Origin of the sequence: Bacillus sp. JKS001846, assembly GCF_900176455.1 — a bacterium.
GTDB classification, from domain to species: domain Bacteria; phylum Bacillota; class Bacilli; order Bacillales; family Bacillaceae_G; genus Bacillus_A; species Bacillus_A cereus.
Genome location: NZ_FWYG01000001.1, coordinates 1,981,770 through 2,039,440 on the forward strand (window position 1 = coordinate 1,981,770; position 57,671 = coordinate 2,039,440).

A 57,671-nucleotide genomic window follows, 5' to 3' on the forward strand; every position below is an offset into this window, starting at 1 on the left:
AGTTTCACCAAAAGATACATTGATTACATCCCATTTTGGTGAAACGTCTTTTAATTTAATAATGCCAGTACCGTTATCAAAATTATGCCAGTATCCAACGAGTAATTTTGAACCTAAATTGTTTGCTGCTTGTGCTTGGAAAGGGGATAACGGTAGAAGTAAGAACATTACTAAAATACAACAAAAAAATTTGAACTTGTTTAACATATCAACACTCCTATACAAAAAGTTGTCTAGATGTATAATCTTGTTTATTTAATAATATCTGAAAATTCTTTCTTTTGTAAAGGGACTATAATTTTCTCAACAATTGTGTATGGGAAAGTATTAAACCTAATGTAATAATTTTTGAAGGAGGTTGAATTTTAATTGTTGAATTCAGAATATTTTGATATATTTTAAAGTATAGGACAAAATCTTTCGCACAGTACTCTTACATAAATTTCAAAATTTAGTTTGGAAGGGGATGTACAAGATTTGGATAAAAATCTAAAGAAAGACCTCAAAATACGCCACATTACAATGATTTCAATTGGCGGTGTAATAGGGGCTGGTTTGTTTGTTGGAAGTGGTGCAGTTGTACATTCGGCAGGACCAGGTTCTATCGTTTCATATGCATTAGCAGGACTTCTAGTCATTTTCGTCATGAGAATGCTAGGAGAAATGGCAGCTGTTAATCCGACAAGTGGTTCATTTGCAACGTATGCAAGAGAAGCGATTGGTCCTTGGGCGGGTTATACAATAGGCTGGTTATACTGGTTTTTTTGGGTAATTGTTATTGCAATAGAAGCCACAGCAGGTGCTGGTATTATCCAATATTGGATTCCACAAATACCGCTTTGGTTATTAAGTTTAATATTAACAATTTTATTAACGCTGACGAACGTTTTTTCGGTGAAATCATTTGGAGAGTTTGAATATTGGTTTTCTTTTATTAAAGTAATAAGTATTGTTTTGTTCCTTTGTCTAGGTCTTGCTGTTATTTTAGGATTTGTTCCAGGAACAGAAGCACCCGGCACTTCGAATTTAATTGGACAAGGTGGATTTATGCCAAACGGTATAAGTTCGGTACTGCTTGGAATTACTGTCGTTATATTTTCATTTATGGGATCAGAAATTGTAGCGGTAGCCGCAGGTGAATCTGCAGAACCTGTAAAAGCAGTAAAAACAGCAACAAACAGTGTGATTTGGCGTATTCTTGTATTTTTTATTGGGTCTATAGCGGTAGTTGTTACGCTACTGCCATGGAATTCAGCAAACATATTAAAAAGTCCATTTGTAGCTGTATTGGAACATATAGGAATACCAGCTGCGGCACAAATTATGAATTTTATCGTTTTAACAGCTGTACTCTCTTGTTTAAATTCGGGTTTATATACAAACTCAAGAATGCTTTTTTCGATGGCAGAAAGAGGAGATGCTCCAAAGGCGTTTTTGAAATTGAACAGTAGTGGTGTTCCAGTTCGGGCCGTTTTATTTGGAACTTTCTTCGCTTATATTGGCGTTGTGTTTAGTTACATTTCTCCAGATAAAGTCTTTTTGTTTTTAGTGAATGCATCTGGCGGGATTGCGTTACTAGTTTATCTCGTTATTGCAGTTTCGCATTTAAAGATGCGTAAAAAAATGGGGAAAGTGGAACAACAAAATTTGAAAGTGAAAATGTGGCTTTTTCCGTATGTAACGTATGTTACAATTGTTGCTATTATAGCAGTTTTAGTTGCGATGTTCGCAATTGATACTTTACGTTCACAAGCACTTTTAACAATGTTTGTTACTGTTCTTATCATACTTTCTTATTTTATTTTTAATAGAAATAAAAATAGCACAGTTTTGAATCCTAAAAGTAAGAATGAGGAATCTGTTCGATTCTAATTTTCGAAGAGAGTTACACCCAGTCATTGCTATAAAAGAATCATATATAATCATAGAAACAAGTAATTACTATTGTCATAGTGGATATAAACTTTTTTCTTGACTTTTTATACGAAGGCGAGCAAAATGGTAAAAAAGGAAGGGGGGGATGATAATGGAAGAGTACGTATTAGAGCTGTATAACCTGTTATATACGACAGAATGGCAAGATATTGTTTCGTTTCTAGGAATCGTATTTTGCATGAAAATTGTAATTGTATATATGGAAGAGCAAGGTATGTTCTATTCCTTCTCATCCCCGTTCGATATGCAGCGCGAGCCGTTGCTAAACTATGCCAATGTGAATTACGAACAAATTCCTTTTGTTATTTTCTTTATGATTCGATTTATTACAGCAATTGTAAGGAAAAAGGAAAGTGACGATGAAGAGTGCCACTCAACTTGTAATATAGCGAATGTTTTTTAAGCTAAATACAAGGAGGAGATTTATATGTGGTTTCGATTTCTTATGATTGGTTTCTTTTCATTAACAGCAATTTCTTTAATGGGATATCAAGTGTCTGAAATTTTTCAAGCATATAGCGATACATTTTTTAACAAAAACTAATCGCGTTGCTATTTGAATAATAAAGCGATAAAATCCTTCTTAAGAAGTTTTATTAAGAAGGATTTTTTCTTTGTCTTATCTTGCTGTGTCAAACTATTGTCACATTTACACTGTGAATAGTATGTTAAAATAGTGAGGTTACGTATACATATTTGAAGGAAGAGGGAGTGACCATTTTGGTGGATCAATCAACAAATCAGAAAAGCTATGCTCCTATTGTGATAACGCTTTCTGTAATTGTAAATGCGATTATTTTATTTTTGTTCTTTGGACCTGTTGGCTATGAAGGAGAATTACATTTTGATGTAACAATTTTACCAATGTTAAATGCAATTTTTAATAGCTTTACGTTCGTATTCTTATTAGCAGCTCTATACTCTATTATTAAGAAGAATGTGAAAATGCACCGTGGTTTCATCCTGGCAGCATTTACAACGACGTTGCTATTTTGTGTTTCTTATTTATCTTATCATTACTTAGCGCCAGCAACACATTTTGGCGGAGAAGGATTCATTAAATATGTGTATTTCATCATTTTAATTACACATATTATCCTGGCGGCAATTATTGTACCGCTTGCATTGTTTGCACTTGTATTTGGTTTTACAAATCAATTAACACGTCATCGTAAAATTGTACGTTGGACGATGCCGATTTGGTTATATGTAAGTTTATCTGGTGTTATTGTTTACTTAATGATCTCACCTTATTACCAATAAAAAATCTCAGCCTGTAGGCTGGGATTTTTTTATTAAGCAAATATTTTTGTGAAATGAAAAAAATATGGTATACAAAAGTATAGTTGCTTTTCATATAGAAGGGATGGTAAAGGAATATGCAAAATTTTGTATTTCGTAATCCAACGAAACTTATTTTCGGTAAAGGTCAATTAGAGCAGTTAAAAACTGAAATTCCACAGTTCGGTAAAAAAGTTCTTCTCGTATACGGGGGAGGCAGCATTAAAAGAAACGGTATTTATGATAATGTAATTTCTATTTTAAAGGATATAAATGCAGAAGTATTTGAATTGACAGGTGTTGAACCGAATCCACGTGTATCAACTGTAAAGAAAGGGATTCAAATTTGTAAAGAAAATGGTGTTGAATTTATTTTAGCAGTTGGTGGAGGAAGTGTGATCGACTGTACGAAGGCAATTGCAGCTGGTAGTAAGTACGATGGAGATGTATGGGATATTGTAACGAAAAAAACATTTGCTAATGAGGCATTACCATTTGGTACTGTACTTACTCTTGCAGCAACAGGATCTGAAATGAATGCAGGCTCGGTAATTACAAACTGGGAAACGAATGAAAAGTATGGATGGGGTAGCCCGGTTACTTTCCCGCAGTTTTCAATTTTAGATCCAGTTCATACTACTTCTGTACCGAAAGATCAAACAATTTACGGTATGGTAGATATTATGTCGCACGTATTAGAACAATATTTCCATCATGGAACGAATACAGAACTACAAGATCGTTATTGTGAAGCTGTTTTAAAAACAGTAATTGAGACAGCACCTAAGCTTTTAAGTGATTTAGAAAATTATGAGCATAGAGAAACTATTTTATATTGTGGTACTATGGCGTTAAACGGCATTTTAGCGATGGGAGTAAAAGGAGATTGGGCGACTCATAATATTGAGCATGCAGTTTCTGCTGTTCATGATATACCACACGGGGGTGGCCTTGCGATTTTATTCCCGAACTGGATGAAACATGTTGTAGAGGAAAATGTAAGTCGTTTTAAACAGTTCGCTATTCGTGTATTTGATATAGAAACAGATGGCAAAACAGATAAAGAAGTGGCTTTAGAAGGAATTAAGGCGCTGCGTCAATTTTGGACTTCAATTGAAGCGCCAGCAACATTAGCTGATTACGGTATTGGAGAAAATGAAATTGATATAATGGCTAATAAAGCGATGGCGTATGGTGAATTTGGTAACTTTAAAAAATTAAATAAAGATGATGTTTTAAGTATATATAAAGCTTCTTTATAAGTGAATTTAGAAAAGAAACCTATTTGATTGTTTAATCGAATAGGTTTCTTTTTACTGTTTATAAATGTTTATGGGTGTTTTTGATTATTTTTGATTGTTTGTGGTTGATTTTTGTGACCGTTTTCATTATACTGTAATCAAAGAAGAGGTGAATAAAATGTTAACTCCTGAACGTCATCAAATGATATTGCAACTTGTAAAAGAACAGAAAGTTGTAAAATTACAGCAATTAGTTGAAAGAACAGAAAGCTCTGAGTCGACAATTCGCCGTGATTTAGCACAATTGGAAAAGCAAAGGTTATTAAAAAGAGTTCATGGTGGTGCCGCTGTTTTAACAGGAAAAGGGCAAGAACCAACGATGGTTGAAAAATCATCCAAAAACATTCAAATAAAACAACAAATTGCTAATTATGCGGCTAGCGTTATTGAACAAGGTGATTGTATTTATTTAGATGCAGGAAGTACAACATTTGAAATGATTCCATTTTTAATAAATAAAGATGTGACTGTCGTTACGAATGGACTTATGCATATTGAAGCTTTAGTTGAAAATAATATTCGTGCGTATTTACTAGGTGGAATGATGAAGAGTAGGACGAAAGCTTTAATCGGTGCTATGGCACAGGAAAGTATGCAGAAGTATCGTTTTGATAAATGTTTTTTAGGTGCAAATGGTGTACATGAACAGCTTGGCTTTACAACGCCAGATCCAGAAGAAGCGCTCTTAAAACAAATGGCATTAACATTAGCAAACGAAGGATATTTCTTAATTGATGAAAGTAAGTTTTCAGAAGTTGCATTTGCGAAAATTGCAAATGTTGAAGAAGCAAATATTATTACAAACCATTTAGAAATTGATTTAGAAAAATATAAAAGACAAACCAATGTAATTGAGGCTGATAAACAATGATCTATACAGTTACTTTAAACCCATCTATTGATTATGTAGTACAAGTTAATTCCTTTGATTTAGGCGCAGTCAATCGAGCAGAGAAAGATATGAAGTTTCCTGGAGGAAAAGGGATTAATGTTTCTCGCGTTCTCCATCGTTTAGGTGTGGAAAATATAGCACTTGGATTTACTGGTGGATTCACCGGTCAATTTATTAAAGGTGTATTACAGGCGGAAGGCGTAATGACAAACTTCATCCAAGTAGACGGAGATTCCCGAATTAATGTGAAAATAAAAGGACAAGAAGAGACAGAATTAAATGGGCAAGGTCCTAATGTGACAAATGAGCAATTTGAACAATTAATGAAACAAATCGAAAGTATGAAGCAGGGAGATTGCGTTGTGCTAGCTGGAAGTGTACCTGCATCTATCCCAACTACCTTTTATGAATCAATCGCAGCGCTCGGAGCTGAAAAAGGTATTCGAGTAGTAGTCGATGCGAGTGGAAGTGCACTGCAGCATGTAATTAAAAATAAGCCATTTTTAATTAAGCCAAACCATCATGAACTTGGTGAGTTGTTTGGAGTGGAGCTTTCAACAGTAGAGGACGTTTTACCTTATGGAAGAAAATTAATTGAACAAGGTATAAAACACGTTATCGTATCGATGGCTGGAGAGGGAGCTTTATTATTTACGGCAGAAGGTATATATGAAGCGACTGTTCCAAAAGGTGTTGTAATTAATTCAGTTGGGGCCGGAGATTCTCTTGTTGCAGGGTTTGTAGGCAAATATGAACAGACAAAAGATATTGAAAAGGCATTTCAATACGGCGTTGCAACAGGGAGTGCAACAGCATTTTCAGCTGATTTATGTAAGAAGGAAAAAGTAGAAGAATTATTGTCGCAAGTAATTGTAGCTAAGCGATAGGGGGAAGCAACATATGAAAATTACAGAACTATTAAAAAGAGATACAGTCATTATGGATTTGACAGCTTCAAATAAAGAAGCTGTCATAGATGAATTAGTTGAGAAATTAAATGGGGCAAATCGTTTAAATAGTAAAATGGAATTTAAAGAAGCTATTTTAAAGCGGGAGTCCCAAAGTACGACTGGAATAGGGGAAGGTATTGCAATACCTCATGCGAAGACAAAGGCTGTTAAACAACCATCGATTTGTTTTGGTAGAAGTGTAAGCGGTATCAATTATGAGTCGCTTGACGGACAGCCAGCACACTTATTCTTTATGATTGCTGCAAGTGAAGGAGCGAATAATACTCATTTAGAAACGTTGTCTCGTTTATCGACATTATTAATGGATGAAGGGTTTCGCAAGCAACTATTAGAAGCAAAGGATGAAAGTGAGCTTCTTCAACTATTTGATGAAAAAGAGAATGAAAAAGAAGAAGAGATTGAAGTCGCCAAACCAGAAGGAAATGAACCGTACGTATTGGCAGTTACGGCTTGCCCAACTGGAATCGCTCACACGTATATGGCCGCAGATAGCTTGAAAGCAAAAGCAGCAGAGCTAGGAATCGCAATTAAAGTTGAAACGAACGGATCAACAGGTATAAAAAACGGTTTAACAAAAGAAGACATTGAACGAGCAACAGCTATTATTGTTGCGGCGGATAAACAAGTAGAAATGAATCGTTTTGCTGGTAAACATGTCATTCAAGTACCAGTCGCTGATGGGATTAGAAAAACGGAAACACTTCTTAATCGAGCTGTAAAGCAAGATGCACCAATCTTTAAAGGTGTAAAAGAAGATGGAAAGGCAGAAAGTACGGAAAAAGAAAAAGGATTAGGAATTTATAAGCATTTAATGAATGGCGTAAGTAATATGCTTCCGTTCGTTGTTGGCGGCGGGATTTTAATAGCGCTAGCGTTTTCGTTTGGTGGTATAAAGGCGGAAGGTCCTTTAGCTGAATTGTTCATGTCAATTGGTGGAGGAAAAACAGGTGCGTTTTTATTCCTTGTACCAATTTTAGCTGGATTTATTGCAAGTTCTATTGCTGATCGTCCTGGTTTTATGCCTGGTGTTGTAGGTGGATTTTTAGCGGCGAATGCGAATGCTGGCTTTTTAGGTGGATTAATTGCTGGTTTCTTAGCTGGATATGTTGTTTTAGGGTTGAAAAGATTATTTTCAGGACTACCAGTACAATTAGAAGGAATTAAACCTGTTTTGTTATATCCAGTCTTTGGATTATTGATTACAGGAGTTGTAATGCAAAAAGCAGTGATTCCGCCTGTAGTAGCATTAAATGAAATGTTGACAGGGTGGTTAAATGGTTTAAACGGTACGAATGCTATATTACTAGGTCTTATTTTAGGTGGTATGATGGCAATTGATATGGGTGGTCCAATTAATAAAGCGGCGTTTACGTTTGGTATTGCTGCAATAGAAGCACAGAATTTTGGAGTGCACTCAGCAGTTATGGCTGGTGGTATGGTACCGCCACTTGCGATTGCATTTGCAACTACATTCTTTAAATCAAAGTTTACAGAAGCGGAACGTAAATCTGGTTTAACAAATTATATTATGGGAGCATCGTTCATTACAGAAGGTGCGATTCCGTTTGCAGCTGCAGATCCGGTTCGAGTAATCGTAAGTTGTGTTGTTGGTTCAAGTATTGCAGGTGCGTTATCTATGTTATTCCAAATTACATTACCAGCACCGCATGGTGGATTATTTGTAATAGCGTTAGTAAATAAACCGTTACTATATATTTTCTCTATATTAATTGGAACGATTGTCTCGGCTATTATGCTAGGTGTTTGGAAAAAGAAAGTTCAATAACAAATGAAAAGAGAGCAGCTTTTAGTAGCTGCTCTCTTTTTATTACAAAAAAATAGGTTAACAATTAAATATTGATGTTTTTTGGTAAAAGATGTAACGAATTGTGAATTTTTTGTAACAAAAAAGTAACACTGTAATTTTTTCTGGAAAAAAGTTCTTGTGCTCGTATATGAAAAATATATGAAAACCACTGGAGATTGTATGAGAAATACATTTTATTAATATGGAAATTTATGTTACAACTCGTTAATCGTATATTACGAATGCTTTGTAATTGTGTGATTTCTAAAAATTCTAAAAATCTGTTGCTATAATGAAAATACGAAAACAAAGCAAATGGAGGCTATTCATGAAAAAATTATTAGGTATAGCAACAGCAGCAGTTTTTGGTCTTGGGATTTTTGCGGGTTCTGCTAAAGCGGAAACAATTGTAACAACAGACGTATTAAATGTTAGAGAAAACCCAAATGTAGAGTCAAAGCTTGTAGGTAAAGTGTTAAGTGGGAATACACTAGATGTTATAAATACAGAAAATGGATGGACAAAAATTAAGTTGAACGGTAAGGAAGCGTTTGTAAGTGCCGATTTTACAAAGAGCACATATTATGTAACGGCGGGCGTATTAAATGTTCGTGCTGGAGCGAATACTGATTCTGAAATTTTAGGTAAACTTAATAAAAATGATGTGATTGAAACGACGAATCAAGTTCAAAATGAATGGTTACAATTCGACTACAATGGAAAAGTTGGATATGTTCACGTGCCATTTTTAACAGGAACAGCACCTGTAATCGAAAAGAAAGAGGTTGTAGCTCAAGAAGAAGCGCCAGCTAGAACAAATACGCCGGTTAAAAATAATACAGTAGTTAAGAATAAAGAGTCTGTTAAGAGTAACGATTCTATTAAGAATGTAGAATCAAGTAAACCTGTGGTAAAAGAAAAACCGGCTGCAAAACCAGTTGCAAAATCTACTGAAACAAGTGCGCCTACTGGTGGTCGTGAAATTACAGTAGAAGCGACGGCATATACAGCAGATCCGAGTGAGAATGGTTCGTATGGTGGTCGTGTATTAACTGCAATGGGGCATGATTTAACAGCAAATCCAAATATGAAAGTAATTGCTGTTGATCCGAAAGTAATTCCGCTTGGATCAAAAGTATGGGTAGAAGGATATGGAGAAGCGATTGCTGGAGACACTGGTGGTGCGATTAAAGGAAATCGTATTGATGTATTAGTCGGTTCAGATGGTAGTGCTAATAGCTGGGGGCGTAAATCTGTAAAAGTGAAAGTTATACAATAGGTTATCGATATTAATATAAAAAGCGGTTGCTTGAAATTATGTAAGCAGCCGCTTTTTATGGATTATTGAAATGGATAAATAGTTTTACCTGTAATAATTTTATATGCACTGCAAAATTGCGTTTGTATATATTCTGTATTTTTATTTTCTGGATGTAATGTTGTTTCATGGAGGGTAGAATGAAAAGCCCGTAGTAAACAATTTAGGGCGAAGTATAATTCCTCTTGTGAACAATTTTGTTCTTTTATAGAAGTAGCTAAAATGAGGTCTTTTGTCAAAGATGAAAAATTGATGGTGGATTGTTTCATAGTTAACTCATCCTCTCGAAACTATTTTTATCATGTATATGCAGAATTGGACAAACTATGTTCTTTTTTCTGTGTAATTTCATGTACCGAAATGAAAGAACTTGCAATCATGCCGTTAAAATTGGTAAGATTGGGTATAATCAATAGATGGAGTATATTACATAAAGAGAGTTGAATGATATGGGAGAAGTGCAACGTGAAAAAGTTGCTGTCATCATTGGACCAACTGCTGTTGGAAAGACGAAGTTAAGTATCGATCTTGCCAAAGCGTTGAACGGTGAAATTATTAGTGGTGATTCCATGCAGATCTATCGAACGATGGATATTGGAACTGCAAAGGTAACAAAAGCAGAGATGGACGGAATTCCACATTATATGATCGATATAAAAAATCCGGAAGATTCATTTTCTGTCGCGGAATTTCAAGAACGTGTTCGCAAGCATATTCGAGAAATTACAGAACGTGGTAAATTACCAATTATAGTTGGTGGGACCGGTCTTTATATACAATCTGTTTTATTCGATTATCAGTTTACAGATGATGCTGGTGATGTGATATACCGAGAGCAAATGGAAAAGTTAGCTTTAGAACGCGGTGTGGAATATGTACATAAAAAATTGCAAGAAGTAGATCCAGAAAGTGCGGAGCGTATTCACGCAAATAATGTACGACGTGTCATTCGGGCGTTAGAAATTTTCCACACGTCGGGTGAAAAAATGAGTGAACAAATTGAGAAACAAGAAAAAGAGTTACTCTATGATGTTTCATTAATTGGCTTGACAATGGATCGAGAAATGCTATACGATCGCATTAACTTACGAGTGGATTTGATGATGGAACAAGGCCTATTAGAGGAAGTAGAAGGGCTGTATAATAGAGGGATACGAGATTGTCAATCTATTCAAGCGATTGGATATAAAGAAATCTATGATTATTTTGAGAATCGAGTTTCTTTAGAAGATGCGGTATCACAATTAAAGACGAATTCGCGTCGTTATGCAAAGCGTCAATTAACGTGGTTCCGTAATAAAATGGATGTCACGTGGTTTGATGTTACAAACGGTGAAAAAACGTCAGAAATTTTACGATACATAGAAGGAAAGTTACAAGTAAAGTCGAATAATAGTAAGTAGAGAAAAAGAGGAGGATTCGACATGAAGCAATCAATCAATATTCAAGATCAGTTTTTAAATCAACTCCGTAAAGAAAATACGTTTGTTACGCTGTACTTATTAAATGGTTTCCAGCTTCGTGGACTAATTAAAGGATTTGATAATTTTACAGTCCTGCTGGAAACAGAAGGTAAGCAACAGCTTATTTATAAACATGCAATTTCTACATTTGTACCACAAAAAAATGTTTCAATTGAATTAGAATAGTAATGAATTATTGTACATAACAAAAAAGAGCGAGTTTCCTCGCTCTTTTTTTATTTGTCATAAACAATATATAGTGAAATTTAAGCGATTCTAAATACAGTAAGGCGGATGTTAGTATTTCCTGTTGCAGGGATCGTAATCTCATTAAGTGTAGATTGGACAGAGATTCTTGCACCAGCTGCTAATGTTTCTATTGTAGTAAATGAAAGTGAGTCGCCTATTAAATTTGAAGAGAAATTATCAGTTGCGACTGCTCCATTAATTGAAATTCCTACTCCGAGTGGAGCGCATCCTGGCGCAGTTGTAGAAATGGATACGCTAATTACATAAATACCACCGTTAATAACAGTAACTGTATCTGTGCCGTTGAAGATAATATTGTTTACGTTAATTGCAGTACTAAAAATAAAATTATTAAATTGCAGTACTGTTTGCTGAATATTGTTTGTTACAACAATTGTTGCTATAGGGAAGCTAGGTCCAGTAGGCCCAGTAGGTCCGGTAGGTCCACCAGAAGGTCCAGTAGGTCCAGTAACTCCTATGCCAGTAGCGCCGGTAGCACCCGTTGGTCCTTGAATGCCTTGAGGCCCGGTAGCGCCTGTGTTACCTTGAACACCTTGAGGTCCAGTGGCACCAGTAGCGCCAGTAGCACCCGTGTTACCTTGAGCACCTTGAGGTCCAGTAGCACCAGTAGCGCCAGTAGCACCCGTGTTACCTTGAACACCTTGAGGTCCAGTGGCACCAGTAGCGCCGGTAGCGCCTGTGTTACCTTGAACACCTTGAGGTCCAGTGGCACCAGTAGCGCCAGTAGCACCCGTGTTACCTTGAGCACCTTGAGGTCCAGTAGCACCAGTAGCGCCAGTAGCACCCGTGTTACCTTGAACACCTTGAGGTCCAGTGGCACCGGTAGCGCCTGTGTTACCTTGAACACCTTGAGGTCCAGTAGCACCAGTAGCACCCGTGTTACCTTGAACACCTTGAGGTCCAGTAGCACCAGTAGCACCTGTGTTACCTTGAGCGCCTTGAGGTCCAGTAGCGCCAGTAGCACCTGTGTTACCTTGAACACCTTGAGGTCCAGTAGCACCAGTAGCGCCGGTAGCGCCTGTGTTACCTTGAACACCTTGAGGTCCAGTGGCACCAGTAGCGCCGGTAGCGCCTGTGTTACCTTGAACACCTTGAGGTCCAGTGGCACCAGTAGCACCTGTGTTACCTTGAACACCTTGAGGTCCAGTGGCACCAGTAGCACCTGTGTTACCTTGAACACCTTGAGGTCCAGTAGCACCAGTAGCACCTGTGTTACCTTGAGCGCCTTGAGGTCCAGTAGCGCCAGTAGCACCTGTGTTACCTTGAACACCTTGAGGTCCAGTGGCACCGGTAGCGCCTGTGTTACCTTGAACACCTTGAGGTCCAGTAGCACCAGTAGCGCCGGTAGCGCCTGTGTTACCTTGAACACCTTGAGGTCCAGTGGCACCAGTAGCGCCAGTAGCACCCGTGTTACCTTGAGCACCTTGAGGTCCAGTGGCACCAGTAGCACCCGTGTTACCTTGAGCACCTTGAGGTCCAGTGGCACCAGTAGCACCTGTGTTACCTTGAACACCTTGAGGTCCAGTAGCACCAGTAGCGCCGGTAGCGCCTGTGTTACCTTGAACACCTTGAGGTCCAGTGGCACCAGTAGCACCAGTAGCACCTGTGTTACCTTGAGCGCCTTGAGGTCCAGTGGCACCAGTAGCACCTGTGTTACCTTGAACACCTTGAGGTCCAGTAGCACCAGTAGCGCCGGTAGCGCCTGTGTTACCTTGAACACCTTGAGGTCCAGTGGCACCAGTAGCACCTGTGTTACCTTGAGCGCCTTGAGGTCCAGTAGCACCAGTAGCACCTGTGTTACCTTGAGCGCCTTGAGGTCCAGTAGCGCCAGTAGCACCTGTGTTACCTTGAGCGCCTTGAGGTCCAGTAGCGCCCGTGTTACCTCGAGGCCCAGTGGCACCGGTAGCGCCAGTAGCGCCCGTGTTACCTCGAGGCCCAGTGGCACCGGTAGCGCCAGTAGCGCCAGTATTACCTCGAGGCCCAGTAGCGCCAGTAGCGCCTGTGTTACCTTGAGGCCCAGTGGCACCGGTAGCGCCAGTAGCGCCCGTGTTACCTTGAGGTCCAGTGGCACCAGTGGCGCCCGTGTTACCTCGAGGCCCAGTGGCACCGGTAGCGCCAGTAGCGCCCGTGTTACCTTGAGGTCCAGTGGCACCAGTAGCGCCCGTGTTACCTTGAGGTCCAGTAGCGCCAGTAGCGCCCGTGTTACCTCGAGGTCCAGTGGCACCGGTAGCGCCAGTAGCGCCCGTGTTACCTCGAGGCCCAGTAGCGCCGGTAGCGCCCGTGTTACCTCGAGGCCCAGTAGCGCCGGTAGCGCCCGTGTTACCTCGAGGCCCAGTGGCACCAGTAGCGCCTGCTGGTCCAGTAGGTCCGGTAGGTCCTTGAATGAACGAAGCAGAATTAACTAGAGCAGTTTGTAATGCTGCTATTAATTTAAGGAGCTCTTGAAGTGTGCAAGGGTCAATTCGGAATAATTTTGTAATGTATAGTAAATAGTTAATGAGATTTTGAAGCTCAATAAATACAGCGCTTGCTACAAAGGTTGGATTTCTTAATATAGTTATTAAGTTTTTAATAATAGCTAACCCTTGTGCTTTCAGGGAGGAAGTAGCGTCTAGTGAACAAATAAATTTACTCAGTAGGTTCAATGTATCGATTAGGTCTTCAATATTTTGGGGAGATGGATTTGCGAAAAGTTTTGGGATTATTTTTGTTAAATCAATAATAATCGCACGAAATGTTCTAAGTTGAGCTTTAGTAATTGGGATTGATGGAGTATTCGGGATTCGTCCGGCGCTACTTGGAAAGCATGGTTTGGAGAATTTGTTTTGATTGTCGTTATAACGAGACATTAAATCTCTCCTTTCTCACGAAAATGTGAACGAAACTCATCATAGTAGATGCAGAAATTAGTTAAATGGTCATAGTAAAATCGTTTGTTTAAAGAAAAAATAGAAAAAACGCCTTACAATAAGGCGTTTTTTCTATTTTCTGCGTATTGATAATATCGCTTTAAGGAAATTTTTGATTTGAATCCAGCGAGTTTTATAATTTCTGATTCAGGAGTTTCTTTTTTTATTAAGTTTAAAATATAGGTGTTACGAAAATGTTGTCCTGAAATTCCTTTACGTAAATTGGCTCTAGCCACTTCGAGGCGAATCATTTTTTGTATAGCAATTTCCGTTAATGCCTTTGGTGCATCATTTTCATATACCCACCTGTATGTTCCACGGTTAAAATCGAATGCGACAAATAATGGATCATCACTATGGTATTTAGGACGAACTGGTTCTGGGATGCTTTTGTAATAATTATATAGTTGTTTTTTGTCTTCTTTTGCTAATGTAATTGTTCTTTCTACACCTGCGGTTGCTGGGATTGATAATGTATTAGTTTCAAAGTGAACGTGATGCATTGTTAATGCTGTAAGTTCCTGTAAGGATAAACCGTAGTCAATCAATAGATTTAAAATAGCAATATTGCGATCCATTAATAAGGGGCGCACAGGAAGTTGTTTTTCTGAAAGTCCTTCTAATGAAGTGACTATATACTTTAACCTTTTTTCTTCATCAGGTGAAATGAAATCTTCGTTACGAAGTGTACGGTCTGGTTGAATAGATATTTCCATATTCTTCAATGGATTAGGAATGTTTAGAAAATGATGCATTCTATTTAGTACAATAAATACACGATGCATCGTTTTTTCTGAGTAATGTCGATTCGTTTTTAAATCGGAAAAGTAATCTTCGTAGTCTTTTGTACAAAGTGTAGCCCATATATTACTGGAAGGGAGCTTTTTGTTTTTTTCTAACCAATGTCCGAAGTCTTCAATGTCATAAACATAACGTTTAATAGTTGAGGGTTTTCGGCCTTTATTCAATAAAAAAATAGAAAAGGCTTGTATTGTATCATGGAATTCCGTTGTCTCCATAGTCCCACCACCTTAATTATTTCTTATATTATAGCAAACTTTTCTGAAAATAGGCATTTACAAGGGGGACAGGAATAATAATATTTGGTGAGTGGATAAAATGAGGTGATTGTATGGAACAATCGATGCGAAAGAAAAACAACAATCAAATTAATATTGTGTTAAACCATCGAAAGAAAATTTCTTTGCCAGCCGCAGAAAATAAAACGGTAATTTCAAATGAAACTGCAATTAAACATGAAATGCTGCAGAGAATTGAAGAAGAGATGGGGAAGCTTGTTGGGATGGAGGATATAAAAAAGATAATAAAAGAAATATATGCTTGGATTTATGTGAATAAAAAAAGACAAGAAAAGGGATTGAAGTCAGAGAAGCAAGTACTTCATATGCTGTTTAAAGGGAATCCAGGTACAGGGAAGACAACTGTTGCTAGAATGATAGGAAAATTGCTGTTTGAGATGAATATTCTATCGAAAGGCCACTTGGTTGAAGCTGAACGTGCTGATCTTGTAGGAGAGTACATCGGCCATACAGCCCAAAAAACAAGAGATTTAATAAAAAAAGCAATGGGAGGTATTTTGTTTATTGATGAGGCGTATTCTTTAGCTCGAGGAGGAGAGAAGGACTTTGGAAAAGAAGCAATTGATACGCTTGTAAAACATATGGAAGATAAACAACATGGTTTTGTATTGATTTTAGCTGGATATTCAAGAGAGATGAATCACTTTCTTTCATTAAATCCAGGGCTTCAATCTCGTTTTCCATTTATTATTGAGTTTGCGGATTACTCGGTAAATCAGCTATTGGAAATTGGGAAGAGAATGTATGAAGATCGTGAATATCAGTTATCAAAAGAAGCTGAATGGAAATTTAGGGATCATTTACATGCGGTGAAGTATTCGTCGCAAATTACATCGTTTAGTAATGGGCGATATGTACGGAATATTGTTGAAAAATCAATTCGTACACAGGCGATGCGGTTGTTGCAAGAAGATGCGTATGATAAAAATGATTTAATTGGAATATCGAGTATGGATTTGATGCTCGAAGAGGAGACGCACAGTACATAAACTGTGCGTCAATTTTTGTGTATAAGTTCGTTTACTCTTTTTTTGCTTTTTCTTGGTGTGTTTTATGGAAGTGTTCCATTTTAGCGCTCTTTTCGTGTGCTGAATTAGGATCGTGTCCAAATTGATTTACTGAGCTTTTTTGAGCTCCTTTATTAACGTGGTTTGTCATTTGTATTCACCTCACTTTAAAAATTAGTATAAACATTATATAAAGAAAAAATCGTTAGAAAAGAAAAACCTCTTTACGATATGTAAAGAGGTTAGATTGCTATTTATGCATTGAACGTTCTTTCGTTTCGATACGTCTGTGCGGTAAATGCCATTTGTAATGAATAGAAACCATGCGGAAGCAAACAATTAAAATGAATAGAATGTAAAGAGCCCAATCGCTAACAATAATTTGAGCTCCAATTAAGAAACCTGCTAAAATTGTCCAAAAGGCATATACTTCAGCTCGAAGAACGAGAGGTTTTCTGCGGGCTAAAAGATCGCGAATGATACCGCCGCCGATACCAGTTAAAACAGCTGCTACAATTGTGGCGCTAATTGGTAAATTTAATTTTTGGGCATATAATGCTCCTTGTACAGCAAATGCCGATAAGCCGATAGCGTCAGTGATATTTTCCCACTTTTTCCAATGTCTAATTAACTTATTTGGAAAAAGAAAAATAATAGTCATTGATAAAAGTGCGATTTGGAATAACATGTCTTGTTGCCAAAACGCGACAATCGGATAACCGATTAATAAATTACGAAGGGCACCTCCCCCAAATGCGGTTGCCATTCCTAAAATATACACCCCGAAAATATCATAATCCTCTTCCATTGCAACAATGGCTCCGCTTAGTGCGAAAGCGATTGTGCCTATGATGCTAAAAATCTCCCATGCCATGAATTTTCTCCCCCGCTAACTAGATGAAATGTGCTTCCTCTGCTATTATATTAGAAGGTTTAAATTTCGAAAAGGATGAGTGAACATATTTGATGGAAGAAAAAGAAAAAGTCATATTAGTAGGCTGTCAATTGCCACAAGATGATGATGAAAAATTTATGCATTCCATGAAAGAGCTTGCATCACTAGCGAAGACTGCACGAGCAGAATTGTTAGTGTCAACAACGCAAAAACGACCAAAGTTTCATCCGGCAACTTACATAGGTAAAGGGAAATTAGAAGAGCTTACAATGTTAACTGAAGAGTTAGAGCCGGATGTTATTGTATTTAATAATGAATTAACGCCGAGTCAAATTCGGAATTTATCCTCAGTATTAGATGCGAGAGTAATTGATCGAACGCAACTAATACTGGATATTTTTGCGCAACGTGCGAAGTCGAGGGAAGGTAAGCTTCAAGTAGAATTAGCTCAGTTGCAATATACAATGCCGCGTCTTATGGGGCAAGGATTGTCCTTATCGCGTCTTGGTGGTGGTATTGGAACAAGAGGACCGGGTGAGACGAAATTAGAGACGGATCGTCGTCATATTCGATCGCGTATTGATGAAATAAAGAAACAACTTGCAGTTGTTGTGGAACATCGAAAAAGATATCGTGAGAGAAGAAAAGATAATAAAGTATTTCAAGTGTCATTAATAGGGTATACAAATGCAGGGAAATCGACACTGTTTAATAGATTAACGGAAGCTGATACGTTTGAAGAAAACCTTCTGTTTGCAACATTAGACCCAACGACAAGGAAGATGCCGTTACCTTCTGGTTATACAGTATTACTAACTGATACTGTTGGTTTTATACAAGATTTACCTACTTCATTAATCGCTGCTTTTCGTTCAACACTGGAAGAAGCGGGGGAAGCAGATGTCATTTTACATGTAGTTGATTCCGCGGATCCTAACTACATAGGGCATGAAAAAACAGTAAAAAGATTATTATCAGAACTTGAAATTAACCATATTCCTGTTATTACGTTATATAATAAAAAAGATGAATTACATCAAAACTTTATTCCGTTTCCGAAAAGTGATTTCTTAATGACTAGTGCTTTTGAAGAAAGTGATTTATTGCGTATAAAAGAAGCGATAGAAACGAAGATGAAGAAAGAAATGGATCGTTATCGAGTGGAAATCCCTCCGAGTGAAGGTAAGTTGTTAACGCTTTTAAAGACGGAAACTCTATTAGCAAAGATGGAGTTTCTAGAAGATAAATTTGTATATGATTGTGCAGGGTATATTTTTACTCATTCATCGCTTAATGTGCAATTAAAGAGATTTTTAGTGGAAGAAGGAGAAAATAAAAATGTTTGATCGTTTGAAAAATGGAGAAAAAATTGCTCCAATCGTAAAAGAAGTAGAGAGTCAGATTACAGAAGTACATAAACGTGCGGATGAAGTAATTGAAAGCAATCAGTTTCGTGTATTAGAAAGTTTTCGTAAACATAAAATTAGTGACTCGCATTTTATCCCGACAACAGGTTATGGTTATGATGATATTGGCCGTGATACGTTAGAAAAAGTGTATGCTGATGTATTTGGGGCGGAAGCTGGACTTGTTCGTCCGCAAATTATTTCAGGTACTCACGCTATCTCTACAGCGTTATTTGGTATTTTACGCCCGGGAGATGAGTTATTGTATATCACTGGGAAACCGTATGATACGTTAGAGGAAATTGTTGGTGTGCGTGGGAAAGGTGTAGGTTCATTTAAAGAATATAATATCGGTTACAATGCAGTTCCGCTAACTGAAGCTGGGCTTGTTGATTTTGAGGCTGTTGCAGCAGCGATTCATAATAATACGAAAATGATCGGTATTCAGCGCTCGAAAGGTTATGCTACTCGTCCATCGTTTACTATTTCTCAAATTAAAGAGATGATCGCGTTTGTTAAAGAAATTAAACCTGATGTTGTTGTGTTTGTAGATAACTGTTATGGCGAGTTTATTGAAGAGCAAGAGCCATGTCATGTTGGTGCAGATTTAATGGCGGGTTCGCTTATTAAAAACCCGGGCGGCGGAATTGTTAAAACTGGTGGTTATATTGTCGGGAAAGAACAGTATGTTGAAGCGTGTGCATATCGTTTAACATCTCCGGGAATTGGCGCGGAAGCTGGAGCGTCTTTATACAGTCTGCAAGAAATGTATCAAGGGTTCTTCTTAGCGCCACATGTTGCAGGACAAGCGCTGAAAGGTGCAATTTTTACAGCTGCGTTTTTAGAAAAGTTAGGAATGAACACGTCACCAGCGTGGAATGCACCAAGAACAGACTTAATTCAATCTGTTCAATTTGATGATAAAGACCGTATGATTGCCTTCTGCCAAGCGATTCAATATGCATCTCCAATTAATTCGCATTTTACTCCGTATGCAAACTATATGCCAGGCTATGAAGATGATGTAATTATGGCTGCGGGAACATTTATTCAAGGTGCAAGTATTGAATTGTCTGCTGATGGTCCAATTCGTCCGCCTTATGTTGCTTACGTCCAAGGTGGGTTAACTTATTCACATGTGAAGATTGCGATTTGTTCTGCAATTGATGCATTAATTGAAAAAGAATTATTAACAATTTCTTAAGGGGAAGCTGTCGATTTCGGCAGCTTTTTTCGTATAAAAGTAATGATTTATGCGATTAGAAAAAGAATGAAAAAATTCATAAAAAAAATTATAAAAAATCATGTAAGAAAATCTAACATCTATTGACACTAAACATAACATAGTATAAAATGAGAAGCAGTTAAGGCGAAGGAGGAACTGAAAAATGAAAGAAGATAGACGTTCTGCCCCGCTGTTTCCTATTGGTATTGTTATGGATTTAACACAATTGTCTGCACGTCAAATTCGCTACTATGAAGAGCATAATCTTGTTTCTCCAACCCGTACAAAGGGGAATCGTAGATTATTTTCATTTAACGATGTAGATAAGTTGTTAGAAATTAAAGATTTGTTAGATCAAGGCTTGAATATGGCTGGTATTAAACAAGTGTTACTAATGAAAGAAAATCAAACAGAAGCAGTGAAAGTAAAAGAAGAAACGAAAGAAATTTCAAAAACTGAGCTTCGCAAAATACTTCGAGATGAACTACAACATACAGGTAGATTCAATCGAACTTCATTGCGACAAGGTGACATTTCAAGATTTTTTCACTAAAGATAACTGATTCTGAAGGCGATTAGAGGGACTAAGGAGGAATTTATAATGTCTAGATACACAAAAGAAGATATTTTCCGTTTGGCGAAAGAAGAGAATGTAAAGTATATCCGTTTACAATTTACGGACCTTTTAGGGGTAATTAAAAACGTAGAGATTCCAGTGAGACAATTAACGAAAGCTCTTGATAACAAAATGATGTTTGATGGATCTTCGATTGAAGGTTTCGTACGTATTGAAGAATCTGATATGTATTTATATCCTGATTTAGACACTTGGGTAATTTTCCCTTGGACAGCTGAAAAAGGTAAAGTAGCTCGACTAATCTGTGATATTTACAATGCAGATGGCACTCCATTTGATGGAGACCCACGTAACAACTTAAAACGTGTGTTAAAAGAAATGGAAGCTTTAGGATTTTCAGACTTCAATCTTGGACCAGAGCCAGAATTCTTCCTATTTAAGGTTGATGAAAAAGGAAATCCAACATTAGAACTAAACGATAACGGTGGATACTTCGACCTTGCGCCGATGGATCTAGGGGAAAACTGTCGTCGTGATATCGTTCTTGAACTTGAAGAAATGGGATTTGAAATTGAAGCATCTCACCATGAGGTTGCTCCAGGGCAGCACGAAATTGACTTTAAATATGCAAATGCAATTCGCTCATGTGATGACATTCAAACATTCAAACTTGTTGTAAAAACAATTGCTCGTAAACATGGTTTACACGCAACGTTTATGCCAAAACCACTATACGGTGTGAACGGTTCAGGTATGCACTGTAACTTATCATTATTTAAAAATGGTGAGAACGTATTCTTTGATGCAAACGGTGACTTACAATTAAGTGATGATGCTCGTCACTTCATCGCAGGTATTTTAAAACATGCACCAGCATTTACAGCGATAGCAAACCCAACTGTAAACTCATACAAACGTCTAGTGCCTGGATATGAAGCGCCTTGTTACGTAGCATGGTCTGCACAAAACCGTAGTCCGTTAGTACGTATCCCTGCATCTCGTGGTATTAGTACACGCGTAGAAGTACGTAGTGTTGACCCAGCTGCAAACCCATATTTAGTAATGGCTACATTATTAGCTGCAGGTCTTGATGGAATTAAAAACAAATTAACTCCACCAGCAGCAGTAGATCGTAACATCTATGTAATGACAAAAGAAGAGCGCGAAGAAGCGGGTATCGTTGACTTACCAGCAACATTAGCGCAAGCATTAGTTACATTACAATCTAATGAAGTAGTATGCGGTGCACTAGGAGAACACTTACTTGAGCACTTCATCGAAGCGAAAGAGATTGAGTGGGATATATTTAGAACACAAGTTCACCAATGGGAACGCGATCAATATATGTCTCTATACTAAGAGGCTTGAACCCTTGATACAACTCGTATCAAGGGTTTTTTAATTCCCAATTATTACACTTTTATGTGCTTGCAAAATAAAAAAAGCCACATAAAAGCCACGAATTAATAACAAGTAGTGATATCATAGAAAAACATTATCAGATAAACGTAAGTTTTATATAATTTGTGAAATGAAAAAGCCTTGATACTACGGTATCAGGGCTTTTTTTAGCTTTTTTAAGTGAAGTTATTGGATTGTTTTTGATTTCCTTGGATCATTTTACTAAGAAAATTTTTTCGATAGAATCGATCTTCTCTTTTTTTAATTACTTGTGCTATAACTTAATAATTTTTTACTGCCTGTACGACGCGACCAATGATTTTTACGTCCTCATCTGCAAGGTTGTAAGTTTGTGGCTTGTGAATCGAATCATTACTCAATGGTATTAACGTAATGATACTTAGTTATAAAACAGTCTTATTCAGGGATTCGTCAGTTTATTTTCTAAATTTAGGCAATAAATATAGCTTAGTACCTTGCAATAAACAATACCGAGTGGTATATTATGGATAAGATAGGTACTGTGCATTGAACAGTACTAAGATAGGAAAGGAGGATGGCACTTGAACGTTCAGTTTAAAAAAGGTGTGCTTGAACTTTGTGTATTAGCACTTGTAAAACGTAAAGATAGTTACGGTTATGAACTTGTTCAGCAAATTTCTAATAAATTTTTAATATCGGAAGGGTCAGTATACCCTTTATTACGTCGTTTGACGAAAGAAGGGTATTTTCAAACGTATTTAAAGGAATCTACGGAAGGGCCACCTCGTAAATATTATCAATTAACAGAGCAAGGGGAGACGCAATTTCATTTGTTAGTAACAGAATGGTGTGATTTTGCGAAAGGGGTACAAGAAATTATTGAAGGGGTGGAATGGGATGAGTAAAGAAGGGTTTCTTAAAGAATTATCAAGTTATCTTAGAAAGTTACCAGAGGAAGAGAGGCAAGATATTTTATTGGATTATGAAGAGCACTTTCAGTTTGGACTAGAAGAGGGGAAAACTGAATCAGAAATAATACAAGGCCTTGGTTCTCCGAAAGTAATAGCGAAAGAATTACTTGCGATGTATCGCTTCGATGAAATGAAAAAAAATCCATCGACTTCAAATGTGACAAGAGCTGTTATGGCAGCGATTGGACTTAGTTTGTTTAATTTTATTATTGTGTTAGGACCGTTAGTCGCAATTATTGCTTTTATATTTTCTTTTTGGATCGGTGGTATTGCTAGTGTAGTAACACCATTTTTCGTTATTGGAAAAGTATTTATGGGTACTTTTATATGGTTGGATCTTTTCGTTAGTATAACGTTTGTTGGAGTAGGTTTATTGTTATGTATTATCGCTTTTTATAGTACAAAGTGGTTTAAGAGATTGTGTGTACGATATGTAATATGGAACTTCAAAATGATAAAAGGAGAGTAAATGATGAAAAAACTATTTTTAATCGCTATTGCTTGTATCATTATTGGAGTAATAGGAATTTCCCAAACATATGAAAAAGCAGTACAAACTGCTAAAAAAGGCGATAAAGAAAATGTAATTAAAAACGAAACATTAAAAAATATAGAAGTTAAGTTAGATGCCGGGGATATTATTGTCCAAAAATCTCCTGACTCTTCTTTTTATATCAAGCAATCAGGAGATGTACGTAAACAAGAGATTCGTATCGCAGAAGATGGTGACACATTAAAAGTTATTGGGGAAAGAGAAAAAGGTGCTTCATTTGATTTTTCTTTTTACGATTTTAGGTTTCAAACGTCTAAATTGACTCTCCTTGTGCCCGAACGCTCTTACCAAGATGTAAAAGTAAATTCATCTGCTGGACAAATCGAGATGAGTGATGTGAAAAGTGATAGCGTAAGTGTTAGAACACTTGCTGGAGAAGTAGAGTTGAAACAAATAACGGCTAAGAATGTGGAGGGATCGACAAAAGCTGGTGAGGTGAATTTTAAGAAGGTATTAGGGAAAGTGACCGCAAAAACAACAAGTGGGGAAATAAATATTCAAGATCATGATTCTAAGTATAATCTAGAAGCAAGTTCAACTGCGGGAGATATAGATATTACTTTATCGGAAAAACCACAAGATGCGGTAATTACTGGGCAAAGTGCTGCCGGAGATGTAACGATTTTTAATGAAGAAAATAAAAACGTAACAATTGGAAATGGTAGTAAAAAGATTAGTGGTAAAACGGCTGCTGGAGATGTGACGATTAAAACTCGTTAATAAGAAATAGAATGCATGGAAATCTATCAAAATACAAAAAAGAAGATAATTACCGTATATAAATAAGGTAATTATCTTCTTTTTATTATTTTTTAATGTAAATCACGATATACGCCAATTACTTTCCCGATAACTGACACTTGTTTTAAAATGATAGGTTCTAATGAAGAATTTTCTGGTTGTAAACGGAAATGGTCTTTTTCTTTATAGAAACGTTTAACAGTTGCTTCATTATCTTCTGTTAAAGCGACTACAATTTCACCATTATATGCAGACTGTTGTTGGCGAACAACAACTAAATCTCCATCGAAAATACCAGCTTCAATCATACTATCTCCAGAAATACGTAACATGAACACTTGGTCTGCTCCAGCAACAATACTAGCTGGAAGTGGGAAATGTTCCTCTACGCTTTCGACCGCTGTAATTGGTAAACCAGCAGTAACTTTTCCGACAATTGGAACTTGAATAACAGATTGTGTTTCCGTATCCATTCGGTCTTCACCTAAAATTTCAATGGCACGTGGTTTTGTTGGATCGCGTCGAATGTATCCTTTTTCTTCTAATCGTGATAAATGTCCGTGCACTGTAGAACTAGAAGCGAGGCCGACTGCTTGACCAATTTCACGTACGGAAGGTGGATATCCTTTTTCTTGTACTTTTAGCTTAATAAAGTCGAGAATGTCTTGCTGGCGTTTCGTTAACTTTTCCATGTTTTCTAACACCTCGTTTTCTTTCATTTTTCTTATTAATAAGTATAACATGTGAAAAAACATTCTACAAACATAAGTTCGAACAAATGGCGGATTTATGTTACACTATAGGGAAATAATAGGGAGAAAGAGGGGTTCAAAATGAATGCAATTATTTATGCACGTGTGAGTACAACGAAAGAAGCACAAGAAACATCATTATTACGTCAAAAAGATGAATTATTGCATTTAGCTGAGCGCTATCAAATGAATGTTACTAAGGTGATTGAAGAGCAGGCTAGTGGATATACAATTGAACGTGACGGTATATTAGAGGTGTTGGATACAATTCGAGACGAACAAATTGATGTGTTACTTATACAAGATGAAACGCGTCTTGGTAGAGGAAATGCGAAGATCGCGTTAATGCATTGTTTACATAAAGAAGGCATAAAAGTATATACGCATACACATAACGGTGAATTACAATTGTCGGATTCTGATTCGATGGTATTAGATATTATTGGTATTGTTGAAGAATATCAAAGAAAGATTCATAATATGAAAATTAAACGAGGTATGCAACGTGCAGTAGAAAAAGGTTATCGTCCAGAAAAAAATTTAAAAAATCGTCATTTAAGTGTAGGAAGAGAGAAAAAAGAAGTGCCAATTGAGGAAATTGTACGTTTGCGAAAAAGTGAACTCACGTTTGAAGAAATTGCAGCAACATTACGTGGATTTGGTCATAATGTTTCAAAGGCGACTGTACATCGTAGATATGTAGAGTATACGAAGCAATTGCTTGATAAAGAAGAGTAACTATTGTATGATAATAATCAGTTTTGATTAGAAGGGGGATTCGAGATGATTAATCACGAACTCGTTGAACGCATTAACTTCTTAGCGAAAAAAGCAAAAGCTGAAGGTTTAACTGAAGAAGAGCAACGTGAGCGTCAATCGCTACGTGAACAATATTTAAAAGGATTTCGTCAAAATATGTTAAACGAACTTAAAGGTATTAAAGTTGTTAACGAAGAAGGTACAGATGTTACACCGACGAAATTAAAAGCTTTAAAAAAGCAAGATAATGCAAAATTAAATTAAAAGATGGGCGAAGCCCATCTTTTTTATTTGTAAAAATCGTTATTTAATAACTTTCCAGTTGTTATTAACTGTTGCTTCTATCGTTTTATGTTCCAATATATAATTAGCGATAAGTTCAGACATATCTGTGGGTATATCTTTTACTACTGGTTTGTTTTGAAACATAAAGAAATTTCCCCCGCCACTTGCACGATAATTATTCATTACAACGTCATATTCTTCATTCATATTAAGAGGAGCACTGTTATGCTGTAAAGATTCTACTCTTTCACCAATTGGTTTTGAAATGTTTAATACGTATGAAATCCCTTCCCACATATCATAATTATAATGTTGTGGCTTTGGTTCTATGTAGGTAGGACTTATGGTGATTGATCCATCTGTTTTTAATGTGAAATAAGAAGCAGAGAGTTCAAGAGCATTTTTTATATCTGCTCCAGTTATTTTAATTACTTTTAATGTGTTTGGATAAATATAATTAGAAACGATATCACGCATTGTTACATGTTCCGGGAAACCTGGAGATGTATTATGGAACAAACTTGTACAAGAAATTGATACATTAGCTATATTCATCTGTATTTTATTTATGAATTCTATAAAAGGATGATCATGCAAACGAGTTTGCATAGCATCTGAAATTTGCATGTCCCCTTGAATGATTCCAATAGGTTGATCAAGCCACTTTTGTGTTTTCTTTTCGTAATCGGCTACCAATGAAAGTACATCTTGGTCCGCCTCAAATCCTTGTACAGATAATAATTCAGAAGAACTCTCTTTTTTCACCCATTTATGTTTCGTTTTTTCGAATGTTACTTTTACTTTTCCAACTGAGTGTCCATTGCATCCGGTCTGTAAAATTGTTACACCGTTAGCCATTGTGTGAGAAATTTCCCGGTGTTGGTGGCCTGTTAATAAGATATCTATGCCTTCAATTTCATGGCACATTGCATATCCTTGGTTTTCTCCTGTTAACACTTCAGTCGGTACCCCGGTTTGTAAATCTCGTTCAACTCCCCCGTGATACGCTACGACTAGTAAATCTGGTTTCTCATGTTCGCGAATATAAGAAACCCATTCTTTTGTAGTCTTTAATGCATCTTCAAATAGTAAATCTTTAATGTGATGGGACTGTTCCCAATTTGGTATGTAATGTGTTGTTACCCCTAAAATAGCAATTTTTATATTGGATTCAATCTGTTTGATTATATAAGGTTTTCCGAAATAAGGTTTCTTTATGTTTTTATCTAAAATGTTTGCTGATAGGTACGGGAAGTTCGCAGTAGTCACAGCATTATTTAATATATCCATCCCGTAATTAAATTCATGATTGCCGATAATTGCAGCGTCATACTGTAAGTAATTCGCTAATAACGACATTGGGTTTTTTTTGTTTTTTTCGTATGTAACATAATGATAAGTAAATGGTGTTCCTTGAATAAAGTCGCCATTATCAATTAAAAGAACGTTTGTATTTTGGGAACGTTCTTTTTTTATAAGAGTAGAAATTTTAGCTAAACCAAGTTCTGCTGGGGAGTTATCTTGGTAGTGAATAGGATAAACAGTGCCATGTATATCGCTTGTTAATAAGATGTTTAAAGTTACAGTTTGATTTTGTTCCAATATGACTCACCTTTTCTATTGTTATCTTCCAATTCATCATATCAAATATGTGAAGAGAATTTTAATGTGAGTGTATAGAATGTGTAAAGATTCTGTAAATAATCAATTATTTGTAAAAATATGTGATATATTTCTTCATGTTTATGAAAGGTTATTTTATAACAATGAAAAATGGAGGCATTAATATGTTGAAAAAAGTTTTTGCAATGAGCACAACAGTTGTACTAGCAGCGGGATTATTAAGTGGCTGTGGAACGAAGGAATCAAGCGCAAGTAAAAATGAAGATACGAAAAAAGGGTATGTACCGAAGACTTTAAATGTTCAATTTGTTCCTTCTCAAAATGCAGATACGTTAGAGGCGAAGGCAAAACCGCTTGAGAAGCTATTAAGTGATAAGTTAAATATTCCAGTAAAAGTTAGTATTTCAACGAACTACAATACAATTGTAGAAGCGATGGCATCTAAACAAGTAGATGTAGGATTTTTACCGCCGACAGCGTACGTATTAGCACATGAAAAGAAGGCTGCAAATGTAATTTTACAAGCACAACGTTTTGGAGTAGAGAATGAAACAGGAGCCCCTACAAAAGATTTAGTAGATTATTATAAATCTGAGTTTGTTGTTAAGAAAGATTCAAATATTAATAGTGTAAAAGATTTAAAAGGTAAAAAAATTGGCTATCAAGATGTAACGTCATCAGCGGGATATGTGTGGCCTGCAGCTGTTCTATTAAAAGAGGGAATTGATCCGTTAAAAGATGTGAAACCTGTTACATTAAAAGGTCACGATCAGTCGCTTATTGCTCTTTTAAATGGTGACGTAGATGCGGCTGTTGTATTCCAAGATGCTCGTAATATTGTAAAAAAAGATTATCCGAATATATTTGATCAAACGAAAATAGTGAAATTTACTGAGAAAATTCCGAACGATACAATTTCTGTACGATCTGATTTAGATGCAGAATGGAGCAAGAAATTACAAGATGCTTTCATTGAAATTGGAAAGAATGAGGAAGGCCGTAAAATCATTAAAGAAGTATATTCACATGAAGGATATGTTAAATCTGATGATAGTAAATTTGATATCGTTCGTGAATATGGGAAGAAAGTAAAAACGCAATAATACATATGGAAATGGCAGCTAGCTGAAAGGGGATGTTTTCAGTTAGTTTGCCGTTTTGAATACATAGAAGGTAGGTAAGATGTGTGATAGAGTTTCGAAATGTCTCCAAAGTGTATCCAAACGGTACAAAAGGATTGAATAATATAAACTTGAAAATTCAAAAAGGTGAGTTTGTTGTAATGGTAGGGCTGTCTGGAGCTGGAAAATCTACACTTCTCAGATCCGTAAATCGTCTTCATGAGATTACCGAAGGAGAAATCATTATTGAAGGTGAGTCTATTACTGCTGCGAAAGGAAAAGGATTAAGGCGTATGCGCCGGGATATCGGTATGATCTTCCAAAGTTTTAACCTTGTAAAGCGATCAACAGTATTAAAAAATGTATTAGCTGGTCGTGTTGGATATCATTCCACATTACGTACAACGTTAGGTTTGTTTCCGAAAGAAGATGTGGAGCTCGCATTTCAAGCGTTAAAAAGAGTGAATATTTTAGAAAAAGCATATGCACGTGCTGATGAATTATCAGGAGGACAACAGCAACGTGTATCAATAGCTAGAGCATTGGCACAAGAAGCAAAAATCATATTGGCAGATGAGCCTGTTGCATCGTTAGATCCACTTACGACAAAGCAAGTATTAAATGATTTGAAAAAAATCAATGAAGATTTTGGAATTACAACAATTGTGAATTTGCATTCTATTGATTTAGCTAGGCAATATGCGACACGTATTATTGGATTACATGCAGGAGAAATTGTTTTTGATGGTTCAGTAGAAGAGGCGACAGATGAAAAATTTGCTGAAATTTATGGAGATGTAGCACAGAAAAATGAATTGTTAGAGGTGGCAGTTAAATGAGTGACGTAACGATATATTCGAAATCGATACCGAAGCCGCCGAGTAAGTTGAAACATATGTTAACGTTTATTTTAGTTATTTTAATGCTGTGGAGTAGTAGTGTACAAGTAGATGCATCATTTTCAAAACTGGTAGACGGTTTTCCCAATATGGTAGATCTATTGAAAGAGATGGTGCCACCTGATTGGAGTTATTTTCAAGTTATTACAACAGCGATGTTAGATACAATACGTATGGCCATTATTGGGACGACCTTAGGAGCGATTTTAGCTATTCCACTTGCACTGTTTGCAGCAAGTAATGTGTTTACTAACACATTTTTATACAGTCTAGCTCGAATGATTTTAAATTTGATACGAACGATACCAGATTTATTATTAGCGGCAATTTTCGTAGCGATTTTTGGAATTGGGCCACTTCCAGGTATTTTGGCTCTTACTTTTTTTTCAATTGGACTTGTAGCGAAATTGTTGTATGAGTCAATTGAATCAATTGATCCAGGTCCGTTAGAGGCGATGACAGCGGTAGGAGCTAATAAGGTGCAATGGATTGTTTATGGGGTAATTCCGCAAGTGAAAGCACATTTTGTCTCCTATGTTCTTTATACATTTGAGGTGAACGTACGTGCAGCAGCTGTTTTAGGTTTAGTAGGAGCAGGTGGTATTGGACTATATTATGATCGTACACTTGGATTTTTACAATATAAACAAACTGCTTCTATAATTATTTATACCCTTATTGTTGTTTTGTTAATTGACTACATTAGTACATTGTTACGGGAGAAACTATAATGAATAGAACGACGATGATTGTGCCAAAACCGAAGAAACCGAGTATATATCGCTGGATTATTTTAATAGCACTTACAGTTGTATATGTATGGGCCTTTTCAGGAGTACCATTAGAGGGGATAAAGGACACAGCAGGTGAAATCACGAAAGCAATTATGACAGGGATATTGAATCCAGACTGGTCGTATGTATCTTTGCCAGATGGTGAAGATTTATTACATGGATTAATTGATACGTTGGCAATTGCAATATTAGGTACATTTATTTCTGCATTTTTATCTGTTCCGTTTGCCTTTTGGGCGGCAACGAATATGAGTATTGGAAAATTAACTTCAGGATCTGGGAAATTTGTGCTTAGTTTTGTTCGTACGTTTCCTGAATTAGTTATGGCTCTTTTATTTATAAAAGCTGTTGGTCCAGGCTCTTTTGCAGGAGTATTAGCCTTAGGATTACATTCTATTGGAATGTTAGGAAAACTATATTCAGAAGGAATTGAAAACATAGATAAAGGACCGACGGAAGCGTTACTAGCAACAGGAGCAAACCGTTTTCAAATACTTTGGTATGCAGTGTTACCACAAGTGTTACCGGATTTTCTATCGTATACGTTATACAGATTTGAAATTAATGTACGATCCGCTGCGATTTTAGGGGTTATTGGAGCAGGAGGGATTGGTACACCTTTAATTTTTGCGCTGAGTTCACGGAATTGGTCTCGTGTTGGGATTATTTTATTAGGTATCATTTTAATGGTAATTATAATTGATTGGATTTCAAGTTCGATTCGGAAACGGATTGTTTAACTTATTGGAAAAGCATCGAAGTTAGATGCTTTTTGTGTTTTTAAAAACGTATTAAAAAAAGTAAGTATAGAAGAAGTTTGTATAAATATGCAGATAATTCCCTTTCTTTTCAAAATAAAAATAATGAAAAAGTATGTCATATTGAATGCCCATACATTCACGGAAACATTGATTTTTTTATAAAAAATCAAAAAAATATCAACATATTTGTCGATACATGTTGTATAATCTTGCGTGGGAAGCTATCATATAAATGTATAAAACGTTTACTAATATAAGCGAAGGGAAGAATAGCATGTCACATTCAATCGAACAACTTTCTATCAACACGATTCGCACATTATCCATCGATGCGATTGAAAAAGCAAACTCTGGTCACCCAGGAATGCCAATGGGTGCAGCACCAATGGCTTATACATTATGGACTCAATTTATGAAACACAATCCAAATAACCCAACGTGGTTTAACCGTGATCGTTTCGTATTATCTGCAGGTCATGGTTCAATGTTATTATACAGCCTACTTCACCTATCTGGTTATGATGTAACAATGGATGACTTAAAGAACTTCCGTCAATGGGGAAGCAAAACTCCAGGACATCCTGAGTACGGTCATACAGCTGGTGTAGATGCAACGACTGGTCCACTTGGACAAGGTATTGCAACTGCTGTAGGTATGGCAATGGCTGAAAGACATTTAGCTGCTAAATATAACCGTGATGCGTATAGTGTAGTAGATCATTATACATACGCTATTTGTGGTGATGGAGATTTAATGGAGGGCGTTTCTGCTGAAGCATCTTCATTAGCTGCTCATTTACAATTAGGTCGTCTTGTTGTGCTTTATGATTCAAACGATATTTCATTAGATGGCGATTTAAATCGTTCATTCTCTGAAAGTGTAGAAGATCGTTACAAAGCATACGGATGGCAAGTAATCCGTGTTGAGGATGGAAACGATATTGAAGCAATCGCGAAAGCAATTGAAGAAGCGAAAGCTGACGAAAAACGCCCAACGCTAATTGAAGTAAGAACGACAATTGGTTTCGGTTCTCCAAACAAATCAGGAAAATCAGCTTCACATGGTTCTCCACTTGGTGTAGAAGAAACGAAATTAACGAAAGAAGCATATGCTTGGACTGCTGAGCAAGACTTCCACGTAGCAGAAGAAGTATATGACAACTTCCGTAAAACAGTACAAGATGTTGGTGAAACTGCGCAAGCTGAGTGGAACACGATGCTAGGTGAATATGCACAAGCATACCCAGAATTAGCAAACGAATTCCAAGCAGCAATGAACGGTCAACTTCCAGAAGGTTGGGAGCAAAACCTACCAACTTATGAATTAGGATCAAAAGCAGCAACTCGTAATTCTTCTGGTGCTGTAATTAATGCAATTGCAGAGTCTGTACCATCATTCTTCGGTGGATCTGCTGACCTTGCTGGTTCTAACAAAACATACATGAATAACGAAAAAGACTTTACAAGAGATGATTACAGCGGTAAAAACATTTGGTACGGTGTACGTGAGTTCGCAATGGGTGCAGCAATGAACGGTATTGCACTACATGGTGGTTTAAAAACTTACGGTGGTACGTTCTTCGTATTCTCTGATTACTTACGTCCAGCAATTCGCCTTGCAGCATTAATGCAATTGCCAGTAACGTATGTATTCACACATGACAGTATCGCTGTTGGTGAAGATGGTCCAACACATGAACCAATCGAGCAATTAGCAGCGCTTCGTGCAATGCCAAACGTTTCTGTTATCCGTCCTGCTGATGGTAACGAATCTGTTGCAGCTTGGAGACTTGCTTTAGAATCTACAAACAAACCAACTGCTTTAGTATTAACTCGTCAAGACCTTCCAACATTAGAAGGTGCAAAAGATGATACGTATGAAAAAGTAGCAAAAGGTGCATATGTAGTTTCTGCAAGCAAGAAAGAAACGGCTGATGTAATCTTACTTGCAACTGGATCTGAAGTAAGCCTAGCTGTTGAAGCTCAAAAAGCATTAGCAGTAGACGGCGTTGACGCAGCGGTTGTCAGCATGCCATCTATGGATCGCTTCGAAGCTCAAACTGCAGAGTACAAAGAATCTGTATTACCAAAAGCAGTAACAAAACGTTTCGCAATCGAAATGGGTGCTACATTCGGATGGCACCGTTACGTAGGTCTTGAAGGAGATGTGTTAGGTATCGATACATTCGGTGCTTCTGCTCCTGGTGAGAAGATTATGGAAGAGTATGGATTTACTGTAGAGAACGTTGTTCGTAAAGTAAAAGAAATGCTTTAATGATTTCAGAAAAATCTCTCCGGCATGGAGAGGTTTTTCTATGTAAATGAGTTTTTTCGACAGAAAAAGTTTTTTATCTCTCCGCAGTCAGACAATCATTGCAAATTTTCTTATATATAATGAAGAGAAAAGGTTGTCCAGATTGGGAGTGGAAAAATGAAAACGTATGAATTGTATTTAATTCAAGAGGATATTGCGAAAGCTTATTTTGGTCGTGAATATTTGTTTTTTGATTTATTTGCTCGATTTTCAGAATCTGGGTCCCTTTCGGAGAAAAAAGTGTTATATAAGCAAATGATGTATATAACGATGCCATTGCAAGTAATGAAAATTCATCATAAATTAGAACAAGCTTTGCGCGTTCTTGGTAAATATGATAGAACACATCATACACATACACTTTATACGGGAGCGGAGTACGGCGAAATAATGGTGAAACCGCACTATATTCGTATGAATACCTCTGGAAATGTCTCTATGGAAACAACATTCTTTGAGGTGTTAAGAAAGTGTGAATTAACATTTTTAGCTATGGATTATGAAAATACAAAGTACGGATGGCTGAATCCTCTAAAACAAGTACGAACATATGTGTAAAAAATGTCGAATTGTATCTTGTCTTATTGAAAAGGTTTTAGTACACTGTAAGGTAGACAACATGAAGGAGGAAAATATATGCCAATTTGGTTAGGTATTCTAGTGGGCGTAGTAGCACTAGTAGCAGGCGTGGCGTTAGGATTTTTCATTGCCCGCAAATATATGATGAATTACTTACAAAAAAATCCACCAATTAACGAACAAATGTTAAAAATGATGATGATGCAAATGGGACAAAAACCTTCCCAAAAGAAAATCAATCAAATGATGAGCGCAATGAACAAGCAACAAATGAAATAAGCGCTAAAAGACACTCGCTAAAAGACACTCGCTAAGAGTGTCTTTCTTTTTGTTAGTTATAGTTTTTAAAACTTTTAAAAATTCTGTATTTTTGGTAAACTGAAAACATCGCTCATTTTAAGGGAGGAGGAAAAAAATGAAAGTGTTTATGAATTTAGCGTGGTTTTTTAAACAAGAAAAACGAGCGTACATAACTGGAATTATTTTATTGTTTGGCGTTGCACTTTTAGAACTTGTAGCACCAAAAGTAATTGGAATCGTTGTAGATGAAATTAATGATGGAACATTGACGACCGATAAGTTACTAAAATGGGTTGTACTATTAGTAATTGTAGGCATTACGATGTACATATTACGTTACATATGGCGTATTATGATTTTCGGGTCTTCATTAAAATTAGCTCGCCAATTACGAAAAAATTTATATGAACATTTTACAAAGATGAGTCCATCTTTCTATCAGTCAAATCGAACAGGTGATTTAATGGCACATGCGACCAATGATATTCAAGCGATCCAGCAAACTGCTGGAGCAGGTGTTTTGACGCTTGTTGACTCATTAGCTGTCGGAGGATGTGTACTCGTAGCGATGGGTTTTACAATTAGCTGGAAGTTAACATTATTAAGTTTAATTCCAATGCCGATTGTAGCTATTTCGACAAATTATTATGGAACTTTATTACATAAAAGGTTTCATAAAGCACAGCAATCGTTTTCGGAAATCAATGATAAAGTGCAAGAGAGTATGAGTGGAATGAAAGTGATTCGCTCGCTTGGACAAGAGAAAGAAGATTTGCAGGCGTTTCGAAGAAAATCAGAAGATGTTGTACATAAAAATGTGTTAGTTGCACGTATTGATTCGTTATTTGATCCGACAATCTCTCTTATCGTTGGATTTTCTTTTTTAATCGCAGTATGTTATGGATCGGTATTAGTTGTAAGAGGTGAATTAACAGTAGGTGATCTCGTTACATTTACGACATATTTAGGTACCCTCGTTTGGCCAATGTTAGCGTTTGGATGGTTATTCAATATTATGGAGCGTGGGCGAGCTTCATATGACCGTGTAGAAAAAATTCTTTCACAAAAATCAGATGTAGTAAATAGCGAAAAAGCTGTACAGACAATAGCGAGCGGTAATGTTTCGTTTGCCGTTGATTCATTTTCGTATAAGAAAAATGAATTGTTACATTTAAACGATATTCACTTTGATTTGAAGAAGGGCGAAACGCTAGGAGTTGTAGGACGTACAGGCGCAGGGAAAACAACTTTATTAAAATGTTTAATCCGTGAGTATGATCATTTTAATGGTGAATTAAAAATTGGGGAGCGAGATATTCGAGATATAACACTTCATGGTGTCCGTTCTGCCATTTCATACGTGCCGCAAGATCATTTTTTATTCTCAGCAAGTATTGGTGAGAATATTGCCTTTGGAAAGGCGGATGCTACATATAATGAAATTACCCAAGCTGCAGAGATTGCTTGTATTCATAATGACATCCTCCAATTTTCAGAAGGATATGAAACAGTAGTAGGGGAAAGAGGTGTTTCGTTATCTGGTGGCCAAAAACAGCGAATCTCTATTGCTCGTGCTTTATTAACAAATGCTGAAATTTTAATTTTGGATGATTGTTTATCAGCAGTAGATGCAAAAACAGAAGAGACGATTTTAAGTGCCTTAAAGAGGGAAAGAGCAGGGAAAACGACGATTATTACTGCACACCGATTAAGTGCAATTCAGCATGCCAATCTTATTCTTGTTGTTGATGAAGGTAGAATTGTACAAAGAGGTACACATGAGGAATTAATGAAGGAAAACGGCTGGTATAAGGAAATGTATGAAAGCCAGCAATTAGAAGCTTTAGTCGAGAAAGGAGGCGTATGATGGTAGAGAAGAAGCGAAGTGATTTAAGTAGATTGCTTTCCTATATGAAGCCATATAAAGGGTTGCTATCTTTAGCATTTATCTTTTTAGTTGGTGCGACAGTAACGGAAATGATGGGTCCTTTTTTAATTAAACAATTCCTCGATGAACACCTAGTACCGCGGGATTTTGAACGATCAGCGCTCGTTACTTTATTTGTAATTTACATAGTTGCTCATTTATTAAAAGTATTATTTACGTATTTAAATCTATTGTACTTTCAGAACATTGCTTTTAAGATTGTTCAAGATATGCGAGTTGAAGTATATGAACATGTTCAAAAGCTGTCATTAAGTTTCTTTGATCGTACGCCGATTGGTACACTTGTATCGCGTATAACAAATGATACGGAAGCGATTAAAGATTTTTATGTTAGTGTATTATCAACATTTGTGAAAAATGTAGTCTTTTTAGTAGGTATTTTAGTAGCGATGTTTTTATTAGATGTAAAATTAGCGCTATTTTCTCTCGTATTAATTCCGATAATGTTTGCGATTATGGTATTATATCGCCGGAAAAGTGCAGCTTTTTATTTAGAAGTACGTAATCAACTAAGCGTGTTAAATGCAAAGTTGAACGAGTCCATACAAGGAATGAATATTGTTCAAGTGTTCAGACAAGAAAAACGTATGAGAAAAGAGTTTGAAGAAGTGAATAATAAACATTATAGTGCAGGGCGACGTACTTTGAAGTTAGACGCATTACTTTTACGACCAGCTACGGATTTAGTGCATATTGTAGCTATTGCGTTAGTACTAGGTTTATTTGGGATTGATGCTTTAAAGAGCCCTGTTGAAGTAGGAGTTTTATATGCTTTTGTTAACTATATACATCGTTTCTTCCAACCTGTAAATGAGATGATGATGAAATTGTCCTTTTTTCAACAGGCACTTGTTTCGTCATCACGTGTATTTCATTTAATGGACGAGAAAGATTTAGCACCGGTTCAAAAAGGCAATGAGAATCCTCAAGTTGTGGATGGGGATATTGAATTTAAAAATGTTACTTTTTCATATGATGGAAAGCGTGACGTTTTAAAAAATGTATCATTTCACGTGAAACAAGGGCAAACGGTTGCTTTTGTTGGGCATACTGGTAGCGGAAAAAGTACGATTATGAATTTGTTAATGCGATTTTATAATATTAAGTCAGGAAATATTGTAATAGACGGTGTAGATTTAGAAAAATTTGAAGAACGAGAAATTAGAAAGAAAATAGGACTCGTATTGCAAGATGCATTTTTATTTGCTGGAAATGTAAAGCAAAATATTCGTATGTATAATGAAGAAATTACGGATGAAGAAGTAAAAGAAGCTGCTCGATTTGTGCAAGCAAATACGTTTATTGAAAAGTTACCAAAACAGTATGAAACAGAAGTAGTAGAAAGAGGTGCAGCATTTTCAAGCGGTCAACGACAATTAATTGCTTTTGCTAGAACGATAGCAACGAATCCGAAAGTATTAGTATTAGATGAAGCAACAGCTAATATCGATACAGAAACAGAAGAGGCTATTCAAACAGCGTTGCAACAAATGCGAAAAGGTAGAACGACGATAGCCATTGCGCATAGGTTATCTACAATTCAAGATTCAGATCAAATTTTTGTGATGCATGATGGAGAGATAGTAGAAAGAGGAACACATCAAGAATTACTAAGTGAGCAAGGTTTGTATTATAATATGTACTTGCTACAAAATAAAGTGAGTTTGCAAAAGGCCTTGTAATACAAGGTCTTTTTTATTTTGTATACAACATATGTTTACTCTTTGTTTCTATAGCATAAATGTTGTGTCCTCTTATGAAACTTGTACATATTGTATGTATACGAAGTAAAAAAATTGATAGGAGATTTTATATGCAAAACAGATCAAGTTCAAATGTTACGTTTATTGATGTGTCTCATTGGGAAGGGAATATTGATTGGAATGCAGTGAAGGCATCTGGAATTCCAGCAGCGTATGCAAAAGCGACAGAAGGTGTAAACTACATTGATCCTACTTTTACTAAGAATGTACAAGCAGCACGAAATGCGAATGTATTAATTGGTGCATACCATTTTGCACGCCCAGAACAAAATGATGCAATTTCAGAGGCAAAATATTTTGTGGGTATATTACAAAATAACCAGACAGACTTAATGCCAGTTCTGGATTTAGAATCACCAACAGATCCGAGCAACAGTAATTTAACTGGTAACGCTATATCGAATTGGGCAAGAAGCTTCATAAATTATGTGAAACAGGCTACTGGAAAAGATGTAATGTTATATACAGGAGTTTGGTATATTAATGAGTTCGGAATTAGCGGATTAAGTGATATACCGCTTTGGATTGCTAAATACTCGAGTACACCGCCTGCTGATGCTGGTGGATGGACAGCGTGGACAGCGTGGCAGTACACAGATTCTGGACAAATTTCAGGCGTAGGAAATTGTGATGTATCAGCTGCAGTTTCATTAGAAGCTTTAAAAGGGAATGGAGCAAGTGGTGGAGGTAATGTTTCCCCGCCTAATAATGCAACTCCAGTGTACGGGGTTGCTATAATTAATGGAGATAATGTGAATTTGAGAAGTGGACCATCTTTACAGTCTAGTGTAATTCGCCAATTGAATCGTGGCGAAACATATGAAGTTTGGGGAGAACAAGATGGATGGCTTTGTTTAGGGACAAATCAGTGGGTATATAATGATCCGAGTTATATTCAGTATAAACATTATGTAGCGACTATTACTGGTGATAATGTAAATTTGCGTGATGCTCCATCATTAAATGGAAATGTTATAAGACAGTTACATCAGGGTGAATCGTATCGAGTGTGGAGTAAGCAAGATGGATGGCTTTGCTTAGGGACAAATCAATGGATATACTACGATCCGAGTTATATTCAGTATGGTGTACAATAGAGTGAAAATAAAAGGTGCCCCGTCAGAGGTGCCTTTTATTAAAAATATACAACTTTTACAAAGTCTATATCGAAACCATAGTATACTATAGTAGATATATTTATAAAAAATAATCGAAAATGAAATAAAGGAGTAAAAATATGAATTATGTGCTAATAGGTGCGATTTTAATATTATTAGCTGTAGCATTTGTGCTGTTTTATAAAAATAAACAGTTAGAATCAGAGAGTCAGCAAGTGGAATTTGAAAAGAAACAAGCGATTGAAACGTATAAAAATGAAATTGCAGCTACAGTGATAGAGCATAAAGAACAACAAAATAATTTAAAAAATATGGAACAGAAAAAATACAATGATTTACAAGTAAGTGCAAATAGAGAAATTGAAAATATGCGTATGATGAAAAATCAATTAGCTATGCAGCATAGTAAAGAACGTAGTGAAATGCAAAATAAACATAATAACGAAATACATATGTTTCAAAAATTAATTGCAAATTTACGAGAATATACTAAAAACGGTGCTGAAATGAATACGTACGAAACATTACATTATATGAAGCGAGGATTCATAGAGCAAGGCATCATATTAGATGCTGAAATTCAAATCATGCCGAATGTTTTTATTAAAAATAATAGTGAAATAAACGATAATCGAATCCATCATCTCATCTTGTGCAAAACTGGTATTTATCTATTTGAGACGAAAGAATGGGAAGAGAAATTAATTCATGGTTTAACGAAAGAAAATGCTGGTATATATTCATTTATGATTGATGAAATGGGTAAGTATCAACAAGAAGTTGAAAAAGAAGAGACATTTGAATATATAGTAGGTAAAGATTCGTCAACTATACAAGTGAAAAATGAAGGAAATCCAGTATATAAGGTGAAGAAACTATCTCAAATTTTATACAATTGTTTGAAAGAAATGCAGGCTAATAGTATAAAAGAAAAGGTAAAACCAGTTGTATATTTTTATAATGAAAATGGAAAAGAAATAATAGATCTTTCTAGTGAGGAAACACCTAGATTAAAAAATCGGGAGCAAATTGTAACGTTCTTCAGAAATGAAATCTTAGCAGGGAAAGTAGTATATACAGTGCAAGAATTAGAACAGATTCGAGAAATGATTAGCCGGATGAATTATATAGTGAGTTAAAAGGGGAGATCTTTCTGAACGCTATGCTACGTGGCATTTTGTATGTCTATTTTTGTTTGTATATAGTAATGTACATTCTATTTATATTCGTCATTGATATGGTCCATATACCCTTAAGTGTAAGGAGCATTTTTGTAGTATTCATACCATTTGTTTTATTAGTCATGATTCAAAGGGCTATTTTATATGTTTCTAAAAATCGTAATGAAGAAAAGAAGCAAATGTTGGGGGTTTTAATAGTAGCACTCATACCATTAATAGTGTGCACTGTACAACTAAGTGTAAATGAATATACATCAAAGTTTAATCAAAATAGATGGTTAAATCATGCAGATAAGCGGGTATATATGGTAGATGATCTATTACAAAAATATAAATTAATAGGGAAATCAAATGAAGAAATTATACAATTGTTAGGAGCTCCAACGGAAACGAGAAGTGGGGAAGAAGGAGTTACCACTTTGTATTATCTTGGGACTGAACGTGGCTTTATTCCAATAGATAGCGAACAGCTTGTTTTCCAATTTGATAGAGATGGAAAAGTCATGGAATATACGGTGCATAAAGATTAATGAAACGTAGAGGGAAGCTATATGTTATAGCTTCTTTTTTATTTTTCAATATGTCACGGAAGGGGGAGAAGGTTTTTGAGTGGAATAAGGAATGAAAGCGGAGGTGATGCATATATATAGATGCATTGGGTGATTATTAGTCCGATTGGTGAGGGGTAATAATTAATAAGTACGGACAAAAACCCCACTCATTAAAGTTTTACTTTATCATATTGTATAAATGAAAAGGAGGTAAGACGGTGAAAGCAATCCCGACTGATGTCCTGAGTAAAGAATTGATGGAAAGAGAAGGAGTTATATCTATTACAGTAAAGGAATTTGAAAAAATAGAAGTAGCTGGAGTAGTGGTCGCTGGTCCAGCGGTTATTTTGATTAATCAAGATTAAGTACATATTTTTGAAATAAAAAGCATCCGTCTAGGATGCTTTTTATTTGTATGTAAGGATAAATATGATGGATAATTGTGTTACTGGAGGGAAAGTCTGTGGCAATTATTATAACAATGTTAGTAATGGGTATTTTATTAGGATTTGTTGGAGCTGGAGGAGCTGGGTTTATTATCGCGATACTCACTTTAGTATTTCATATTCCTATTCATGTTGCTCTTGCAACATCTTTAACTGCAATGGCATTTACGACATTATCAGGTGTTGTCAGTCATTACCGTGAAGGCAATGTTGCATTTATTATAGGCGGGATTGTTGGAGGATTTGGCGCAATTGGCTCTTATATTGGTTCTAAATTTGGTTCACTTATACCAGCACATCTTCTTCATTGGTTTACAGCTGGGATGTTATTTTTATCGGCAATTTTTATGTTTATTAAATTAATTATGTTCCAAAACAAAGAACAGTCATCTTTATATAAGCATAAAGAGTTTTCCATGAACTACTTGTTGAAATGTATATGCCTTGGATTAGTTACTGGAATGATGGCTGGTTCATTTGGGATTGGTTCTGCACCGTTTATTCAGCTTGGATTAATGGTTCTATTGAGACTAACGATTCAGCAATCTGTAGGGACAACGATGCTTGTTATATTACCGATTGCAATTGGGGGTGGGCTAGGATATAGTTCGGAAGGATATTTAGATTATATATTGTTATTGCAAGTATTAATCGGGACCATGTTAGGGGCATATATTGGCGCGAAGTTTACAAATTATGCACCGCGAATGCTTTTGAGGTTTTCGATGATTATGACACCGGTTTTAGCTGGATGTATGCTATTGATGGAATAAGGTGAAATTATAATAAGTAGGGGGTTACTGCTTACAAATAGCGGGATAAAATTAATATAGCAAACTATTAATATATTTTACGAATGAATTATGTAGGTAATTCATATTTCCCATATAAAAGGATTTGTTTTAATATTATGAGTGTAAAGTTCGAGTATTCGAAGTACTACTTGAATTATATCCCTATCCCTTTTCTAAAAATGCGAACAAGTTTTGCCCTATTCTATTCAATAGTTAATTGTATAGAAATATATTGTTCGATGACCATTATGGAACGTACATAATGGGAAAATCCCGATCCTTAAAGAGGATGCCCCTAATCTTCATGTGAAAATATGATCGGATAAGAAAGCTGACCAATTGATGGTCAGCTTTCTTTTTGTTCAAAAACAATTTTTTCTTTAATTTCTGTTTGTAATAATACAGTTTTTCCGAAGCGACGTTTGCATTCCGCACGCACTTTTTCAATGGCTAGTAGCTGAGTAGTGGCGGGAACTGTGACAATAGCTTGGCGAGGCTTTCGATTTTCTTCACAAAAGACACATTCCACAACATAATTAGAAATCATATTTTCATCCTTCCAGTTTTAATTTCTAAGAAGGGATTGCCTATGAAGTTGATGTAATCTTTCGTCATTGTTTTATTTTTTTCCTCTTTTTTTCAAGGGGAAAATAAAAAAGAGGGCGAATTTTAGTAGGGGAGGGATGTTTATGGAGAGATGGATAGGTAGTGCAGCGGTATGTGTAAATGAAAGAAAGGAAGTTTTAATGGTACTGCAGGGCAAAGAGGGAGAAGAAAAAAGGTGGTCTGTCCCAAGTGGAGGACTTGAAAAGGGAGAGACACTAGAAGAATGTTGTATTAGGGAAGTTTGGGAAGAAACAGGTTACAATGTGGAAGTTGTAAATAAAATATATGAAAAAGAGGGTATTACATACGGTGTTCCAGTGTATGTCCATTATTATTTTGTTAAACAAATAGGCGGTAATATGAAAATCCAAGATCCTGATGAGTTAATACATGAAATTGCTTGGAAAGGGATACATGAAGTTGAACAATTGTGTTTAGCTTTTCCAGAGGATTATGAATTGCTGTGCCAATATATAGATAAAGAAGCAAGTATGTAAATACTTGCTTCTTTAATGTATCCAAGACAAGAAAAGCGGAACGATAACTAAACTAGCGCCTGCTGTTAAAAGCATAGATAAACTTGCAATTGTTCCTTCCACAGGACCGATTTCGAATGCTTTTGATGTACCGGTTCCATTTGCGCTTGTTCCTAACATAATACCTTTTGCGATTGCTGTTTTAATACGGCAAATACGTATGAGAGAAGGACCGAGCAATGCTCCTGTTAAGGCAGTTAAAACGACAAATACAGCAGTTAATTGTGACATGCCACCAATCATTTCTGAAATAGCCATTGCGATTGGTGTTGTTACGATATGTGGCGCTAAACTATGTTCTAGTGATGAATCAATTTGAAAATAATTTGCTAGTAGTGCTGAAGTAATGACTGATAAAAACGAACCGACAATGACATTAAGTAAGATAGCCATTCCATGTTTCTTTAATAAATCAAAGTATTTATAGATTGGCCATGCAAAAGCAACTGTTGCGGGTTTTAATAATTCAGTTAACCAATGACCACCAGATTCATATGTTTCATAAGGTGTATCTAATCCGAGCAATAAAGCAATTAAAATAATGGGACAGACGAGAAGAGGAGAAAGTAGACTCCAATTCCAGCGTTGATACATTTTTTTTGATAGCCAATATGTGAATAGTGTTAATAGTAAACAAAGAAATCCGATCATTGCGTTGATCCTTTCCGCTTTAGTAGCAATTCTGTTAAAAGTCCTGTAACTAAGGTAACGCAAAGAGTGCTAATCATAATAATTAAAATGAGATCGATTCCATATTGTGTTAGTGTATCTCTGTAACGTATGACAGCGACTGCAGAAGGGATGAAAAATAAAATAAGTTCTTTTAATAAAAAATCTGCTCCGTCCTGTATCCATTCTTTTTTAACTAGGTTAAATTTTAATGAAATTAATAATAAGAAAATACCGATTATACTTCCTGGAACTGGGAGGTGTGCCTGTTTTGCAATCCATTCACCTGTCCAAGCGAAACAAAATAGTAATAAAATTTGTCCGCTTAACTTCCACCATTTCATACAGTAACCACCTCTTTCTTTTGTTACATAAAAATTGTAAAAAAGAATTAACAATTTCTACTATACGTTCATTCAAAATATTTGTCTAATATATAAATTATATGTTATTAATATATAAGACGTATTAATCGAAAGTGAAAAGGGTGTCCAAAAATGGAATTACGGCATTTGCAATATTTTGTTGTTGTGGCAGAAGAGTTACACTTTGGACGGGCGGCTGCTCGTTTACAAATGACACAACCACCACTTAGTCAACAAATACAGCAATTAGAAAAAGAAATGGGAGTTACATTATTTTCAAGAACGAAAAGAAAGGTTGAACTAACAGAAGCAGGAGAAATGTTTTTAAAAGAAGTAAAAAAAGCGTTTGAACAAATTGAAAAAGCAGTAGAAGTTGCACAAAGTGCGCAAAGGGGAGAAGTAGGATCACTTTCAATTGGTTTTGTAGGTGCGGCGATATATGATATTTTACCATCAATTGTTAGGGAATATAGAAAGAAATTTCCGAGAGTGTCTGTTGCATTACATGAATTGTCAACACCAGATCAAGTTCATGCACTTCATGATAACCGTATCGATATTGGCTTTTTACGTCCACCAATTCCAACGCAATTATTAGAATTAGAGCCAATTCAAAGGTTATCTTGCACTTTGTGTTTACCAAAGGCACATCCACTTGCAGAGAAAGATGAAATACATATAGAAGATTTACGAGATGAGCCGTTTGTATTTATTACGAGACCAGTATGGCCAGCTTTGTATGATACAATTTTATCTCTTTGTAGAGAAGTTGGATTTAGTCCACGTATTGTACAAGAAGCAACAGAGTATCAAACAGTTATGGGGCTTGTAGCAGCAGGGATTGGAATTACAGTAATACCCGTGTCGGCAAATAAGTTATATAAAACAGAAGTTGTATATAAAGAGTTATATGATTCTAATTTCGTTGCAGAAATGTCAGTGGCTTACAAAAAAATGAATAGTAATCCAGAGCTGCTAGAGTTTTTAAAAATTGCAAGAGAGAAGAAAAGAATAGAAGTAGAAGATGAGTAATAGTAGTAACAGAAAATGGATTTGATTCAAATCCATAAAAGTACACCTTATTAAACAATAAAGCGGAAATGCAACTTAAGTTGCATTTCCGCTTTATTGTTCTTTTTTTAGCTCGATACTAAATAGATAAACGTGTTCATTTTCTTTTAAGAGTAAATCAATACCCTTTTCTTCGTCAATTGTAGGGACGCTTACAGTTTCTTTACTGGTTTGGATTACAGCAGCTAAAGTTGTTTTTTGATTGTATTTTAAATTTTTTATAGATTGGATTGTAGTAGTTGCAGAGCTATTTACGCTTGGTGGCGCTTCTTCAGGAACAAGTGTTGAACCACCTTCAATATTCAGATACCACTGCCTTTTTTCTTGTATATCTTTATCAAATTGGAAATGTGGTGGTAAAAAAGAAAGCTTTACTTTCTTTTTTGAAAAATGTGGGGTAGCTATATTAGCAATTTCTTTTGTTTTCTTACCATTGTTATAATAATCAATTGTAGCATTTATTTCATCTTTATCATTTTTAAGCGTAACGTTATAAAATATGCTATTTCCTTCTTGAAAAGGAGTCATTTGTAAAATAGAAGCTTGCTCTTTTGTTAATTTGTATGGCTCAACAATGGCAACTTCATTGTTTTTTATTTGGCTACAACTTGTGAGTAATAATAAACACAAGATTGATAGTAATTTTATACGCATGCAACCTCCTCCTTTTTACAATTATATTCTAAATGTGATTTTTTATCATTTCGTTTTCTAGGACTAAAGACTTAGAAGAAATTCCGATTGTAGTGCGATGTTTAAAATGTCATATTTTTATACACTAGTAGTATAGAATGCGTATGTAATAAGGTAGGGGAAGAATTTTATGTCTTTATGTCGGTTAGCGAGAAAAAATATTATAACATTTGCTACCAAAAGGATGAAGCAATTTATGTGGATTGCTATGAGTACTATGATTTTGTTTTTTATGATATCGTTACAATTTAATGAAGGAGCTATTTTGAAAGTAGGGAATGCATTTGTATTTCAAATGTACTTTTACACACTTTTTATTGTGCTAATTTTCATATGTATTTTTACTACATATAAAATGATGTACTCCCTTTTGCATGTGAGGAGGGAGGAGTTTATATCTTATGTAGAAGAAAATATGAAAAGAAAAGAGGTACTATGTGTATTATGTCAGGAGCAATTATTCATTTATGGAGCAGCATTTGTTTTTGGATTAATTAATGGGATGCTATTTTTGAAATTATTCACGGTTATCTTTATGAAAATCGCAGGGATACAAGGAATAAATAGTGCGCCAATTACAATATATGCAGTTGTAATTATTAGTGTAATTATGATGACTGTCGTTTTAATATCGATGATGCAATGTTATCGATTTGTTCGAAATTTAAAAGATGAAAATTCGTTGCGGTTTAAAGAAAGGGCATGAGAAATCATGCTTTTTTCTATTTTACACATAAAAATAATCATGTTACAGTGAAAAGACCTGACAAAGAATGGGAAGGAAAGGTTGTATAGAATGACAAATGAACAATCAATTGTAAAAGTCGATCGGTTAACGAAGCGAATCGGATCAAAGACACTTGTACAAAATATTAGTTTTGAAGTGAAAAAAGGCGAGGTTGTCGGTTTACTCGGACCAAACGGTGCTGGAAAAACGACTTTAATGAGAATGATGGTTGGTATGATCCGTATGACAGAAGGTGAAGTATGGATTGATGGTCAATCTGTGAAACAGCAATTCGAAAAAACAGCTGCGAAAATTGGAGCGGTAATTGAGACACCTGAATTTTATCCTTTTTTGAGCGGCTATGAAAATTTAACATATTTCGGACGAATGAATGGTAATGTGACCGAAGAACGTATCGATGAAGTAGTGAAATTGTTAGGGATGGGACAAGTAATTGATCGCAAAGTAAAAGCGTATTCACTCGGCATGAGACAACGTTTAGGAATCGCTCAGGCACTTATTCACGATCCAGACGTGTTGATACTAGATGAACCGACAAATGGATTAGACCCTAGTGGAATACATGAAATGAGAATGTACATAAAAAAAATTGCACATGAACAAGGAAAAGCTGTACTTGTATCAAGTCACTTACTTTCAGAAGTTGAATTAATGTGTGACAGAGTTATCATTATTCAGCACGGGGAATATGTGGCTACGCAAAATATTCAGCGTAGCCAAAGCGAAGAGATGGAGACGATCCGTATACGTGTAGATGATGCGAATAAAGCAGCAGAAATATTAGGGCATGATGTTTTAGTAAAAGATAATGAATTACTTATTAATGTAAAAGATGAAGAAATCCCAAATGTTATTCGTACATTGCTTGAGAAAAATATTCAAGTGTATCGTGTATATGAAGAAAGAAAAACGTTAGAAGAGCAATTTTTAGAATTAACAGGGGGAAAAGATATTGTTTAATTTAGTATATAACGAACTGTATAAAATATTTAAGCGGAAGCGAACGATTATTCCATTTGCAGTTATTGCAGTATTAATAATCGGATTAGGATGGGTTACGGTAAAGTATTTTGAACCGGAAACAAAAGGATGGAAAGTAGATTATACAGAACGAACTGTAGAAATTGAGAAAAAGCTTGGCATGAAAAAAGAAGCTATTTTAGCAGAAAAATCAGGGGATGAGCTTGTAAAAGAATACCAGCTTAAGATGAAGCATTTAGATACGGATACAGCAGCGGCAAGCAGTTCTCCACTTTCTTTCATGAGAGATACAGGTTTTATCGTATTTCCAATTTTGCTCCCATTTATCCTCGTGTATGCAAGTACAATTTTTGCGAATGAATATAGCTGGGGAACATATAAATTTTTAACGATACGACCAGCGAGTCGCTTTAAAATTTTAACAGCAAAATTTTTAGCAATTGTTATATTTGCAGCTTTATTATTTATATTTAATATGATCTTCTCCGCTTTATGTGGACTTGTTATTTATAAATTCCAACAGCCTGCATGGAGTGAGTTTATTTTCCAAGATGGAAATATAATAAAACAAAACATTTTTGTAGAAGCAAGTAAATATTATGTTTTATCGTGGTTACCAACGGTTGTGTACGCATCGTTTGCATTTATGATTTCTGTGTTAACAAGATCTAGTGGAGGTGCAATTGGTATTTCACTATTCCTTGCTTTATCAGGCAATATTGCGCTATTAGCAGCCACTAGATATAACTGGGCGAAATATTTATTGCCAGCAAACACAGATTTATATAGTATTTCAAAGAATGGAAGTTTTATTGATGGAGTAACATTCCCGTTTGCATCATGTATGTTGTTACTTTATTTGTTCGTATTTTTATGTATTTCATATACTGTGTTTTTAAAACGTGATTTAACTTAATAAGAAAAGCCGTTCAGGGTGCTGAGATGCACTTTGAACGGCTTTTTTTATGAGAATTGTTTAAGTGCTCTTTCGGCTAGTAAAGCAAAGTATTCTGCACTTATAGGCAGTGCCTCTTCATTAATTGTAAAAGCAGGATGATGCCATTCATGTGTACCGCTCGTTCCCATAAAGACGAATGAACCTGGTATTTCCTGTTGGTAAAATGAGAAATCTTCTCCAGCCATTGACGGACTAGGCGAGATGATATTAAGATTCATCTTTGTGGCAACTTGAGTAGATAAGTCTGTAAGAGCTTTATCGTTGTGAACAGCAGGAGGACCTGAATAAAAACGGAATTTCGTTTTTACACCTAATGCATCAGATACACCTTTAATAATACGCTCCATGAGTGCTGGAATCTTTTCACGTGTTTCAGCTTGGAATGTGCGAATCGTTCCTTCTAACGTAGCTTTTTCAGGAATCACGTTCCACGTATTTCCTGCATGAATATTTGTAACACTAACAACTGCATTATGAGATGAACTTATATTTCGGCTTACAATTGTTTGCAGTGCCATCACAATTTGAGAGGATGCGACAATAGGATCTACTCCAGCATCTGGTACAGCCGCGTGTGTACCAACTCCGTGAATTTCAATTTCAAATCGATCAACTCCGGCCATCAGTGGACCATCTTTAATGCCAATTGTACCTATTGGTAAATCAGGTTTATTATGCATGCCGAAAATCGCTTGCACATTACGTAAATGTCCAGCATCAATAACTTTGCAAGCGCCATTACTACTTTCTTCAGCTGGTTGGAATATGAAGCGAACCGTTCCATTTAGGGAAGATTCTCTTTCTTTTAATAAGAAAGCAGTACCTAAAATAGCAGATGTATGAAAATCGTGTCCACAAGCATGCATTTTCCCTCGTACTTTAGATGCATAGGACAAATGTGTTTCTTCTTGAATAGGAAGGGCATCAATATCAGCACGAACTGCTACAATTGGTCCGTTTTTATTACCAGACACTTCAGCGATAATTCCTGTTTCTAAATTGGAATCAATGATAGTAATGTTTTTTTCTTCTAACCAATTTTTTATTGCTTTTGTTGTTTCGAACTCTTCATATGATAGTTCTGGATACTCATGTAAATGTCGACGGATGGAAATAAGTTTTTCTTTTAGTTGATTTGAAATAGATACCATGTAGTATGCCTTCTTTCTTCAGCAAAATATTTATCATAAGTATACAACAATAAAAGAGAGGATTCTCAAATGAAAATCCTCTCTCGTTTATCCCATAAAAGCCCGATTGGTTCAACTAATTAAAGTTTCACTTTATGCTGCGACTTTTTTATGCGTATGATGTTTACGATAACGTCCACGCATTGCGTATGCAATTTGCGGGATTGCAATCCCAATTAATATAAGTGATACACCGAACCATTGTGAAGATAGTACAGCCTCTTTTAAAACGAATACTGACATAATTGTTGTAACTGGTAGTTCCGCTGCACCAAGAATAGTCGCTAAGCCAGAACCGATTTTTGGAATCCCGATTGTAAAGGCAATAGATGGAATAACGATACTAAATGTTCCTAATCCTAAACCGTATTTCCAAAGACCTTGAGAAATGGCACCATTAAAAATAAATGTTGGTGGGAATACAATCATGACTAAAGTTAAAGCACCAGTCATTAAGAGAACACCGCGCGGTAATGAAGGTACTTCAACAGCAACTTTTCCGCTTACGAAAATGTATGTTGCGAATGTAACAGCAGATAATAAACCTAAAATGACCCCAGTCGTATCGAAAGCACCTACTGATTGTTCAAGTAAACCACTTGATAAAAATGTCCCTACAAGTAAGAAAATAACAGAAATAACTTTTTCTCTTGAAGGTAATGTTTTTGTTGCGACTGCTTCAATGATAATTCCGACCCAAACGAATTGGAATAAAAGAATAATTGCAATAGAAGCTGGTACAGTTTTTAATGAAGCATAATAAAAAATTCCGGTAAAACTTGCAGATGTTCCTGCAACGAATAAAAGTAATGCTTGCTTTAAAGGAACGCGATGTCTAGAAAATAGAAGTGTAATAGCAAGCAAAATAATCCAACCGAACAAATATTGGCTGCCAATTACCTCTCCAAGTGAAAATCCTTCTGCATATGCAAGCTTAACAAAAATAGCTAAAATTCCATAACTACACGCTCCTAATAAAACTAAAAGAGAATAACGAAGCATGAAAAATTCCTCCCATCTATATGAAGTTGTTCCGTATCGAAAATATATAACTAGAGGGAAGTATACAAAATTAGAAATAAAGGGTCAAATGAAAGAAAAGTATGACATTTTATAGAATAATAATAAAAGTATGATATTTATGCATAATCTTGAAATTTTTAATAGTAGAAGTATTATAAAATAAACTTTGCATTGTATAGAGATAGCATTTGAAAAAAATATTTTTTAAACCAATATGTATATAGACGTACTAGTAACGTGCTAATTATTTGAGAAACTATGTTACCTTTGTTATGGTAATAACAATTAAAGGAGTTTTATAATCCATTTGGTTTTTTTCTATATAATAGAAGGAAATGAAAACGTTTTATTAGAAACTGTGAGGAAGTGCGGTTTTTCTTATTGCCACGTTGTAAAAGTGATTTCACGAATTGTTCATAGTATTTTTATGTGTTTTTGTTACAATATTTAGGGAGAGGAGTGGAATGATGCAAGATATTAGTATTTTTTTAGCGTTTGGCGCCGGGTTCTTATCATTTATTTCCCCATGTTGCTTACCGCTTTATCCGGCATTTTTATCGTACATAACAGGTATGTCGGTTTCTGAATTGAAAGAAGAAAATGCAATGCTTCGCAAAAGAAGTATGATACATACAGCGTTTTTCTTACTTGGATTTTCAATTATATTTATTGCAATTGGATTTGGTACAAGTTTTATTGGAGGAATCTTTACTGACTATAAAGATTTAATCAGACAGTTAGGTGGTATATTTATCATCGTGTTCGGCTTAATTATTGTCGGGGTGTTTAAGCCGAAATTTTTAATGCAAGACCGTAAATTTACATTTAAAAATCGTCCAAGTGGCTATTTTGGATCAGTACTAATCGGATTAGCTTTTGCAGCAGGGTGGACGCCATGTACCGGACCAATTCTAGTGTCTGTAATTGGATTAGCAGCAACAAATCCAGAATCAGCAATGATATATATGATTGCTTACATACTTGGATTTGCAATCCCGTTTTTCGTACTGTCATTCTTTATTACGAAAATGTCTTGGATTAAAAGAAATAGTATGGCCTTCATGAAAGTCGGAGGATATATTATGATTGTTATGGGTGTCTTCCTATACTTTAACTGGATGACGAAAATTATCGTATATTTCTCAAGTTTATTTGGTGGTTTTACTGGTTTTTAGTATTATTCTGCGAAAATGTTGGAAATACTAACGGAAAAGCATATAATGAAAGTATATTTTGCATATAGCCACAAAAAAGGATGAGAAAATATGAACATAGTTCTTTTATCAAGTATCGTTGCTGTTTGTATGGCTGTCGGTGCGATGTTTATTCGTTTAAAAGCAGCTAAGAAACCTGCAACATTGAAAAAAATTATACTTCCACCATTTTTTATGAGTACGGGTGCATTGATGTATGTTTTTCCTGAATTTCGATTAACTCCAGCAGAAATGTTAGAAGCAATTGGTGTCGGTTTGATTTTCTCTATTTTTCTTATTAAAACATCTAAATTTGAAATTAGAGGACAAGAGATTTATTTGAAGCGTTCAAAAGCCTTTGTTTTCATATTAATTGGATTACTTGTAGTGCGGATTGTATTTAAAACCTACTTAAGTCAATCTCTTGATTTAGGACAACTTAGTGGCATGTTCTTCTTACTTGCGTTTGCGATGATTGTGTCATGGAGAATTGCAATGTATCGTTCCTTTACGAAATTACAGAAGGAAATGGAAAAAGAAGATGGTTTTTATAATGAAAAAGATATGAAGCTAACTTAAAAACTGTATATGTACCAAATAAAAAGACAGCGTCAAAGGCGCTGTCTTTTTTATCGAAAATAATATGAAGTTACTTTGCGAGTAAAGATCGATAGTTAGAATAATCAATCTTTTTTTCTTGTAGTTTTTTTATTAAAAATTTATGATCACGCTTTGGTGTGGCAATGATATATCCCTTAATAATCAAGTCTTGTGTAATTTGAGAGGCATTTTCTTGTAATGCAAGTTCCCCGATTTTGCCAGCAATCTTTGATTTTGCAACATCACGAAATAGTTCTGGAACAGGACTTACAAGCTCTTCTAACAATTGTTTTTGTTCGTCAGCCCATAAATGTCTCGTTTTATTTATGTAGTGTTCTTCCCAATCCAAAATGGACATGCCGTCTTCTTTTGGTAAACGTTTTAAAAATTTTCTGAACATAAAGTATCCACCGATAGACATAAGCCCTAATAAAATAACCGTCCATAATACAATGAACCAACTGAACCATCCTTCGAGCACGCATATCCCCCCTTAATGATAGCGGTTTTCTTTTATTCATATTATATACAGTGAGATTCATAGAAAGCAAGAACGCTTGGTCATTTTGACCAAGCGTTATAGTTTAAACGAAGTATAGTTGTTCAACACATAAATTATTATTATCGTCTTCAACATACTCAATAATAAGTGTGCCAACTTTACGATCTTTATCTTCAGTTGTGAAAATAGAGTAAGAAGTAAAACGTGTTTTTGATAGGCCGCTTATATGTGTAGGTAAAGAAATGTAGTCGTTATCGCGGAAGAATTCCATCAGTTCAATATCCTCAAATTCTTTTCGGTCAACTTGTTTGTTTGTATAGCGGCGTTGAAGTTGTTTTAAAGATTCATTCCAAGAAATTGCTTTTGTGTCGTATACCATTGTTCTATCTCCTTACTGTATGTAATTACTAAGAACATACGTTCTAATCTAGTATACTCTTTTTATTAGAAAAGGGAAAGCAAAAAATAATGTAAGCTTGGATTTCCAAGCTTACATTATTGATGCGTCCGTCATAATCTCTATTTTTCATTATAAGTTAGATATGAATAAGAAACAAGATGATATATATAATGTTGAGAGTTTTCAAGATTCTGTATATTATAGGTGTACTAAAGTGTAAGGGAATGAGAGGTGTGGCATACGTAATTTCACTGCAAGGGCCGATGGCTAGCGGAAAAACAACATTAGCAAAAAGGTTAGAAAAGAGAGGGTTTCGAGTTATATATGAAAATCCATATCCAATTGTAGAGAAGCGAAAAAAATTGAATTTAGATATGAATTCAAAAGTAGGGTTTATTATGAATCAAAAAATGTTTATGGAAGCAAAAATAAAGGAGTTTCAAAATGTGAAAGATTCAGTCGTAATTTTTGATCGCGGACCAGAAGACATTGAGTTCTTTACACTCTTTTATCCAACGATTATAGGAGAAGAGTGGGATATAGAAACTGAATTGAAAGATGAATTATATAAATTAAGAGCATGCCGTTCGGATGTGATTTTTTACTTAGATGTTACGAAAAAGAATGTATATGATAGAAAAAATAATGATAGAACAAGAAACAGAAGTACGTTTGCGGAGCAATTTAAATTAGTAGAAACTGAAAAAGACTGGTATAAACAATTTCCTGTAACTTATGTGGACACGAATAGATTAACAGTGGACGATTTAGAGGTATATTTTATGGACTGGTTAAAGGAGAGAGAGCTATGAAAAAAATACTTTTATTTGTATACTCAACATTTGCAGAGTTTGAAATAACAGTAGCAACGGCATTGCTGAAAAATAAATATGAAATCATTACAGCGGGCTTAACTAAAGAATTGGTTATAAGTGAAACTGGATTGCAAGTGCAGCCGCATATAGAAGTAAGTGAAGCACGTGTAGATGAGTATGAGGGGATACTTATTCCAGGTGGAGAAGAAGGACAGTTGGAAGATGCAAAACCTCTTTTTTCAATCATTCGTCAATTTCATGAACAAGAAAAATTAGTGGCGGCAATTTGTGCTGGACCGTATGCACTAGTAAAAGCAGGGTTATTTAAAGGGATTTCTTATACTGCGACTATAGATTATCAAAAATTTGATTGTTTTCCAGTAGAAAATTTCGTGTATGAAGAAGTTGTGCAACACTCAAATATCATTACAGCACAAGGGCATGCATTTGTACCATTTGGAATAGCAATTGCCTCTTATTTTGGAGTGGCAGACGAACATAATACAGATTTTTATTGTGGTAAAGGTAATGTAGTAATGGAGAAACTTTTACGAGAAAACGTGTAGAAGCTAGCAAATGCTAGCTTTTTTCTTTTTGACATCGATAAATGGCTAACGTTTTTGGGTCACGCCATATACCGTTATGAAGTGACAATTCATTTTCTACTTCTTCTTTTAGCCATACCTTCATTTCCGCGTGAAGGTATGTATTATCAGGTATATTTAGCGACGGAAACATGCTAGAAATATAGTTTACAATCGGAGTAGCATGATGAAAAACGAGAGCATTATGAATAACTGTTTCTTCAACAGTTGGAAAAACAGATTGTAATATCTCTTTACCGTTTTCTAAACAAAATGGAGTGACTGATGATGTTGTTTTCGGTAAATCAAATGCGTCTAACATACGGTTACACATTTCAACTATACGAGGTAGTGTAACGCTAGAATTTGTTGTAGCTAAAAGTGTTCCGCCAGGACGAATTACTTTATGGAATCCTTGAATCGTTTTTTCAACATCTTTCACATGGTTATAACATATGTCTTGCAATTATTAGGTCATAACAATTTGTTTCGAAAGGAAGTTTACTAGCATCCCCTCGTTTCCATTCTATTAAGTTATTTGTTTTAGCAGCTTCAGCAAGCATAGCTTCGGATTGATCAAACCCGGTTAATGGGCCTTTATGACCATTTGTTTGTAAAAGGGAAAGGAATTTTCCACTAGCGCACCCAACCTCTAATATGTTTTCTTCCCCTTGAAGTTGTAAATGTTTAATGACGAGTTTATCTAAATCTACGTGTTTTTCTTCGTAATGTGTATGTGTGTCGATGCGTGTTTGTAAATGGTTGCTAACGTTATATTGACGTTTTACATCATTCATTTTTTCACATTCCACCTTCGTGCAAAATTGCTGAATCGCATGTGTTAATATGTCGGTTTTCTTTAAACCTTCGTAATGGAGTGCAGCTTCAAACCTTGCAAGTAATTTTTCTTCAATTCGAAAATGAATATCTTTTCGCTTCGTCATTGAAATCTCGCCCCTTTGCATCTGTTAATGAGACTATAGCATGCTTGGAAAAATTGTGTAAATAATTTGTGTACACAAATGGAGGGGATGAAAAAATTGTTTGAATGTGAGTTTAAACTATTGACGATTTAAACGTTTTCATATATTCTTAAATTAAGTAATATTCAAATAATTCAAAAGAAATGAGAGAGTCACATGCTTCTTCAAGGAACACATCGAATTGGTCGTATGGCCATGCTGTTGGCACTTGCGGATGAGAATGAAAGTCCTGTATTATCCATTCCAAAAGGTTGGAAGTATTGTACGGGGAAAGTGGGTTCGATGAATTCGCAAAAGGTTGTCGCAGCAATGGAAACAGCGGCTAAAAGCAACCAAGTTATTGAAACAGACGTTTACAGAGAAACACATGCACTTTATCATGCAATTATGGAAGCTTTGTACGGAGTGACGAGAGGTCAAATTCAGTTAGCAGACGTTCTTCGTACAGTAGGACTTCGTTTTGCGATTGTGCGCGGTACACCATACGACGGAAAAAAAGAAGGCGAATGGGTTGCTGTTGCATTATATGGAACGATTGGTGCACCTGTAAAAGGATCTGAGCATGAGGCGATTGGTTTAGGAATTAATCACATATGATTTGCCCATAGTCTATTAGTTAGAAGGGGGCCTTACTTTTTTAGGACAGAAGTCTGTCTTAAAAAGATAAGGTCCCCTTTTGCCTTTTTAAGGAGGAAAAATGATGATTACGTTAACAGGACATACATTGACAGTTGAAGAAATGAAGAGGTTATTACTGGAAGGAGAAGGTGTAACAGCTTGTCCAACTAGTATGCAAAAGGTAGCGGAGTGCCGCGAAGTAGTTGAGAAAATTGTAGAGGACGGAAAAGTCGTTTACGGAATTACAACTGGATTTGGAAAGTTTAGTGATGTGCTTATCCAAAAAGATGATGTAAAGGCACTTCAACATAATTTAATTCAGTCACATGCATGTGGGATTGGTGATCCATTCCCGGAAGAAGTATCGCGTGGAATGTTAATTTTACGAGCGAACACGATGCTTAAAGGAGTATCTGGTGTTAGGCCGCTTGTTGTAAATATGCTTCTTGAGTTTGTAAACCGTAAAATTCATCCAGTCGTTCCGCAACAAGGTTCACTTGGTGCAAGTGGCGATTTAGCACCTTTATCTCATCTTGCGCTCGTATTATTAGGCGAAGGTGAAGTGTTCTATAAGGGGAAACGCGTTCATGCAATGGTTGCTCTTACAGAAGAAGGGCTTGAGCCAATTGAACTTGAAGCAAAAGAAGGTCTTGCGTTAATTAATGGTACGCAGGCGATGACAGCACAAGGAGTTCTTTCTTATATAGAAGCAGAAGCAACGGCGTATCAAGCTGAACTAATTGCTTCGATGACAATTGAAGGGTTACAAGGCATTATTGATGCATTTGATGAAAATGTTCATAAAGCACGTGGTTATAAAGAGCAAGTGGAAGTAGCGAGCAGAATTCGTGACATTCTTCATGATAGTAAATTAACAACAAAACAAGGAGAACTACGTGTACAGGATGCCTATTCACTTCGCTGTATCCCGCAAGTACACGGTGCTTCTTGGCAAGTTTTAAATTATGTGAAAGAAAAATTAGAAATTGAAATGAATGCAGCAACAGATAATCCGCTTATCTTTGATGGTGGGGAAAAAGTAATTTCGGGCGGGAATTTCCATGGTCAACCGATTGCGTTTGCGATGGACTTCTTAAAAGTAGGAATGGCAGAACTTGCAAATATTTCGGAGCGCCGTATTGA

At 35.8% G+C, this 57,671-nt stretch carries 62 protein-coding genes and 2 pseudogenes (2 of these 64 cut by a window edge); 46 read left to right on the forward strand and 18 right to left on the reverse strand.

Annotation, left to right across the window (positions count from 1 at the left end):
* Positions 1-207, reverse strand: partial view of a chitinase gene (locus tag B9A45_RS10790; protein ID WP_000932439.1) — the 5' portion only. 876 nt of this gene lie to the left of the window's left edge; the window shows 207 of its 1,083 coding nt (coding positions 1-207); it begins with the start codon at positions 205-207; its stop codon lies off the left edge, out of view.
* A gap of 270 nt (positions 208-477) precedes the next feature.
* Here B9A45_RS10790 and gabP point away from each other — a divergent pair, with 270 nt between their 5' ends.
* From gabP to entD, 8 genes are all read left to right on the forward strand, one after another.
* Positions 478-1,872, forward strand: coding sequence for a GABA permease (gene gabP, locus B9A45_RS10800; RefSeq protein WP_000360110.1), 1,395 nt, complete (start codon positions 478-480; stop codon positions 1,870-1,872).
* 148 nt (positions 1,873-2,020) lie between these two features.
* Positions 2,021-2,338 carry a hypothetical protein gene (locus B9A45_RS10805; RefSeq protein WP_103595474.1) on the forward strand — a complete coding sequence of 106 codons (318 nt, stop codon included), beginning with the start codon at positions 2,021-2,023 and terminating at the stop codon, positions 2,336-2,338.
* Between the two features lie 317 nt (positions 2,339-2,655).
* The gene (locus tag B9A45_RS10815; RefSeq protein ID WP_000228314.1) at positions 2,656-3,198 is read left to right on the forward strand and encodes a DUF420 domain-containing protein; all 543 of its coding nucleotides are present in this window, start codon (positions 2,656-2,658) and stop codon (positions 3,196-3,198) included.
* Positions 3,199-3,314: 116 nt separating this feature from the next.
* Positions 3,315-4,478, forward strand: coding sequence for an iron-containing alcohol dehydrogenase (locus B9A45_RS10820; RefSeq protein ID WP_001179092.1), 1,164 nt, complete (start codon positions 3,315-3,317; stop codon positions 4,476-4,478).
* Positions 4,479-4,635: 157 nt separating this feature from the next.
* On the forward strand, positions 4,636-5,388 hold the full coding sequence (locus B9A45_RS10825) for a DeoR/GlpR family DNA-binding transcription regulator (protein ID WP_000957286.1): 753 nt from the start codon (positions 4,636-4,638) through the stop codon (positions 5,386-5,388).
* The gene (gene pfkB / locus B9A45_RS10830) at positions 5,385-6,296 is read left to right on the forward strand and encodes a 1-phosphofructokinase (protein ID WP_000640830.1); all 912 of its coding nucleotides are present in this window, start codon (positions 5,385-5,387) and stop codon (positions 6,294-6,296) included. The genes B9A45_RS10825 and pfkB overlap by 4 nt, the downstream gene beginning before the upstream one ends.
* 13 nt (positions 6,297-6,309) lie before the next feature.
* Positions 6,310-8,166, forward strand: a complete 1,857-nt coding sequence (locus tag B9A45_RS10835; RefSeq protein WP_000704595.1) for a PTS fructose transporter subunit IIABC — start codon at positions 6,310-6,312, stop codon at positions 8,164-8,166.
* Positions 8,167-8,515: 349 nt separating this feature from the next.
* The gene (entD, locus tag B9A45_RS10845; RefSeq protein ID WP_000734613.1) at positions 8,516-9,466 is read left to right on the forward strand and encodes a cell wall-binding protein EntD; all 951 of its coding nucleotides are present in this window, start codon (positions 8,516-8,518) and stop codon (positions 9,464-9,466) included.
* 62 nt (positions 9,467-9,528) lie between these two features.
* On the opposite strand, the gene B9A45_RS10850 is transcribed toward entD, so the two are convergent.
* Positions 9,529-9,774 (reverse strand): hypothetical protein, encoded by a 246-nt coding sequence (locus tag B9A45_RS10850; protein ID WP_000814426.1) that lies wholly within the window; start codon positions 9,772-9,774, stop codon positions 9,529-9,531.
* A gap of 180 nt (positions 9,775-9,954) precedes the next feature.
* Between B9A45_RS10850 and miaA the strand changes: the two genes are divergently transcribed.
* Complete coding sequence (miaA, locus tag B9A45_RS10855; protein ID WP_000504928.1) at positions 9,955-10,908, forward strand: tRNA (adenosine(37)-N6)-dimethylallyltransferase MiaA; 954 nt, start codon at positions 9,955-9,957, stop codon at positions 10,906-10,908.
* A 21-nt stretch (positions 10,909-10,929) separates the two neighbouring features.
* Positions 10,930-11,154 (forward strand): RNA chaperone Hfq, encoded by a 225-nt coding sequence (hfq, locus tag B9A45_RS10860; protein WP_000813896.1) that lies wholly within the window; start codon positions 10,930-10,932, stop codon positions 11,152-11,154.
* Positions 11,155-11,234: 80 nt separating this feature from the next.
* Here the strand turns inward: hfq and B9A45_RS10865 are convergent, their stop codons facing one another.
* Positions 11,235-14,087, reverse strand: coding sequence for a Gly-Xaa-Xaa repeat protein (locus tag B9A45_RS10865; protein ID WP_084064026.1), 2,853 nt, complete (start codon positions 14,085-14,087; stop codon positions 11,235-11,237).
* 113 nt (positions 14,088-14,200) lie between these two features.
* A complete protein-coding gene (locus tag B9A45_RS10870; protein WP_000450319.1) occupies positions 14,201-15,166 on the reverse strand; it encodes a tyrosine-type recombinase/integrase in 966 nt (321 codons plus the stop codon).
* Between the two features lie 113 nt (positions 15,167-15,279).
* Between B9A45_RS10870 and spoVK the strand changes: the two genes are divergently transcribed.
* Complete coding sequence (gene spoVK, locus B9A45_RS10875) at positions 15,280-16,236, forward strand: stage V sporulation protein K (protein WP_000438175.1); 957 nt, start codon at positions 15,280-15,282, stop codon at positions 16,234-16,236.
* 31 nt (positions 16,237-16,267) lie between these two features.
* Here the strand turns inward: spoVK and B9A45_RS32145 are convergent, their stop codons facing one another.
* The gene (locus tag B9A45_RS32145; RefSeq protein ID WP_000181501.1) at positions 16,268-16,405 is read right to left on the reverse strand and encodes a hypothetical protein; all 138 of its coding nucleotides are present in this window, start codon (positions 16,403-16,405) and stop codon (positions 16,268-16,270) included.
* A 99-nt stretch (positions 16,406-16,504) separates the two neighbouring features.
* Positions 16,505-17,128 carry a trimeric intracellular cation channel family protein gene (locus tag B9A45_RS10880; protein ID WP_000312267.1) on the reverse strand — a complete coding sequence of 208 codons (624 nt, stop codon included), beginning with the start codon at positions 17,126-17,128 and terminating at the stop codon, positions 16,505-16,507.
* 92 nt (positions 17,129-17,220) lie between these two features.
* Here B9A45_RS10880 and hflX point away from each other — a divergent pair, with 92 nt between their 5' ends.
* From hflX to glnA, 4 genes are all read left to right on the forward strand, one after another.
* Positions 17,221-18,495, forward strand: coding sequence for a GTPase HflX (gene hflX, locus B9A45_RS10885; protein ID WP_000391395.1), 1,275 nt, complete (start codon positions 17,221-17,223; stop codon positions 18,493-18,495).
* Entirely contained in the window at positions 18,488-19,759 is a 1,272-nt protein-coding gene (locus B9A45_RS10890; RefSeq protein WP_000460289.1) for a methionine gamma-lyase family protein, read from the forward strand. Before hflX ends, B9A45_RS10890 begins: the two co-directional genes overlap by 8 nt.
* A 184-nt stretch (positions 19,760-19,943) precedes the next feature.
* A complete protein-coding gene (gene glnR, locus B9A45_RS10895; RefSeq protein ID WP_000656783.1) occupies positions 19,944-20,333 on the forward strand; it encodes a transcriptional repressor GlnR in 390 nt (129 codons plus the stop codon).
* Positions 20,334-20,381: 48 nt separating this feature from the next.
* Positions 20,382-21,716: a type I glutamate--ammonia ligase gene (gene glnA, locus B9A45_RS10900; RefSeq protein WP_000092763.1), complete on the forward strand. Its 1,335-nt coding sequence runs from the start codon at positions 20,382-20,384 to the stop codon at positions 21,714-21,716.
* Between the two features lie 323 nt (positions 21,717-22,039).
* On the opposite strand, the pseudogene B9A45_RS10905 reads toward glnA, so the two are convergent.
* Positions 22,040-22,159 (reverse strand): annotated as a pseudogene (locus B9A45_RS10905) (LexA family transcriptional regulator); the annotation flags it as partial.
* 162 nt (positions 22,160-22,321) lie between these two features.
* Between B9A45_RS10905 and B9A45_RS10910 the strand changes: the two are divergent.
* From B9A45_RS10910 to B9A45_RS10920, 3 genes are read left to right on the forward strand one after another with little or no spacing between them, the layout of a single operon-like run.
* A complete protein-coding gene (locus tag B9A45_RS10910; RefSeq protein WP_001102627.1) occupies positions 22,322-22,645 on the forward strand; it encodes a PadR family transcriptional regulator in 324 nt (107 codons plus the stop codon).
* Positions 22,638-23,180 (forward strand): DUF1700 domain-containing protein, encoded by a 543-nt coding sequence (locus B9A45_RS10915; protein WP_000031383.1) that lies wholly within the window; start codon positions 22,638-22,640, stop codon positions 23,178-23,180. Before B9A45_RS10910 ends, B9A45_RS10915 begins: the two co-directional genes overlap by 8 nt.
* Positions 23,181-23,984, forward strand: coding sequence for a DUF4097 family beta strand repeat-containing protein (locus B9A45_RS10920; protein ID WP_000976240.1), 804 nt, complete (start codon positions 23,181-23,183; stop codon positions 23,982-23,984).
* 92 nt (positions 23,985-24,076) lie between these two features.
* On the opposite strand, the gene lexA is transcribed toward B9A45_RS10920, so the two are convergent.
* The gene (gene lexA, locus B9A45_RS10925; RefSeq protein ID WP_000413738.1) at positions 24,077-24,697 is read right to left on the reverse strand and encodes a transcriptional repressor LexA; all 621 of its coding nucleotides are present in this window, start codon (positions 24,695-24,697) and stop codon (positions 24,077-24,079) included.
* Positions 24,698-24,838: 141 nt separating this feature from the next.
* On the opposite strand from lexA, the gene B9A45_RS10930 reads away from it, so the two are divergent.
* Positions 24,839-25,495 (forward strand): YneB family resolvase-like protein, encoded by a 657-nt coding sequence (locus B9A45_RS10930; RefSeq protein WP_000991472.1) that lies wholly within the window; start codon positions 24,839-24,841, stop codon positions 25,493-25,495.
* Between the two features lie 45 nt (positions 25,496-25,540).
* A complete protein-coding gene (locus B9A45_RS10935) occupies positions 25,541-25,780 on the forward strand; it encodes a DUF896 domain-containing protein (protein WP_000607015.1) in 240 nt (79 codons plus the stop codon).
* Positions 25,781-25,819: 39 nt separating this feature from the next.
* Here B9A45_RS10935 and B9A45_RS10940 read toward each other — a convergent pair whose 3' ends face one another.
* The gene (locus B9A45_RS10940; RefSeq protein WP_000437446.1) at positions 25,820-27,403 is read right to left on the reverse strand and encodes a bifunctional metallophosphatase/5'-nucleotidase; all 1,584 of its coding nucleotides are present in this window, start codon (positions 27,401-27,403) and stop codon (positions 25,820-25,822) included.
* A gap of 185 nt (positions 27,404-27,588) precedes the next feature.
* Between B9A45_RS10940 and B9A45_RS10945 the strand changes: the two genes are divergently transcribed.
* The 14 genes from B9A45_RS10945 (at position 27,589) to B9A45_RS11015 (ending at position 41,972) form a co-directional block, all read left to right on the forward strand.
* Positions 27,589-28,527, forward strand: coding sequence for a phosphate/phosphite/phosphonate ABC transporter substrate-binding protein (locus tag B9A45_RS10945; protein WP_000915068.1), 939 nt, complete (start codon positions 27,589-27,591; stop codon positions 28,525-28,527).
* An 83-nt stretch (positions 28,528-28,610) separates the two neighbouring features.
* Positions 28,611-29,384, forward strand: coding sequence for a phosphonate ABC transporter ATP-binding protein (gene phnC / locus B9A45_RS10950; protein ID WP_000569247.1), 774 nt, complete (start codon positions 28,611-28,613; stop codon positions 29,382-29,384).
* The gene (gene phnE, locus B9A45_RS10955; protein ID WP_001286376.1) at positions 29,381-30,175 is read left to right on the forward strand and encodes a phosphonate ABC transporter, permease protein PhnE; all 795 of its coding nucleotides are present in this window, start codon (positions 29,381-29,383) and stop codon (positions 30,173-30,175) included. The genes phnC and phnE (B9A45_RS10955) overlap by 4 nt, the downstream gene beginning before the upstream one ends.
* Positions 30,175-30,978, forward strand: coding sequence for a phosphonate ABC transporter, permease protein PhnE (gene phnE, locus B9A45_RS10960; RefSeq protein WP_084064027.1), 804 nt, complete (start codon positions 30,175-30,177; stop codon positions 30,976-30,978). The genes phnE (B9A45_RS10955) and phnE (B9A45_RS10960) overlap by 1 nt, the downstream gene beginning before the upstream one ends.
* A gap of 295 nt (positions 30,979-31,273) precedes the next feature.
* Positions 31,274-33,274: a transketolase gene (gene tkt / locus B9A45_RS10970; RefSeq protein WP_000019782.1), complete on the forward strand. Its 2,001-nt coding sequence runs from the start codon at positions 31,274-31,276 to the stop codon at positions 33,272-33,274.
* Between the two features lie 156 nt (positions 33,275-33,430).
* Positions 33,431-33,871, forward strand: a complete 441-nt coding sequence (gene sirA, locus B9A45_RS10975; RefSeq protein WP_000860645.1) for a sporulation inhibitor of replication protein SirA — start codon at positions 33,431-33,433, stop codon at positions 33,869-33,871.
* A 78-nt stretch (positions 33,872-33,949) separates the two neighbouring features.
* A complete protein-coding gene (locus B9A45_RS10980) occupies positions 33,950-34,171 on the forward strand; it encodes a YneF family protein (RefSeq protein ID WP_001123317.1) in 222 nt (73 codons plus the stop codon).
* Positions 34,172-34,307: 136 nt separating this feature from the next.
* Positions 34,308-36,059, forward strand: coding sequence for an ABC transporter ATP-binding protein (locus B9A45_RS10985; RefSeq protein WP_000862453.1), 1,752 nt, complete (start codon positions 34,308-34,310; stop codon positions 36,057-36,059).
* A complete protein-coding gene (locus B9A45_RS10990) occupies positions 36,059-37,822 on the forward strand; it encodes an ABC transporter ATP-binding protein (RefSeq protein WP_000229523.1) in 1,764 nt (587 codons plus the stop codon). Before B9A45_RS10985 ends, B9A45_RS10990 begins: the two co-directional genes overlap by 1 nt.
* A gap of 131 nt (positions 37,823-37,953) precedes the next feature.
* Entirely contained in the window at positions 37,954-39,000 is a 1,047-nt protein-coding gene (locus tag B9A45_RS10995) for a GH25 family lysozyme (RefSeq protein ID WP_001181392.1), read from the forward strand.
* Between the two features lie 140 nt (positions 39,001-39,140).
* On the forward strand, positions 39,141-40,160 hold the full coding sequence (locus tag B9A45_RS11000; protein WP_084064029.1) for an NERD domain-containing protein: 1,020 nt from the start codon (positions 39,141-39,143) through the stop codon (positions 40,158-40,160).
* Positions 40,161-40,183: 23 nt separating this feature from the next.
* The gene (locus B9A45_RS11005; RefSeq protein WP_000943751.1) at positions 40,184-40,732 is read left to right on the forward strand and encodes a hypothetical protein; all 549 of its coding nucleotides are present in this window, start codon (positions 40,184-40,186) and stop codon (positions 40,730-40,732) included.
* A gap of 239 nt (positions 40,733-40,971) precedes the next feature.
* Positions 40,972-41,118 (forward strand): BC1881 family protein, encoded by a 147-nt coding sequence (locus B9A45_RS11010; protein ID WP_000644411.1) that lies wholly within the window; start codon positions 40,972-40,974, stop codon positions 41,116-41,118.
* A 98-nt stretch (positions 41,119-41,216) separates the two neighbouring features.
* Entirely contained in the window at positions 41,217-41,972 is a 756-nt protein-coding gene (locus B9A45_RS11015) for a sulfite exporter TauE/SafE family protein (protein ID WP_000974654.1), read from the forward strand.
* A 367-nt stretch (positions 41,973-42,339) separates the two neighbouring features.
* Here B9A45_RS11015 and B9A45_RS11020 read toward each other — a convergent pair whose 3' ends face one another.
* Complete coding sequence (locus B9A45_RS11020) at positions 42,340-42,540, reverse strand: DUF3903 domain-containing protein (RefSeq protein ID WP_000625225.1); 201 nt, start codon at positions 42,538-42,540, stop codon at positions 42,340-42,342.
* A 142-nt stretch (positions 42,541-42,682) separates the two neighbouring features.
* On the opposite strand from B9A45_RS11020, the gene B9A45_RS11025 reads away from it, so the two are divergent.
* Complete coding sequence (locus B9A45_RS11025) at positions 42,683-43,096, forward strand: NUDIX hydrolase (RefSeq protein WP_000442977.1); 414 nt, start codon at positions 42,683-42,685, stop codon at positions 43,094-43,096.
* A 12-nt stretch (positions 43,097-43,108) separates the two neighbouring features.
* On the opposite strand, the gene B9A45_RS11030 is transcribed toward B9A45_RS11025, so the two are convergent.
* Together B9A45_RS11030 and B9A45_RS11035 are read right to left on the reverse strand one after the other, a co-directional pair.
* The gene (locus tag B9A45_RS11030) at positions 43,109-43,786 is read right to left on the reverse strand and encodes an LrgB family protein (protein ID WP_000578965.1); all 678 of its coding nucleotides are present in this window, start codon (positions 43,784-43,786) and stop codon (positions 43,109-43,111) included.
* Entirely contained in the window at positions 43,783-44,148 is a 366-nt protein-coding gene (locus tag B9A45_RS11035) for a CidA/LrgA family holin-like protein (RefSeq protein ID WP_000872365.1), read from the reverse strand. Before B9A45_RS11035 ends, B9A45_RS11030 begins: the two co-directional genes overlap by 4 nt.
* Before the next feature lie 153 nt (positions 44,149-44,301).
* On the opposite strand from B9A45_RS11035, the gene alsR reads away from it, so the two are divergent.
* Complete coding sequence (alsR, locus tag B9A45_RS11040; RefSeq protein ID WP_000423234.1) at positions 44,302-45,201, forward strand: acetoin biosynthesis transcriptional regulator AlsR; 900 nt, start codon at positions 44,302-44,304, stop codon at positions 45,199-45,201.
* 93 nt (positions 45,202-45,294) lie between these two features.
* Here the strand turns inward: alsR and B9A45_RS11045 are convergent, their stop codons facing one another.
* Positions 45,295-45,894: a histidine kinase gene (locus B9A45_RS11045; RefSeq protein WP_084064030.1), complete on the reverse strand. Its 600-nt coding sequence runs from the start codon at positions 45,892-45,894 to the stop codon at positions 45,295-45,297.
* A gap of 169 nt (positions 45,895-46,063) precedes the next feature.
* On the opposite strand from B9A45_RS11045, the gene B9A45_RS11050 reads away from it, so the two are divergent.
* From B9A45_RS11050 to B9A45_RS11060, 3 genes are all read left to right on the forward strand, one after another.
* The gene (locus tag B9A45_RS11050) at positions 46,064-46,639 is read left to right on the forward strand and encodes a hypothetical protein (protein WP_053512832.1); all 576 of its coding nucleotides are present in this window, start codon (positions 46,064-46,066) and stop codon (positions 46,637-46,639) included.
* Between the two features lie 90 nt (positions 46,640-46,729).
* Entirely contained in the window at positions 46,730-47,641 is a 912-nt protein-coding gene (locus B9A45_RS11055) for an ABC transporter ATP-binding protein (protein ID WP_142263049.1), read from the forward strand.
* Complete coding sequence (locus B9A45_RS11060; RefSeq protein ID WP_084064032.1) at positions 47,634-48,578, forward strand: ABC transporter permease; 945 nt, start codon at positions 47,634-47,636, stop codon at positions 48,576-48,578. Before B9A45_RS11055 ends, B9A45_RS11060 begins: the two co-directional genes overlap by 8 nt.
* Before the next feature lie 47 nt (positions 48,579-48,625).
* Here the strand turns inward: B9A45_RS11060 and B9A45_RS11065 are convergent, their stop codons facing one another.
* Together B9A45_RS11065 and B9A45_RS11070 are read right to left on the reverse strand one after the other, a co-directional pair.
* On the reverse strand, positions 48,626-49,771 hold the full coding sequence (locus tag B9A45_RS11065; RefSeq protein WP_084064033.1) for a M20 peptidase aminoacylase family protein: 1,146 nt from the start codon (positions 49,769-49,771) through the stop codon (positions 48,626-48,628).
* Between the two features lie 132 nt (positions 49,772-49,903).
* Positions 49,904-50,812: an EamA family transporter gene (locus B9A45_RS11070; RefSeq protein ID WP_000947046.1), complete on the reverse strand. Its 909-nt coding sequence runs from the start codon at positions 50,810-50,812 to the stop codon at positions 49,904-49,906.
* Positions 50,813-51,134: 322 nt separating this feature from the next.
* On the opposite strand from B9A45_RS11070, the gene B9A45_RS33190 reads away from it, so the two are divergent.
* The 3 genes from B9A45_RS33190 to B9A45_RS11085 all read left to right on the forward strand — a co-directional run bounded on the left by B9A45_RS33190 (position 51,135) and on the right by B9A45_RS11085 (position 52,605).
* Positions 51,135-51,284, forward strand: coding sequence for a peptidase T (locus B9A45_RS33190; protein ID WP_080008939.1), 150 nt, complete (start codon positions 51,135-51,137; stop codon positions 51,282-51,284).
* Positions 51,285-51,300: 16 nt separating this feature from the next.
* Positions 51,301-52,008: a cytochrome c-type biogenesis protein CcdA gene (ccdA, locus tag B9A45_RS11080; RefSeq protein WP_001152676.1), complete on the forward strand. Its 708-nt coding sequence runs from the start codon at positions 51,301-51,303 to the stop codon at positions 52,006-52,008.
* A 90-nt stretch (positions 52,009-52,098) separates the two neighbouring features.
* A complete protein-coding gene (locus B9A45_RS11085) occupies positions 52,099-52,605 on the forward strand; it encodes a CcdC family protein (RefSeq protein WP_001028440.1) in 507 nt (168 codons plus the stop codon).
* A gap of 70 nt (positions 52,606-52,675) precedes the next feature.
* On the opposite strand, the gene B9A45_RS11090 is transcribed toward B9A45_RS11085, so the two are convergent.
* Both B9A45_RS11090 and B9A45_RS11095 read right to left on the reverse strand, forming a co-directional pair.
* Complete coding sequence (locus tag B9A45_RS11090; RefSeq protein WP_000889373.1) at positions 52,676-53,107, reverse strand: DUF2621 domain-containing protein; 432 nt, start codon at positions 53,105-53,107, stop codon at positions 52,676-52,678.
* Positions 53,108-53,210: 103 nt separating this feature from the next.
* Complete coding sequence (locus B9A45_RS11095; RefSeq protein WP_000262400.1) at positions 53,211-53,507, reverse strand: hypothetical protein; 297 nt, start codon at positions 53,505-53,507, stop codon at positions 53,211-53,213.
* Between the two features lie 245 nt (positions 53,508-53,752).
* Between B9A45_RS11095 and B9A45_RS11105 the strand changes: the two genes are divergently transcribed.
* Together B9A45_RS11105 and B9A45_RS11110 are read left to right on the forward strand one after the other, a co-directional pair.
* The gene (locus tag B9A45_RS11105) at positions 53,753-54,340 is read left to right on the forward strand and encodes an AAA family ATPase (protein WP_002000475.1); all 588 of its coding nucleotides are present in this window, start codon (positions 53,753-53,755) and stop codon (positions 54,338-54,340) included.
* Entirely contained in the window at positions 54,337-54,909 is a 573-nt protein-coding gene (locus B9A45_RS11110; protein WP_084064034.1) for a DJ-1/PfpI family protein, read from the forward strand. The genes B9A45_RS11105 and B9A45_RS11110 overlap by 4 nt, the downstream gene beginning before the upstream one ends.
* A gap of 13 nt (positions 54,910-54,922) precedes the next feature.
* Here B9A45_RS11110 and B9A45_RS11115 read toward each other — a convergent pair.
* Positions 54,923-55,871 (reverse strand): annotated as a pseudogene (locus tag B9A45_RS11115) (class I SAM-dependent methyltransferase).
* Positions 55,872-56,066: 195 nt separating this feature from the next.
* On the opposite strand from B9A45_RS11115, the gene hutP reads away from it, so the two are divergent.
* Together hutP and hutH are read left to right on the forward strand one after the other, a co-directional pair.
* Positions 56,067-56,507: a hut operon transcriptional regulator HutP gene (hutP, locus tag B9A45_RS11120; RefSeq protein ID WP_000926516.1), complete on the forward strand. Its 441-nt coding sequence runs from the start codon at positions 56,067-56,069 to the stop codon at positions 56,505-56,507.
* A 103-nt stretch (positions 56,508-56,610) separates the two neighbouring features.
* A protein-coding gene (gene hutH / locus B9A45_RS11125) for a histidine ammonia-lyase (RefSeq protein ID WP_000631875.1) crosses the window boundary here: on the forward strand, positions 56,611-57,671 show its 5' portion. 457 nt of this gene lie beyond the right edge of the window; only the first 1,061 of its 1,518 coding nucleotides appear in the window; its start codon is at positions 56,611-56,613; its stop codon lies off the right edge, out of view.

Coding starts and splice junctions, on each gene's coding strand:
- B9A45_RS10805 (WP_103595474.1), top strand. CDS start 2,021: ATGATAATGGAAGAGTACGTATTAGAGCTGTATAACCTGTTATATACG.
- B9A45_RS10820 (WP_001179092.1), top strand. CDS start 3,315: ATGCAAAATTTTGTATTTCGTAATCCAACGAAACTTATTTTCGGTAAA.
- B9A45_RS10825 (WP_000957286.1), top strand. CDS start 4,636: ATGTTAACTCCTGAACGTCATCAAATGATATTGCAACTTGTAAAAGAA.
- pfkB (WP_000640830.1), top strand. CDS start 5,385: ATGATCTATACAGTTACTTTAAACCCATCTATTGATTATGTAGTACAA.
- B9A45_RS10835 (WP_000704595.1), top strand. CDS start 6,310: ATGAAAATTACAGAACTATTAAAAAGAGATACAGTCATTATGGATTTG.
- entD (WP_000734613.1), top strand. CDS start 8,516: ATGAAAAAATTATTAGGTATAGCAACAGCAGCAGTTTTTGGTCTTGGG.
- B9A45_RS10850 (WP_000814426.1), bottom strand. CDS start 9,774: ATGAAACAATCCACCATCAATTTTTCATCTTTGACAAAAGACCTCATT.
- miaA (WP_000504928.1), top strand. CDS start 9,955: ATGGGAGAAGTGCAACGTGAAAAAGTTGCTGTCATCATTGGACCAACT.
- hfq (WP_000813896.1), top strand. CDS start 10,930: ATGAAGCAATCAATCAATATTCAAGATCAGTTTTTAAATCAACTCCGT.
- B9A45_RS10865 (WP_084064026.1), bottom strand. CDS start 14,087: ATGTCTCGTTATAACGACAATCAAAACAAATTCTCCAAACCATGCTTT.
- B9A45_RS10870 (WP_000450319.1), bottom strand. CDS start 15,166: ATGGAGACAACGGAATTCCATGATACAATACAAGCCTTTTCTATTTTT.
- spoVK (WP_000438175.1), top strand. CDS start 15,280: ATGGAACAATCGATGCGAAAGAAAAACAACAATCAAATTAATATTGTG.
- B9A45_RS32145 (WP_000181501.1), bottom strand. CDS start 16,405: ATGACAAACCACGTTAATAAAGGAGCTCAAAAAAGCTCAGTAAATCAA.
- B9A45_RS10880 (WP_000312267.1), bottom strand. CDS start 17,128: ATGGCATGGGAGATTTTTAGCATCATAGGCACAATCGCTTTCGCACTA.
- hflX (WP_000391395.1), top strand. CDS start 17,221: ATGGAAGAAAAAGAAAAAGTCATATTAGTAGGCTGTCAATTGCCACAA.
- B9A45_RS10890 (WP_000460289.1), top strand. CDS start 18,488: ATGTTTGATCGTTTGAAAAATGGAGAAAAAATTGCTCCAATCGTAAAA.
- glnR (WP_000656783.1), top strand. CDS start 19,944: ATGAAAGAAGATAGACGTTCTGCCCCGCTGTTTCCTATTGGTATTGTT.
- glnA (WP_000092763.1), top strand. CDS start 20,382: ATGTCTAGATACACAAAAGAAGATATTTTCCGTTTGGCGAAAGAAGAG.
- B9A45_RS10915 (WP_000031383.1), top strand. CDS start 22,638: ATGAGTAAAGAAGGGTTTCTTAAAGAATTATCAAGTTATCTTAGAAAG.
- B9A45_RS10920 (WP_000976240.1), top strand. CDS start 23,181: ATGATGAAAAAACTATTTTTAATCGCTATTGCTTGTATCATTATTGGA.
- lexA (WP_000413738.1), bottom strand. CDS start 24,697: ATGGAAAAGTTAACGAAACGCCAGCAAGACATTCTCGACTTTATTAAG.
- B9A45_RS10930 (WP_000991472.1), top strand. CDS start 24,839: ATGAATGCAATTATTTATGCACGTGTGAGTACAACGAAAGAAGCACAA.
- B9A45_RS10935 (WP_000607015.1), top strand. CDS start 25,541: ATGATTAATCACGAACTCGTTGAACGCATTAACTTCTTAGCGAAAAAA.
- B9A45_RS10945 (WP_000915068.1), top strand. CDS start 27,589: ATGTTGAAAAAAGTTTTTGCAATGAGCACAACAGTTGTACTAGCAGCG.
- phnE (WP_001286376.1), top strand. CDS start 29,381: ATGAGTGACGTAACGATATATTCGAAATCGATACCGAAGCCGCCGAGT.
- phnE (WP_084064027.1), top strand. CDS start 30,175: ATGAATAGAACGACGATGATTGTGCCAAAACCGAAGAAACCGAGTATA.
- tkt (WP_000019782.1), top strand. CDS start 31,274: ATGTCACATTCAATCGAACAACTTTCTATCAACACGATTCGCACATTA.
- sirA (WP_000860645.1), top strand. CDS start 33,431: ATGAAAACGTATGAATTGTATTTAATTCAAGAGGATATTGCGAAAGCT.
- B9A45_RS10980 (WP_001123317.1), top strand. CDS start 33,950: ATGCCAATTTGGTTAGGTATTCTAGTGGGCGTAGTAGCACTAGTAGCA.
- B9A45_RS10985 (WP_000862453.1), top strand. CDS start 34,308: ATGAAAGTGTTTATGAATTTAGCGTGGTTTTTTAAACAAGAAAAACGA.
- B9A45_RS10990 (WP_000229523.1), top strand. CDS start 36,059: ATGGTAGAGAAGAAGCGAAGTGATTTAAGTAGATTGCTTTCCTATATG.
- B9A45_RS10995 (WP_001181392.1), top strand. CDS start 37,954: ATGCAAAACAGATCAAGTTCAAATGTTACGTTTATTGATGTGTCTCAT.
- B9A45_RS11000 (WP_084064029.1), top strand. CDS start 39,141: ATGAATTATGTGCTAATAGGTGCGATTTTAATATTATTAGCTGTAGCA.
- B9A45_RS11005 (WP_000943751.1), top strand. CDS start 40,184: ATGCTACGTGGCATTTTGTATGTCTATTTTTGTTTGTATATAGTAATG.
- B9A45_RS11020 (WP_000625225.1), bottom strand. CDS start 42,540: ATGATTTCTAATTATGTTGTGGAATGTGTCTTTTGTGAAGAAAATCGA.
- B9A45_RS11025 (WP_000442977.1), top strand. CDS start 42,683: ATGGAGAGATGGATAGGTAGTGCAGCGGTATGTGTAAATGAAAGAAAG.
- B9A45_RS11030 (WP_000578965.1), bottom strand. CDS start 43,786: ATGATCGGATTTCTTTGTTTACTATTAACACTATTCACATATTGGCTA.
- B9A45_RS11035 (WP_000872365.1), bottom strand. CDS start 44,148: ATGAAATGGTGGAAGTTAAGCGGACAAATTTTATTACTATTTTGTTTC.
- alsR (WP_000423234.1), top strand. CDS start 44,302: ATGGAATTACGGCATTTGCAATATTTTGTTGTTGTGGCAGAAGAGTTA.
- B9A45_RS11045 (WP_084064030.1), bottom strand. CDS start 45,894: ATGCGTATAAAATTACTATCAATCTTGTGTTTATTATTACTCACAAGT.
- B9A45_RS11050 (WP_053512832.1), top strand. CDS start 46,064: ATGTCTTTATGTCGGTTAGCGAGAAAAAATATTATAACATTTGCTACC.
- B9A45_RS11055 (WP_142263049.1), top strand. CDS start 46,730: ATGACAAATGAACAATCAATTGTAAAAGTCGATCGGTTAACGAAGCGA.
- B9A45_RS11065 (WP_084064033.1), bottom strand. CDS start 49,771: ATGGTATCTATTTCAAATCAACTAAAAGAAAAACTTATTTCCATCCGT.
- B9A45_RS11070 (WP_000947046.1), bottom strand. CDS start 50,812: ATGCTTCGTTATTCTCTTTTAGTTTTATTAGGAGCGTGTAGTTATGGA.
- ccdA (WP_001152676.1), top strand. CDS start 51,301: ATGCAAGATATTAGTATTTTTTTAGCGTTTGGCGCCGGGTTCTTATCA.
- B9A45_RS11085 (WP_001028440.1), top strand. CDS start 52,099: ATGAACATAGTTCTTTTATCAAGTATCGTTGCTGTTTGTATGGCTGTC.
- B9A45_RS11095 (WP_000262400.1), bottom strand. CDS start 53,507: ATGGTATACGACACAAAAGCAATTTCTTGGAATGAATCTTTAAAACAA.
- B9A45_RS11105 (WP_002000475.1), top strand. CDS start 53,753: ATGAGAGGTGTGGCATACGTAATTTCACTGCAAGGGCCGATGGCTAGC.
- B9A45_RS11110 (WP_084064034.1), top strand. CDS start 54,337: ATGAAAAAAATACTTTTATTTGTATACTCAACATTTGCAGAGTTTGAA.
- hutP (WP_000926516.1), top strand. CDS start 56,067: ATGCTTCTTCAAGGAACACATCGAATTGGTCGTATGGCCATGCTGTTG.